The sequence below is a fragment of the Blautia sp. XA-2221 genome, assembly GCF_028767025.1.
Classification (GTDB): domain Bacteria; phylum Bacillota; class Clostridia; order Lachnospirales; family Lachnospiraceae; genus Blautia_A.
In genome coordinates this window covers 1-50,951 of record NZ_JAJQXX010000017.1, presented here as the reverse complement: position 1 = coordinate 50,951, position 50,951 = coordinate 1, and the positions used below count along the sequence as shown (strand labels likewise).

The window sequence follows — 50,951 nt, the reverse complement described above, 5'->3', positions numbered from 1 at the left end:
AAGAAATGCGATATGCGGAAGTGTCGGAACTGGCAGACGAGCAAGACTAAGGATCTTGTAAGCATTGCGCTTGTGTGGGTTCAAGTCCCATCTTCCGCATTCACAGTAAAAACTGTGAAAAAAGTTGTTGACAAATATGCCGATAACTGATATACTACAATTCGTCGCGAGGGAGAAAGAAAATAATCCCGAAGAAATGCGATATGCGGAAGTGTCGGAACTGGCAGACGAGCAAGACTAAGGATCTTGTAAGCATTGCGCTTGTGTGGGTTCAAGTCCCATCTTCCGCATTAAAGCCCTTGGATTCAAGGGCTTTTTGTTGTTTCTGTACTGTGTCAATCCGTGTCGGGAAAAATCCATATGCTGATTTTTTTGAAAAAAAGAGGAATTTGAAGCTTTGTGTAGAATATAATTAATAAGAGGTATTTTGTCATTCTGTGGAGGAATTGCCTATGAATATAAGAGAAAGCATGGAAAAGAGGGAACTGGAGCTTTTAAGTCCCTATGCTTCCTGCAGTGTCAGATCCAGAGGACGGGAACGTGCGGAAGAAGAATGTGATGTGCGTACTGCGTTTCAGCGGGACAGAGACAGGATTCTTCACAGCAAGGCGTTTCGCAGGCTGAAAGATAAGACGCAGGTTTTTCTGGCGCCTCAGGGAGACCATTACAGAAACCGTCTTACTCATACACTGGAGGTTTCTCAGATCGCACGCACCATTGCCAAGGCTCTCAGATTGAATGAGGATCTGGTGGAGGCCATTGCGCTGGGACATGATCTGGGACACACACCTTTCGGTCATGCCGGGGAAAGGGCTCTGAATGAGATCAGCCCGGGCGGTTTTGCTCATTATAAACAGAGTGCCCGGGTGGTACAGGTTCTGGAAAAGGACGGTGAAGGTCTGAATCTTACCTGGGAAGTCATTGACGGTATCCTGAACCACCGCACCAGTGGAAAGCCTTCTACTCTGGAAGGACAGGTGGTAAGGTTTTCGGATAAGATCGCCTATCTGCATCATGATATGGACGACGCGCAGAGAGCCGGTATTATTACAGAAGACGATATTCCTGTAACCATGAGAATGCTTCTGGGATATACCACAAGAGAACGGCTGAATACCTTTGTACATGACATTATAGAAAACAGTATGGACAGAGACCGGATCCAGATGTCCGAGGAGATACAGGAAGCCTTTATGGATCTCAGAGAGCTGATGTTCCGCAGCGTTTATGACCATCGGGAGGCCAAGCGTGAGGAAAAAAAGGCGATCAATATGCTGAAGGAACTGTATCTGTATTATATAGAGCATCCGGAGACAATGTCCAGAGAATACCGGGATCTGCTTTTAAAAGGAGAGTCCACAGACAGAGCTGTCTGCGATTATCTCTCCGGAATGACAGATCAGTATTCCATGGCAAAGTTCCGGGAAATTTACATACCTCAGTCATGGGACAGCTATTAAATAACAGAGGAGGATGTCTATGCGCTATTCAGACGATATCATTGAAGAAGTACGAAGCAAAAATGATATTGTAGACGTAGTATCCCAATATGTAAGACTTACAAAAAAGGGAAATTCCTATTTTGGTCTGTGCCCTTTTCATAACGAAAAAACTCCTTCGTTTTCCGTAACGCCCGGTAAGCAGATGTACTACTGCTTTGGCTGCGGAGCAGGGGGGAATGTATTTAACTTTATTATGGAGTATGAGAATTATACTTTCGGAGAGGCTCTGAAGCACCTGGCAGACAGGGCGGGAGTGGAGCTTCCGAAGATCGAATATTCCAGAGAGGTCAGACAGAAGGCTCAGGAAAAAGAAGAACTTCTGGAGATTAATAAACAGGCAGCGCAGTATTTTTATTATCAGCTTCGCACAGAAAAAGGTCAGACAGGCCTTGCTTATCTGAAGAACCGGGGACTCAGCGAGGAAACTATGAGAAAATTCGGGCTGGGGTATTCAGACCGCGCAGGCGGAGGGCTGTACCGGTATCTGAAAGCCAAAGGATATCCGGATGACCGGCTGAGAGAGTCTGGGCTTTTTAATGTGGACGAGCGGCATGGAATGTATGATAAATTCTGGAACCGGGTGATCTTTCCGATCATGGATGTAAATAACCGTGCCATTGGCTTCGGCGGAAGAGTTATGGGGGACGCAAAGCCCAAATACCTCAACTCGCCGGAAACAAAGATTTTTGATAAAAGCAGGAATCTTTACGGGCTGAACATTGCCCGGACTACAAGAAAAAAATATCTGATCCTCTGCGAAGGCTACATGGATGTGATCTCCATGCACCAGGCTGGTTTTACCAATGCAGTAGCATCTCTGGGAACAGCGCTTACCTCAGGCCATGCAAGTCTTCTGAAACGCTATACCCAGGAAGTGTTGCTTTTATATGACAGTGACGAAGCAGGAATCCGGGCGGCGCTCAGAGGAATCCCGATCCTTCGGGAGGCAGGGGTAAATTCCAGAGTTGTCAGTCTGAAGCCCTATAAGGATCCGGATGAATTTATCCGGAATATGGGACCGGAGGCGTTTGAACAGAGACTTGAGGAGGCCAGGGACAGTTTCCTGTTCCGGGTTGAAGTAGCGGAAAATGAGTTTTCCATGAATGATCCTCAGGGTCAGAACCAGTTCTTTGAGCGGTGCGCGCAGATGCTTCTGGAGCTGAAAGATGAGCTGGAACGAAATCTTTACATAGACGCTGTCGTTAAAATGTACAGAGGCCGCTATGGAATCAGCAGTGAGGATCTGCGAAAGCGTGTGAATACATTGGCTTTAAAAGGAACTCCTGCAGAACATCGGATTCAGCCGAAATCAGGTTCACCGGAAAAAAAGAAAAAGGAGTCGGCTTCAGACACTTCTCAGAAGCTTATGCTTACCTGGCTTGTCACCTATCCGAAGATATTTGACAAAGTGGCTCAGTACCTGACTCCGGAGGATTTTGTGGTTCCCCTTTACCGGGAGGTAGCCCAGATGCTGTTCCAGCAGAGGGAAGAGGGAGAAATAAATCCTGCAAGGCTTCTGAACAGCTTTCCGGACAGCGAGGAACAGAGAGAAGTTGCTTCTTTATTTAACGCCACGATTCATCTGGAAACGCAGCAGGAACAGGATCAGGCATTTGCGGACACGCTTCTCCGTATTAAGCAGGAAAGCCTTGCGGAAAAGAACAGAAACTGGGATCCGTCAGATCTTCAGGGACTGCAGAAGCTTGTAAAAGCAAAAAAAGAACTGGAGGATCTTGGCAGAAAACGCCGGGAACTGCATATTTCTTTTGAATAAGGATAAAATATAAACACTATATGGAGGGATTAAGCACCTATGGAAATGAATATGGGTAAATTCAGTGAGAAACTGGTAGAACTTCTGGAGCTTGCCAAAAAGAAAAAAAATGTGCTGGAATATCAGGAGATCAATGACTTTTTTAAGGATCAGCATCTGGAAGTGGATCAGATGGAAAAGGTGTTTGACTTTCTTGAGGCAAGTGGAGTAGATGTGCTCCGTATTACAGGAAATGATGAGGAACTGATCCTGGATGACGATATGGATATTGATAAGCTGGACGATGAGGAAGAGGTGGAACTTGACAAGATCGACCTGTCTGTTCCCGAAGGCGTCAGCATAGAGGATCCTGTACGTATGTATCTGAAAGAGATCGGTAAAGTCAGCCTTCTGACTGCCGATGAGGAGATCGAGCTTGCCCAGCGCATGGAAAAAGGCGATGAAAATGCCAAAAAACGTCTTGCAGAGGCAAACCTTCGTCTTGTTGTCAGCATTGCAAAGCGCTACGTGGGAAGAGGAATGCTTTTCCTTGATCTTATCCAGGAGGGAAATCTGGGTCTTATCAAGGCAGTAGAAAAGTTTGATTACCGTAAAGGATATAAATTCAGTACCTATGCCACCTGGTGGATCCGTCAGGCTATTACAAGAGCCATTGCAGATCAGGCCAGAACCATTCGTATTCCGGTTCATATGGTGGAGACTATCAACAAGCTGATCCGTGTTTCCCGTCAGCTGCTTCAGGAACTTGGACGTGAACCAAGTCCGGAGGAGATCGCAGAAGAAATGGATATGTCCGTGGATCGTGTCCGTGAGATCCTGAAAATTTCCCAGGAGCCGGTTTCTCTGGAAACACCTATCGGTGAAGAGGAGGACAGCCATCTTGGAGATTTTATTCAGGATGATAATGTACCTGTTCCGGCAGATGCGGCAGCTTTTACTCTTCTGAAAGAGCAGCTGATCGAGGTACTTGGAACCCTTACAGAAAGGGAGCAGAAGGTACTCAGACTTAGATTTGGTCTTGACGATGGACGTGCCCGTACTCTGGAAGAGGTAGGAAAAGAATTTAATGTCACCAGAGAGCGTATCCGTCAGATCGAGGCGAAAGCGCTTCGCAAACTCCGTCATCCAAGCCGCAGTCGTAAGCTGAAGGATTATCTGGATTAAGGAGCAGGACATGCAGTTATCATTGAGACTGTCTGCGATTGCAGAGATGGTGACAGAAGGAAACCGGCTGGTAGATGTGGGATGCGATCATGGATATCTGCCGGTATACCTGATACTTGAAAAAAAGATTCCCCGTGCGATTGCCGCAGACGTAGGAAAAGGACCTCTGTCCAGAGCCAGAGAGCATATTCATCAGTATGGGTTGGATAATTACATAGAAACAAGGCTTTCTGACGGTCTGAAAAAAATTGGCAGAGAAGAAGGGGACACTCTTGTGATCGCCGGAATGGGCGGCCCTCTGATGGAAAAGATTCTTTCAGAAGGCGAGGAAACCCGAAAAGGTTTCCGGGAACTGATCCTTCAGCCTCAGTCAGACATTCCTCATGTAAGAAAATTTCTTTTTGAAAATGGATATCAGATTGTAAATGAGGAAATGGTTCTGGAAGAGGGTAAGTTTTATCCGATAATGAAAGCTGTTCCTGGAAATCCGGACAGAGAGTGGACAGAAGAAGAACTGGAATTTGGAAGATTTCTTCTGGAAAAATGCCATCGGGTTCTGAAACAGTATCTGGAAAGAGAGTACAGGATCAGAAATGAGATCCTTGAGCGGCTAAAAGATGCTCAGGGCATTCAGACCGGGAAACGCAGACAGGAAGTAGAGGAGGAAAAGCGGCAGATCCTGACCGCTTTAAAAGAATATGAAAGTTAGAGAACTGGCAGACTGGCTGGAGGGAGAATATCCTGGAAATATGGCAGAAGACTGGGATAATGTAGGGCTTCTGGTAGGCGATGACGGGCAGGATGTTCATCATGTGTTTCTTGCCCTTGATCTGACAGAAGGTGTACTGGAACAGGCTGTGGAAACACAGGCAGACATGATCATTACTCATCATCCAATGATCTTCCGCGGCATGAAAAAGATCAACAATCATGATTTTACAGGAAGAAAGGTGCTGTCGCTGATCCGCCATAATATTTCGTATTTTGCCATGCATACCAACTATGATGTAATGGGAATGGCAGAACTCAGCGCAGATTATCTGAAATTGAAAGATCGCCAGGTTCTTTCTGTGACAGCTGAGACAAAACAGGGACAGCAGGGATTCGGACGTGTGGGGCGGCTTCCTGAACCAATGAGTCTGAAGGATTGCGCCCTTTATGTAAAAGAAGCTTTTTCTCTTAATGATGTAAGACTTTACGGTGATCCGGAGCAGATAGCAGAGACGGCGGCAATCTGTACAGGCAGCGGAAAAAGCATGATTTCTGATGCGCTGGAAAAGGGCGCCCAGGTTTATATCACAGGAGATATTGACCATCATACAGGAATTGATGCGGTAGCGCAGGGACTGGCAGTGATCGATGCAGGACATTATGGAACCGAATATATTTTTATGGAGGCAGTGAGCAGGAAGCTTCTGGAAGAATTTCCGGAACTGAAAGTTTCATGTGCCCGCACAGTAAGCCCATATACTTTGTTATAACCTAAAATTCACAGGGCCTGGAAAGGCTGCAGGGAGCGAAGGACAGGAGGCATGAGGCTTTATGGAACAGAATATGCGAAAAGTTGATATTGGTGGAAATGTAAAAGAATATCCTCAGGGAACTGCGTATGGAGAAATTGTAAAAGACTGTGGGGAACTTTCACGGGAGCCGGTAATTCTTGTGACAGTCAACGGGAAGCTGGAAGAGCTGCATAAGAAGCTGGAGCAGGACTGCAGACTGGAATTTGTGACCACAAGGGACAGTATTGGACATACAACTTATAAAAGAAGTGTATGTATGCTTCTTTTAAAGGCTATTTACGATATTACAGGTAAGGAAAGCGCAGACAATGCGGTGATCCATTATTCTGTAGGCTCCGGATATTATTTTACCATGAAAGGAAGCAAAGCTCCTGACCAGGAGTTTCTGGACAGGGTAAAAAAACGTATGCATGAACTTGCAGAGGCAAATCTCCCAATCAAAAAGCGTTCTGTCAGCACAGACGAAGCGGTCGCGCTTTTTCATAAGTATGGAATGTATGACAAAGAGCAGCTTTTCCGCTACAGGAGAGTTTCCAAAGTAAACCTTTACAGCCTTGGAAATTATGAGGATTATTTTTACGGGTATATGGCAAGCCATACAGGATACCTTAAATATTTTGATCTGAAGCTTTATGATGAGGGATTTGTGCTGGAACTTCCGGAACAGAACAGCCCGGATAAGATCCCGCCTTTTGCTCCTGAAGAAAAGATTTTTAAAGTGCAAAAGGAATCGCAGGAATGGGTGGAAAAGCTGGATATTTCCTGCGTGGGAGATCTGAATGACAGGATTACCGGAGAGGGGATCCAGAATATCCTTCTGGTTCAGGAGGCGCTTCAGGAAGCAAAAATTTCCAGAATTGCGGAGCGGATCACAGAAGCTGGTAATAAAAAGTTTGTGATGATCGCCGGACCTTCTTCTTCCGGGAAAACAACATTTTCTCACAGGCTGAGTATTCAGTTGCGGGCTCACGGTATGCGGCCACATCCGATTGCTGTGGATAATTATTTCGTAAACAGAGATAAAACGCCTTTGGATGAATTTGGGGAAAAAAATTACGAATGTCTGGAAGCCATTGATGTGGAGCAGTTTAATAAAGACATGCTGGCGCTTTTAAGAGGCGAGAGGGTGGAACTTCCTGTTTACAATTTTAAGACAGGAACGAGAGAATACAGAGGCGATTTCCTGCAGCTTGGAAAAGAAGATGTGTTGGTGATCGAGGGAATCCACGGTCTGAATGACAGATTAAGTTATGCGCTTCCTGTGGAAAATAAGTTTAAGATCTATATCAGCGCCCTGACTCAGCTGAATATTGATGAGCATAACCGTATTCCCACAACAGACGGACGCCTGATCCGGAGGATCGTGCGGGATGCCCGTACAAGAGGAATTTCCGCAAGGGAAACCATTGCCCGTTGGCCGTCTGTGCGCAGAGGCGAGGAAGCCAATATCTTTCCGTTTCAGGAGCAGGCAGATGTAATGTTTAATTCAGCTCTGGTATATGAGCTGGCATGTCTGAAGCTTTATGCAGAGCCGCTTTTGTTCGGAATTGACAAAAAGGCTCCGGAATATGTGGAAGCCAAACGACTTCTGAAGTTTTTTGATTATTTTGTGGCGGTTCCCAGCGAGGCGGTTCCTCATAATTCCATTTTAAGAGAATTTGTAGGCGGAAGCTGCTTTGATGTATAGAAAAGTGAAAGATGAAAAAGAAAAATGAAAAAGAATGAAACTGAACAAAAGAGCTGGAGTCAATGTATTACATTAATAGCAATTATTGCTTTGTTTTTTATTTTGATGTACCAATCCCCATTTCGATTAGATGATCTGGCCTGGGGGAGCGAGAGAGGAATAGAGAGGCTTCAAAGAGGCTTCAGGGGATACAATGGCAGATATATTGGAAATTTGATCGTAATAATTTTGACTCGCTTTCCTGCTGGGCTTAGAGTTTTGATGGAGATGGCAATTCTGGTGGGAGGAATATGGAATGTCTGGATTCTTTTGAAACGAAATAATGATATATTAATGCTTTTTCTGGCATTGCTTTTGGCTGCTCCTCCTGCGATATTCAATCAGACAATCTTATGGGTATCGGGATTTTCAAATTTTGTTGTTTCAGCAGTATTTGTTTTTTATATTTTCCGAATCTGTATGGAGATGTTGGAAGGTACAGTAGATATTTCTTTTAAAACCGGGGTAGTTCATGTTTTATTGATTTTTATGGGACAAATGATTCTGGAAACAGGAAGTATTTATACAATTATTCTGCTGTTTTTTACTGGTATTTGTATTTTGGTTCAAAAGAAAAAAGTTCCCATATATTTAAGCGCTTATTTTATTGGAGCCTGTGCTGGAGCGGCTGTAATGTTTTCAAATAGTTCCTATAGAGCAGCAGTATTGGGAAATGGTGATACTTATAAAAAAATAAGTATTTCCGGTGATTTTTTTCAGTTGATTAACACATGGTGGACAAAGTATACAACACAAATTTTTCCTAACTGGATTCAGAATATTCCTTTGATTAATTTGTTATTGATACTTTGCATTGTTATATTATGTTTTTGGAGTGCTTCAAGATTTTCCGGGATGATTCAAATGCTGGGTGCTTTTTTCGCAGCGTGGATCGTATTTAATATACAGAAACCTGACTGGAATTCTTTGATTCCTTATGGAGTATATTTGAATGCGATTGTAGGTATTGTATGGATGATTTATGTTTTGGTGTCAATTGCAACGGTGTACAAAGGGAACATAATAAAAAACTTAATAATGGACTGCCAATCTTACACAAAGTACCGCCCAAACGAGACTACGGGCGGTATTTTTGTATCATGGCGGAGAAAGGAGGAACTTCCCACGGGGGCTTGACTGAAAAGTTGAGCCTCTTTTTTCATGCCAAAAAACAGGAGGTAAATGCTTATGGCAGATGATAAAACCACAAAAACGCCGGAACAGCCGGTAACGGATAGCGGGCCGGGCAAGGAAACGCCTCCCGCTCCCCCAAAAGAGCCGGAGAAGGTTTCCGTTTCTCCGGAGCCGAAAAAAAAGACGGAACCGGAGGTAAAGAACCCGCAGATTTCCGTCTATAACTTCGCTGAAATTATGAAGGAAAAGATGGTCGAGGAACGGGCGGCAGCTCCCAGCGGGGAAAAGCCTGCCCCGGCAAAAACGGAAAAACCGGAAAAGCAGCCGGAGGCTCCGAAGAAAGCGGAGGAAAAACCCAAAGAGCCGGAACAGCCGAAGCGCCGGGGCCGTCCCCCGAAAGCAGATAAGGACAAGGCCGCAACCCCGAAGCCCGAAGCTCCCGCACAGAAACCGGAAAATGCGGTCAAAAAGGAACCGGAGAAAAAAACGGCGCCAACGGTACAGGCCGCTCCCGCTCCGAAGGAACCCGAAAAACCGAAGGATGCACCACGCCGGGGCAAGGAACAGATCGTCTATATCAAGCTGAACGAGCTTCACGCCTTCAAGAACCATCCCTTTGAGGTTCGGGATGATGAAGAAATGCGGGCTATGGTGTCCAGCGTCAAGGACAAGGGCGTGACCCAGCCCGCTATCGTCCGTCCCCGTGAGGATGGCGGCTATGAGATCGTGTCCGGCCACCGCCGCCAGAAGGCCAGCGAGCTTGCCGGATATGCGGATATGCCCTGTATTGTTCGCAATCTGACGGACGATGAAGCCATCACGCAGATGGTCGAGGACAATCTCAACCAGCGTGAAGAAATCCTCCCCAGTGAGCGGGCCAAAGCCTTGAAAATGCAGCTTGAGGCCATCAAGCACCAGGGCTCCCGCACTTCGGGCCAGATTGACCCGAAGGACGCAGGAAAACGCTCCAACGAAATTGTAGCCGAGCGCAATAAGATGGCGGTCAAGCAGGTGCAGCGGTATATCCGGCTCAATGAGCTGGTTCCCGACCTGATGAAGCTGATGGATGAAAAAAAGCTGGGCTTTACTACGGCGGTGGAGCTTTCCTATATCGGCAAGAAGAACCAGAACTATATCGCCGTCGCCATTGACAGCCAGCAGTCCTCGCCTTCACAGGCGCAGGCAAAGCGTATGCGTGAGCTGGACGAAAAGAAGCTGCTCAACGGGGATGTGATCGACGGCATTATGATGGAGGACAAAAAGGAGGTAGACAAAGTGATTTTGACAGGTGCGGAACTGAGCAAGTATTTCGGCAAGGAAACTACGCCGAGGGAAATGAAGGACCAGATCATCAAGCTGCTGGACGACTGGAAGGGTCAGCAGAAGGAACATGAAAAGCCGGAGAAGAAAACCGAACAGGAAAAGTAAGCCCAAACTTCGGGTCAGCATGGCCCGAGGATTGCGGGGCTCTGCCCCGCGCCCCGAAGCTCTGGAGATATAAATTATTCCCCGTCGCCAGTTATTCCGTAGCATATCCGGGAAAATCAGTCAAGGGCAGCGCCGCCGCAGGCGGTGCCAGAGGCACCCTTGACGGATTTCTCCCGGTTATGCTTTTTCTCGGTCAAGCGACGGGGATATAAATTCTCCAGAGCCGTTCCCCTTCCCGGGGGAAGGGGCGGAGGGGTTGGGCGAACTCTTGCTTTTCCCTAAACCAAAACAGAAATGGAGGCTCAACCAATGAAACGACCTTTAGCATACCTGACCGCCGCATGGAGCGGCGAGCCGGATGTTGATATGGAGCTGGCGGCCCACTACTGCCGTCTTGCTTATGAGGCGGGCTTTTCCCCGATCTGCCCGCTCTTGTATCTGCCGCTGTTTTTGAATGACAGCGTTCCCGAGGAACACAAGGCCGGGATTGATATGCGCCGGGATATGCTGCGGCGCTCCCACACCCTGATTGTCTGCGGCAGCGCTGTGGACGAGGATGTAAAAAATGATATTGCGGTTGCCGGGCGGCTGGGCATTGCGGCGACCACACTGGAAGGGGTGCTTGCCGTGAAGGGACACGGCACCCCGGGCCATGCCGGACATTAAGCTGGGAAGCCTTTTCGACGGGATTGGCGTGTTCCCTTTGGCTGCTTCCCGGTGCGGTATCCGTCCGGTATGGGCCAGTGAGATTGAAAAAGCGCCCATCTCCATAACCAAAAGGCACTTTCCCGACATGGTGCATTTGGGGGATATTACGAAGGTGGACGGCGGGAAAATCCCGCCGGTTCATGTAATTACCTTCGGTTCCCCCTGTCAGAACCTTTCTCTGATCGGCAACCGCTCCGGCCTTGCCGGGGCAAAATCAAGCCTGTTCTATCAGGCGTTTCGTATCATACAGGAAATGAGGGATGCTACTGATAACCTATATCCAGCTATCGCTGTTTGGGAAAACGTCATGGGAGCGTTTTCTACAAATGACCGGATGGACTTTAGAGCCGTCTTATCCGCCTTCTCGGACACCGAAGTTCCAATGCCTCCTTCGGGAAGATGGGGAAACGCCGGAATGGTGCGAGGGGGAACGCCTGATGTGTGCTGGCGACTCATGGACGCCCAGTATTGGGCAGGCTCCCGAAGGCTGGCACGAAGGCAGCGGATTTTCGTCGTGGCGGATTTTGGAGGCAGACGTGCCGCAGACATACTATTTAAGCCCCGTCCAATGCTCCCACTTCCTCCGCCTTGCGGAGAGGGCGGGTGGGCCGCCGCCGAAGGAGATCGAACAGCTTCTTTTGAAACAGGGCGGCAGATACCAGTCATCCACCCCTTTCAGTGCTTCCGTATGCGGGGAGCGGCAAAAAGGCAGGAAGAAACGGCCTTCCGAAACAGCTTCGGATTACCAACTGACCCTTTTCCCACTCTTTTAGCCAGTGATGTAACGCCCTTTGCCTTCTGGTATGAGGGCGACCCGAAGGGCGGCTGTATCCGTTTTCTGACGGAAACGGAAAGCGAACGGCTGATGGGGCTGCCAGAGGGCTGGACAAAGTACGGGGCGGACGGCGTGGAGATCCGGCCTCTGCAACGCTACAAGGCACTGGGAAACGCGATTGCCCTCCCTTGCGCCGATTACATTATGGCCGGGATTTATGAGGTGCTGGCTGACCGGGCCGGAAAGGAGGAATGAGCCCATGTTTGAAGCCTATATAACCAATACAGCCCTATACCCCTTAATGGGGATTGAGGTAGGGACAACGGTACATTTCCCCATGACGACACAGGAGTTGCAGGCCGCCCTTGCCAAAATCGGGATAGACGGGAAACGGTACAGCGAAGTGTTCTTTACCAGCTTTGACAGTGATGTGCTGGGGCTCTACGATTATCTCTACGAATGTGAGAACATCGACGAGCTGAACGAGCTGGGCCACGCCCTGCTGGAAGTACGGGATAAGGGCGGACTGGAAACCTTTGAAGCCGCTCTTGTCTTGGGAAACCACACAAGGAGCGTGAAGGATTTGATAAACCTGACGCAGAACCTTGACCTTTACCGCTTTTACCCGGATATTTCCGATGATGAAGGGCTGGGCCGTCTTTACGCCGACGAGCTTGGGACTATCGACATACCGGAGCACATTCAGAACTACTTCGATTATGAGGCATACGGGCGGGATGTGCGTATCAACGAGGGCGGCGTATTCGCTCCCGGTGGGTATGTGTCGGCAGTCCCGGAGGGCTTCAAGGAGTATTACCACGGGCCGCAGGACATTCCGCCGGAACACCGGATATTTGCCTATCCTGAAAAGGCCGAGCCTGTCCACTCCATTCTCGCTACACTCAAACGGTTTCAAGAAGCCCCACCCGCTCCGAAAAAGGACAAGGCGGGGCCTTCCCATGAAGAACGGTAAGACTTCGGGCCAGCATGGCCCGAAGCATAAAGGAGGTGCATACCATCAACTATTACCCTATCAATGAAGGAGCCGCCCGCCGGGCAAAAGAAATGAACAGCTTTTCCGACTACAAGGAAGGGAGCGCAACGGCGGAATACCGGGCAATGGTGGACAAGGCCGCCGCCGTAGCGGAAAAGCAGAAATCCCGGGTGGACCCCATGTACCATGAGAAGATCGACCATCTGTTAGACACCTACGCCCGCAAGCTGGCCGAAAACATGAACCAAGGCTTTGCCATTGACGCAAGGGTTCCCTCTGTGCTGATCGCCGGGCCTTCCAATTTCCCGGTGGGAAAGAAGGAAAAACAGAACCGGGCGCGGGACAGCAACATGGAGGAATGGCGGCATATTCAAGGGCTGCTGGATAAGATACGCAGCACCGGCATGGGCGGGATCAGCGCCGATGACCCGGCAGCGATTGAAAAGCTCCAGAAGAAGCTGGACGGGCTGGAACGCTCCCAGCTCATTATGAAGGAGGTCAACGCCTATTACCGCAAGCATGGCAAGCTGGACGGCTGTGCGCTGCTGTCGCCGGACCAGATTGAAAAGCTGAAAGCAAGCATGGCGTCAAGTTGGCGAAGCGACCCGAGGCCCTTTGAAAGTTACCAGCTAACCAACAACAATGCGGAGATCCGCCGGGTAAAGGCCCGTATCGAACAGCTTTCCAAACAGGCACAGCAGGAATTTTCCGGCTGGGAGTTCGATGGGGGTCGTGTGGAAATGAACCGGGAGGACAACCGCTTGCAGGTGTTCTTTGACGGAAAGCCTGACGCGGACACCCGGGCCGAGCTGAAAAGCAGCGGCTTTCGTTGGGCTCCCAGCGTGGGCGCATGGCAGAGGCAGCTCACGGACAACGCCATTCGGGCGGCTGACCGTCTGGAATGTATCAAGCCGCTGTCCGGCGAAAAGCCCTCCCAACTTCAAAAGAAGCCCTCTATCTTGCAGACCATGCGGGAACAGGGCGAAAAAGTCCAGACGGAGCCGGAAAAGAAAGCTCCGTCCGGCAGGGATGCCGAGCGGTAAGCCTCGGGCCACATTGGCCCGAGGTTTTCTGTTCCCCGATATTGTACGGGGGCCTCCCGGATAGCGGGGACCCCGACGGAAAGGAGGTTTTATGCAGGAAGAAGTAAACCAAAAAACGGTTGCCCTTTCGATCAGGACAACGAAGCTCACGGGAAAAGTGCTGGCTGCCGCTCTCGGGAAGGTGGCGCGGGCACTGCAAAAGCACCACCGGAAAGCGCTGACCCCGCAGGGACGCCAGAGTGTAAAAAAGCTGATGAACCACTATGGCGGCAAAAGCGCTATGCCCTATGTGGGAGCCCCAAAGGATTTTGACCGGATCGCAAAGGAGTTCCATGTGGACTACGCTTTCCATAAAGTGAGCCCCGGCCATTACCTGCTGTTCTTCAAAGCCAATCAGGCGGACGCCATCACAGCGGCCTTCCAGAAGTACAGTGCAAAGGTGCTGAATAAAGAGCAGGACAAGGCTTCCATCCTCGGCCAGCTTCGGAAATTCACGGAGCAGATCAGGACACAGGCAAAGGAAAAGCAGCGGACCAGAGAGGCGGTGAAGGACGGACGTTGAGTGACAAGATCAGAAAATATGTGCTCCCAAACCTGCCGTACCTCTTTGTGTTCTGGTTTTTCTCCAAAATCGGGACGGCCTACCGGATCGCCCCCGGCACAGACTTCGGGACAAAGCTCATGGGGATGCTTGATACCTTCCCCAAAGCCTTTGAAACCTACTGGCCGGGGCTGGGAGGTATTGACCTGCTGGTGGGCCTTGCCGGTGCGGCTGGGATGTATCTGCTGATACAGTCAAAGATCAGGCAGGCGAAAAAATTCCGGCGGGATGCGGAGTACGGCACCGCCCGCTTTGGAACAAAGGAAGATATAAAGCCATTTGTTGACCCTAAATTTCAGAACAATGTCATTCTGACCGGGACGGAGTTCCTTACCATGAACACCCGTCCGAAGATACCCGCCAATGCCCGGAACCTAAACGCCTGTGTCATCGGATCGTCCGGCTCGGGAAAGACAAGGTTCTGGTTGACCCCGCAGCTCCTTCAAGCCCATTCCTCGTATGTGGTGGTAGACCCGAAGGGCGGCACTCTCGACCAGTGCGGGCGGTTTCTGCAACGGGAGAAATACAGGGTGCGGGTGTTCAACAGTATCGACTTTTCAAAATCCATGCACTACAATCCGCTGGCCTATATCAAGACAGAAAGCGATGTTTTGAAATTTGTTACCGCCCTGATTGCCAACACCAAAGGCGACGGCAAGGAGGGCGACGAGTTCTGGACAAAAGCAGAAACCCTCTTGTACTGCGCCCTTGTGTCCTACATCGTCTTTGAGGGGCCGGAGGAAGAACGCAACATGAATACGCTGGTGGAAATGATAAGCAGCATGGAAGTCCGGGAGGATGACGAAACCTTCAAAAACGCGGTGGACTATATGTTTGACGGGCTGGAACGCCGCAGCCCCCAGCACTTCGCCGTGAGGCAGTATAAGAAATACAAGCTCGCCAGCGGCAAGACAGCCAAAAGCATTTTGATTTCCTGCGGTGCAAGACTGGCTCCCTTTGATATTCCCCAGCTTCGGGAGATCATGTCTTATGACGAACTGGAGCTGGATAAGCTGGGGGATGAAAAATCAGCGCTGTTCTTTCTTATCAGCGACACGGACACCACCTACAACTTTTTGGTTGCCCTCGCTTTTTCGCAGATGTTCAACCTTCTGTGTGAACGGGCTGATAACACCTATGGCGGGCGTCTGCCCTACCATGTGCGGGTGCTGTGGGACGAGGCAGCCAACACCGGACAGGTGCCGGGGCTGGAAAAGATCGTGGCCGTCATCCGCTCCCGTGAGATCAGCCTGACGCTTTTTTATCAGGCAATGAGCCAGTGCAAGGCATTGTACAAAGACCATTCCGAAACCATCATGGGCAACATGGACAGTATCGTATTCCTCGGAGGCCGGGAGGCTTCCACCCTAAAGGATATTTCGGAAAACTGGCTGGGCAAGGCCACCATCTCTATGCAGACCGAGGGCCGAAGCCGTGGACAGTCTGAAAGTTACAGCCAGAATATGCAGCGGCTTGGCCGGGAGCTGATGACCACCAGCGAGATCACCACCATGCCCGGGGATAAATGTATCTTGCAGCTTCGGGGGCTCCCGCCCTTCCTGTCCCCGAAGTATGACTTGAAAAAGCACCCGAATTACAAGTACACAGCCGAATTTGATAAAAAGAAAAACGCCTTCCGCTTGGAAAGCCTGTTCCGCCACCGGCCATTGAGACTAAAGCCGGAGGACGAATACACGGTGTACGAAGTGGACGGCTCCGACACGGACGAAGAAGCTGACCTGTTGAATTTCGATGATCTGGACAGCGACGAGTTTGTGTAACTTCGGGCCATGTTGACCCGAAGCGCCGCCGATGTGGGCGGCTTTTTTTGTACCCAAAATCATCAAACAAACAAAATGGAGGAACGTATATGGAATTTTTCAATCAGGCAATCGACATTCTCAAAATTCTGGTCATGGCTCTTGGCGCCGGTCTGGCGGTATGGGGCGTCATCAACCTTCTGGAAGGTTACGGGTCGGACAACCCTGCGGCAAAAAGCCAGGGCATTAAGCAGCTCATGGCGGGCGGCGGTGTCGTTCTGATCGGTCTTCAGCTTATCCCTCTGCTGTCCGGACTGTTCAGCTAAATGTCACCCGTTGTCCCTTTTTCCAGAAAAGGAGCTGATGTATGGACTTTATCATCGACGCAATCGTTGAATGGCTGAAAGGTCTGCTCGTCGATGGTATCATGGGAAATCTGGACGGCCTTTTCGATAACGTCAATCAGAGCGTTGGCGAAATCGCCACACAGGTAGGCACGACCCCGGCGGACTGGAACGCCGGGGTCTTTTCCATGATACGACAGATCTCTGAAACTGCCATCCTGCCAATCGCCGGGGTCATCCTCACTTTTGTAATGACTTATGAGCTGATACAGATGCTCATAGAACGCAACAACCTCCATGAAGTTGACACATGGATGTTTTTTAAGTGGGTGTTCAAAACCTTTGTGGCTGTGATGATCCTGACGAACACCTTCAATATCGTGCTGGCGGTCTTTGATGTGAGCCAGCATGTGATACAGCAGTCAGCGGGCATTATCCAGAACGGGACAGAGATCACGCCGGATGTGCTGGACAGTTTGCGGCCAGAGCTTGAGGCGATGGAGTTAGGTCCTCTGTTCGGACTCTGGCTACAATCCTTCCTAATCCAGCTTACCATGATTGCCTTAAACATCGTGATCTTCGTCATCGTATATGGCCGTATGATTGAAATTTATTTACTCACAAGTTTAGCTCCTATCCCGTTTGCCACAGTCCCCAACAGGGAAACCGGACACATGGGGCAGAACTATTTCCGCTCCCTCTTTGCGGTGGGCTTTCAAGGTCTATTGATCTTAGTCTGTGTCGCCATCTATGCGGTGCTGATCCAGAGTATCGCCACCGACGGCGACCCCATCGGGGCGATCTGGGGCTGTGTGGGATATACGGTGCTGCTGTGTTTTACCTTATTCAAAACAGGCAGTCTTGCAAAATCCATCTTCGGCTGCCATTAAGAGACTTCGGGCCATGCTGACCCGAAGCGGAAAGGAGAAATCCATGCAGGAAAAAACTGCGGGCGGAACACCAGCCGCCCCTATAAAGCTGGATGTAAGCGTGCGGGTCATCGAACCTGTGAAAAACCTCATGGGCTTTGCCAGCGTGAAATTCAATGACTGCTTTGTGGTGGAAAATCTGAAAATCGTACAGGGCAGCAAGGGGCTCTTTCTTGGGATGCCCAGCCAGCCAGACGGCAAAGGCGGCTACCGGGATATGGCCTACCCTGTCACAAAGGAGTTCCGGGAACAGCTCAACACCGCTGTTCTGCAAGCCTATGAGGCAAAGCTGGAACAGATGGCGGAGCGCGGCTCTGTGGGGCGTGCGTCCATCAGCGACCAGCTCAAAGCCGGAAAAGCGGCTGCCGAACAGGCAAAGGCAGAACGGCCTCCGAAGGAAAAGCCCAGCCGCAGCGCAGAGCGTTGACCTCGGGCCATGCTGGCCCGAAGCAGAAAGGAGGCGGAAACCATGCCACGCAAACGGACGGGCTATGACGCGGCCTGCTATTACGACGGAAAACTGCTGGGCCGCTGTACCAAAGCGGACAGCGATGCCTATACCCTGTTGATGAACGCCTGTGGTGGGGACGCCGCCCGGGTCCTGCGGGAATATGCCTATTTTTCCCCGGAACTTCGCGCCATATTGGAAAATGCGGCGCTCATGCAGGCAGACCGGAGCCGGACGGGCGGAATGTTCCATGCGCCGAAAAGCTCCCCGTGGGGCGAGGTGCAGAATTGTGAAACCCTCTGTCCGGGGGTGTTTTTGGTATCTACCGCCAGCCACGGCGGAACGATGGTGGCAAACGAGGTAGCCGCCGTTCTCTCCCCAGCGGCCAAAAAATGCGGCTTCAAGGACAAGGGCTATATTTGCTATGAGGAGGACGCACAGGAAAGCGTAGTGCTCCGGGAGCTGCTGGACAAAAAGCTGTGGAAAATCCCTGACCGCATTAAGGACAAAGGACAGTTTGAAGAAAAACTCAATCAGTCCATCCGGCAGTATCACCCCGAATACTGGCGGGCAAGGCAGAGCGGACGAGAGGCCGCCGAAGCTGCCCGCAGCACAGCCCCGGCCAAAGAGGCCGCAAGATAACCTCGGGCCATGCTGGCCCGAAGCAATAAAGGAGGTGTACCAAAATGGCCTATGTGCCAGTACCAAAAGACCTTTCCAAAATCAAGACAAAGCTGGCCTTCAACCTAACGAAGCGCCAGCTTGTTTGTTTTTCCAGCGCAGCGGCGGTGGGCCTCCCGGCTTACCTGTTTTCTCGTGGCAGTATCGGGAACAGTGCCGCCATGTTCCTGATGATCGGCCTCATGCTCCCGTTCTTCTTTCTGGCTATGTATGAACGAGACGGTCTGCCGCTGGAAAAAGTGCTGAAAAACATCATCCGCACCCGGTTCCTCTATCCCCGTGTGCGGCCTTACAAAACCGAAAACTTCTATGCGCTGCTTAGCGCCAGAAAGGAGGCGCAGCCGATTGCGAAACAGCAGAAGGGCCGGAAAGCCCGCAGGCAGAAAGCCTGAAAAACAGGGCCTTACCGGCCTGTTCACGAAAGGAAAGAATATTCCCACCACCGCCCAGCAGACCCTCCCTTACCGGGAAATGTACCGGGACGGGGTGTGCCGGGTAGCGGACCACTATTACACCAAAACCATTGAATACGAGGACATCAACTACCAGCTCGCACAGTCCGAAGATCAGGCGGCCATCTTTGACGGGTGGAGCGCCTGCCTCAACTACTTTGACAGCAGCCTTCCGTTCCAGCTTTCCTTCCTCAACCACCGAAGCCGCCCGGGCAGCCGGTACAGCGTGAACATCCCCATGCAGGATGACGATTACAACAGCGTCCGGTGTGAGTATGTGGAAATGCTGGAAAACCAGATCGCCAAAAGCAACAACGGCATTGTCCGCACAAAGCTCCTGACCTTCGGCGTGAATGTGGACGACCTTCCCACCGCCAGGGCAAGGCTGGAACGTGTAGAGGCGGACATTTGCGGGAACTTCAAAAAGCTGGGTGTCAAGTGCCGCTCCCTTTCGGGGCTGGAACGGCTGGAGCTTCTTCACGGGCAGCTCCACCCCGGCAGCGGCTCCCCCTTCCGGTTTTCATGGGATATGATCCCCAAAACCGGGCTTTCCACCAAAGACTTTATCGCCCCGGACAGCTTCGACTTCCGTTTCAGCCGTCTGTTCCGGGTGGGGACGACTTGGGGTGCCGCCTCCTACTTGCAGATTTTGGCCTCGGAGCTCTCGGACAAGCTGCTGGCGGAGCTTTTGGAAATGGATGCGGAAATGACCATCACTCTCCATATCCAAACCGTCGATCAGGCCGCCGCCGTAAAATCCATCAAGGCCAAAGTCTCCGACATTGACAAGATGAAGGTGGAGGAACAAAAGAAGGCAGCCCGGTCAGGGTACGACATGGACATACTTCCACCCGACCTTGTAACGTACAGCAACGACGCAAAGACCCTCTTGGAAGATTTACAGAGCCGGAATGAGCGAATGTTCCTTCTGACCTTCCTTGTGGTAAACATGGCCCCGACCCGCCGGGAGCTGGACAATGACCTGTTCACGGTGTCGGGTATCGTCCAGAAATACAACTGCACCTTGAAGCGGCTGGACTTCCAGCAGGAGGATGGTTTTCTTTCCAGCCTTCCGCTGGGCCATAACGGCATTGAGATCAAGCGCGGCATGACGACCAGCTCCACGGCCATTTTCGTTCCCTTTATGACGCAGGAGCTCCGCATGGATGGCGAAGCCGTCTATTACGGGCTCAACGCACTTTCCCATAACGTCATCATGGCAAACCGGAAAAAGCTCAAAAACCCCAACGGCCTGTTCCTCGGCGTGCCGGGCTCCGGCAAATCCTTTGCCGCAAAGCGGGAGCTTGTGAACGTGTTCCTTGCCACCCGTGACCGGATCATTGTGGTTGACCCGATGGGCGAATATTCGCCCCTTATCAAGCGGCTGGGCGGTCAGGTCATCGAGATCGCCCCGGACAGCCCCCACCACATCAATCCGATGGACATTGATTTGAGCTTCGACGAGGAAAACCCGATGGCGCTGAAAGCCGACTTTATCCTGTCGCTGATGGAGCTGATCGTCGGCGGCAAGGACGGCTTGCAGCCGGTGGAGCGTACCGTCATTGACCGCTGTGTGCGCCAGATGTACCGGGAACACTTGCAGGACCCGGAAACAAGCAAAATGCCGACCCTCCAAACCCTGTATGACCTGCTCTGTTCCCAGCCGGAGGGCGAGGCGGTACGGCTGGCAACTGCCCTTGAAATCTATGTGTCGGGTTCCCTTAACGTGTTCAACCATGAAACCAATGTGGACCTGAACCGCCGTCTGGTATGCCTTGACTTAAAAAAGCTGGGTGCCGGGCTTCGGACGATTGCCATGCTCATTATGCAGGACTTGGTAAACTCGCAGGTGTCCATGAATTTCCTGCGCGGTATCGCTACATGGTGCTACTTCGACGAATTTCATGTGCTGCTCCGTGACCGTCTGACGGCAAGCTATTGTGTGGCGGTCTGGAAAATGCTGCGAAAAAAAGGGTGCGTTCCCAGTGCTTTAACGCAGAACGTGAAGGATTTTCTGGCAAGCCCGGAGATCGAGAATATCTTTGAAAACTCGGACTTCCTTGTGCTGCTCTCGCAGGCACAGGGCGACCGGCAGATTTTAGCCAAACAGCTTGGGATCAGCCCCCACCAGCTTTCCTATGTGACCCATACCAATTCCGGCGAAGGGCTGCTGTTCTTCGGGAATACCACCATCCCGTTTGTTGACCGCTTCCCGCAGAATACCGAGCTGTACGCCATTATGACCACCCGCCCGGAGGACAAAAAACAGGAAATGAACCGGGCATAACGCACTTCGGGCCATGCTGGCCCGAGGTTTGGAAAGGAGGGATACATCATCGGAAAGAAACCGGATAAATGGAATTTTCAAAGGCCGGGGCCGACGGAGGATACCGGGAGCAATCGCCCCGGACCGGCTGAACGGGAAGGGCCTTCCCCCGCACCATCCCGACGCCTGCGGTTTAAGGACGAGGATACCGGGCAGGACAGTCCTTCGGGCCATGATGGCCCGAAGTCCAAAAGCGGCAAGTTTCAAGAGGACAGACGGAAAAGCCGTCCCTCTGACCGCATGAGGCAGGAAGATGAAGCGGACGGGCCGCAGGATACCGGCAAGGCACAGGAGCCGGAGGGCTCCGCCGAGAAGGCCGGGAGCAAAAAGGACAAGTACCAGAAAGCACAGGCAAAAGCGGAACACGCCGGGGAAAAGCTGGGAAAGGCCCGGGAGAAACTGGACAAGACCGAGGCAAAACGGGCAGCGAAGAAGCCGCCGGGGCTTGCGAAGAAAGCTGTCCGGGGAGCCCGCACCGAAGCATGGTTTTATCTCCACAACAAAATCCACGAAGTTGAGCATGAAAATGTGGGTGTGGAAGGAGCCCATAAGTCGGAACTTGTGGCCGAGGCCGGAGCCCGGAAACTGACCCGGTATGCCAAACGGAGATACCGGGAACACCCGGCCCGGAAGGTGGCAAAGTGGGAACGGAAGGACATAAAAGCCCGGGCCAATGTGGATTTTCAAAAGATGGCCTCCGATCACCCGGAGCTTGCCAGCAATCCGCTTTCCCGTGTGCAGCAGAAATGGAAACTGAAACGCCGGTATTCCAAAGAAGCAAAGGCGGCTGCAAAACAGGGCGCAAAGGCCGCAAAGAAAACCGCTGCCGCTTCGGGAACTGCGACCCGTCGGGCGGCGCAGTTTGTGACCCGTCATCCCGTGGCGGTGCTGGTCCTGCTCCTGCTGTTGCTGCTCTGTTTTCTTGTGTCGGCGGTAAGTTCCATCTTCCCCACGCTTGGCAGCGGCCTCGCCAATGCGTTATCCGGCACCTCCTACGCCTCGGAGGATACGGACCTGCTGGGGGTGGACGAGGACTACACAGCGCTGGAAAACGAGCTGGCGCAGACGGTAGCGAACATCGAAAGCACCCATCCCGGCTATGACGAGTACCGCTATTCCGTGGACGAGATCGGCCATAACCCCTATGAGTTGGCGTCCTATCTCTCGGCAAAGTACCATGTGTATTTCCGTGAACAGGTGCAGGACGAGCTGCGGGAGATCTTCGAGGCACAGTATGAACTGACCTTGACGGAGGAAGTCGAGATACGCTACCGCACCGAAACCAGCACCGACCCGGAGACCGGGGAAACCACCACCGAGGAAGTTCCCTATGAGTATTACATTCTCAATGTGACCCTCACAAACAAGACGCTGCCTGCCGTGATCCTGCCGAGGCTTAACGAACAGCAGCGAGAAATCTACACCGTTATGCAGCAGCTCAAAGGCAACAAACCCTATCTGTGGGAAGGGATTTACAACGGTGGCGAAGATACCGGCCCCAGCTATGAGATACCCGGCGAGGCGCTGGATGACCCGGCTTTTGCGGCGCTCATGGAAGAAGCCACAAAGTACATCGGCTGGCCCTATGTGTGGGGCGGCTCCAGCCCGTCCACCTCCTTTGACTGTTCGGGCTTTGTCTGCTGGGTGTACACGGCCAGCGGCGTCCACAACCTGCCCCGTACCACGGCGCAGGGCATTTACAACCAGTGTGCTATCATTTCTCCCTCCGAGGCAAAGCCCGGCGACATTATCTTTTTCACGGGAACCTATGACAGCCCCGGCCCTGTATCCCATGTGGGGATTTATGTGGGCGACGGGATGATGCTCCATTGTGGTTCGCCCATCCAATACGCAAACATCAATTCAAGCTACTGGCAGACACATTTCTATGCCTTCGGGCGTTTGTGAGCCAGAGGAAAGGAGTCCTTGCATGAACAAAATCGACAAGCTCGATAAGGAACTGGAAAAAGCCCGGGAGAAGGCCGCCGAATGGCAGGCCAAAATCCGGGAGCTGGAAAAGCAGAAACAGGAGGAAGAAAACAGCCAGATCGTGCAGGCGGTGCGCTCCCTCAAACTGACGCCCGCCCAGCTTATGGCTTTTCTGAATGACCCCAAAAACAGCCTTACCGCTTCGGGCCATACTGACCCGAAGCCGGAGGCACCCGAAAAGGAGGACACGGCCCATGAAGAAAACTAAATTTCGCAGGCTGGCGGCAATGGCTGCCAGCCTTTTGTGTTGCCTGATCTTTACAGTCCCGGCTTATGCACAGAGCAGCGAGCCGCAGCCGGAGACAGCTCCCTCCCCGGCAGAAACCGAAGCAGAGCCGGAAACCCAGAACCCCTTTACCCCGGACGGGACGGGAACCGTGGTGGACAACGCCACCGACGAGGATGGAAAGGAGTTCTACACCATCACCACAGCAGACGAGAGCGTGTTTTATCTGGTGATCGACAAACAGAAAACCAGCGAGAACGTCTATTTCCTCAATACCGTTACCACAGACGACCTTCTGCCTCTTGCTGAACAGGGTAAGGAACCGCCCAAAGAAGTGACCCCTGAGCCAGAGCCAAAGCCCACCGAACCGGTGGAGGAAGTACCGGAACCCAAGCCGGAGAAAAAGGACAGCCCCTTTCTCTCTCTGCTCCTGATCGGTGCGGTGGTGCTGGCCGGCGGTGGAATTGGTTACTATTTCAAGATTTACAAGCCGAAGCATGAAGCCCCGGATTTGGAAGATGATTACTGCGAATATGAGGACGGGGAGCTGGAGGAGATCGCAGAGGAACCCGAGGACGAAGATACCCCGCCATGGGAGGAAGATACGGAGGAATGAGAATGAATTTTACAAGCAGCCCTTTTGAACGAATGATGAAGGAAGTACCGCACCCCGGCTGGGACAATGACGACCCTTGTAAGGGATGCCGTTATTACAAGGAGTGCAAAGGAAAGAAAAAACAGTGCCGGAAGAAGTTCCGGGCGCTGATCGTGGAGCCCCGCCCTTCGGGCCATCGTGGCCCGAAGTCATAAATGGACGCCCGGGAGCTGACCCGTGACGAGAAGAAGAAAATCCGCACTCTGGTCACGGGGATGTGCGCCAACTATGACCGGGAAAGCGGCCTGTGCCTTCCTCTTGACTGTGCCTGCTATATGCTGCACAAGTGCTGGACAGGGGCGTACTGCCGTTACTTCCGTGAGGCTGTCCTGCCCCTTAACCCGGAGCTTCAAGCGGCGCTGACAACGGAAGGCATCTCCCCGGAGTTGCGGGCCTGTGCGGTCTGCGGAAAGGCATTTTTGCCCGAGGGGCGTCAAGCCTACTGCTCCGACGCCTGCAAGACCGAAGGGAACCGACGGAAAAGCCGGGAACGCATGAGGAAAATGCGGGAGAAAAGGCCGGGCGGCTGTTACGATTTGCCGCCTCCAAAGGCTTGACATTCCGGGCTTTTTTGAGGGTGTTTCCGGGGTGGGAATATCTTATTACATTCCTCCCCGGTCTGCCCTCTTATTTCGTAACATCCAGCACTTCGGGTCATGTTGACCCGAGGCACAGAAAGGAGGAATCTCTTGGAGACAGTACAAGGATATGTGATTTTGAAAGCTGCCACCTTTGAAACCGGACACGGCTTTGCGCTGGGGCATAATCCGGGAGCGCCGAGCCCCTTTGTGACCTGGCAGTTTACCGAGGGGGAAAACGGCCATCGGGATTACTACTGGGGCCGCTATGGAACCAGTCAGGCGTGGGCGCAGAGGGACTTTGACCGCCGGGTGGACGACTATCAGCAGTTTTACCATGCGGCGGTCAAGCATACCGAGCTGGGACCGGAGGGCGTTTACCGCTATTATTCCACCCAGCGGCCCGTGGACATAGGAACTTACCCGAAGCCGCCGGATAACCAGCCTCTTTCCATCGTCAACTACGATGATGACAGGCGGCGTCCTGTGGCAGACGGCAGGCTGATGGCATGGGGCGAACTGACCTACGCAAAGCCGCTGACCGAAAAGCAGATGGAGGATTATGAGCTGAAACCAGCACCGGGCAATCCTGACCGGGTGCGCCCATCCATTACTGCCCGGCTCAAAGATGAAACCAGAGGGCAGGGACCCCCGAAGGAACCCGGCCAGAAGCGAAACCATAAAAACCATGAGGAACGATAAAGGAGGATCGCCATGCACGAAAAAGACAACTATCTGAAAACCGCCGAGCTCTCCACAGAGCAGAACTGCAACATGATCGACGGCGTACCCAACAACACGCCCATCCCGCCCACGCCCCCGGAGTTGGACGCAAAACCGCTGGATAAGGTAAAGGAGCCCAAAGAACGCCGGAAAGGCCGGGAGCTGGAACGCTGATGGAGAACCGCAAGCGGAATGTCCATCTGCACGTCATGGTAACACCGGACGAGCTGGCGGCCATCCATGAGCGGATGGCCGAGGCGGGCATTTCCAACGCCGGGGCTTATGTACGGAAAATGGCTCTGAACGGGTATATCCTGCACATCGACCTTACGCCCGTAAAAGAGCTGATCTCTCTGCAACGGCGCTGTTCCAACAATCTCAATCAGGTCGCCGTACACGCACACACCTATGGCGTGTACCCGGAGGAAATCGACGGATTGAAGCGGGACTATGAAAAGCTGTGGGGCGAGGTGTCAAAGGTGCTGCGGGAGCTTTCCGAGCTGGTGGCAAAGTAAGACGAGGGCGGCAGGCTTCCGTTGTGGGGCTTGCCGCCCTGCTCTTTTTTTACCACTTCGGGCCAGTATGACCCAAAAGTTTGGGACAGGATTTACTAATCTTTCGCAACATTTATGTCCCCGGGCAAGCATGATAAAATAGAGGTAGGAAGGATAGATAAAGGAGGTTTTGAAGATGAAGATACTGCTGAAAATATTGGTTGCTCCCTTTGCTTTAGCGTTGTCCCTTCTGGCGGCTCTGCTGGTGTTCCTATTTGATATTTGTGCCGTCCTGCTGACGATTGCCTCTGTGATCCTGACGGTGCTGGGTGTCGCTCTCTTTTTCACGCCGACGCCCATAGGCGGGATTGTATTTCTGTTTCTTGCCTTCCTTCTTTCGCCGTATGGACTGCAAGCGGCGGCGGGCTCCCTTCTTTGGGCGCTGGACGGAGGCAAATCCGCTCTGTACCGGTTTCTGGCAAGTTAAGCAGCCTCGGGCCATACTGGCCCGAAGTCGGGGCGGTCTGAATGGGCCGCCCCTTTCTCATGGAAAGGAGGAATGATTTTTGGCTACCACAACTTTGTTACAGCGCCATGCGGGCGAAGGCGAAACGATTGCTGAGGCTATCCGGGATTGTCTGGACTATGGCAAGGACCCGGAGAAAACAGAAAGCGGAAAGTATATCTCCGCTTATGAATGTGATCCGACCACCGTGGCGGACGAGTTCCTTTTGGCAAAAGCCAGCTATGCCGCTATGACGGGCCGGGAACAGAAAAAAGAAAATGATGTGCTGTGCTATCAGATACGACAATCCTTCTATCCGGGCGAGATCACCCCGAAGGAGGCGAACCGTATCGGCTATGAGCTGGCTATGCGCTGGACAAAGGGGCGGCACGCTTTTATCGTTACCACGCACACTGATAAGCAGCACATCCATTGTCACATTTATTACAACTCCACCACCCTTGACTGCACCCGGAAATTCCGAAACTTTTGGGGCTCCAGCTTCGCCCTCCGGCGGCTCTCTGACAGGCTGTGCCTTGAAAACGGGCTGTCCATTGTAGAGAACCCGAAGCCCCGGAGCAAGGGCAAGTATCGGAATTATGGAGAATGGCAGAAAGAACGAAAAGGGCCGCTTTCCTATCAGGACAGACTGCGCCTTGCCATTGATACTGCGCTGGCGGAACGCCCCGCTGATCTGGACGAATTTCTCAATCTGATGAAGCGGGCCGGATATGAGGTCAAGACGGTTCGGGGCGGCGGTATCAGTTTCCGGCTGACCGGGCAGGGACAGGAACGCTTTACCCGTCTGCGGGCTTCCACGCTGGGAGACGGCTACGACTTGCAAGATGTTCTGTCTGCCATTGAGGGCAAAGAAAAACGCCCCGGGCGCTCGGAACGGAAAATCAGTCTGGCGGTGGATATTCAAGCAAAGCTGGCTGCCGGTAAGGGGCCTGGATATGAACGCTGGGCGAAGGTATTTAACATTAAGCAGATGGCCGCCGCTCTTGCCTATATACAGGACAATAACCTGACCGATTATGAGCAGTTGGCGCAGAAAGCCACCGAGGCGGCAGACCGTTTCCATGCTATTTCCGAGCAGGTCAAGCAGACGGAACAGTCTATGAAAACCAATGCCGGGCTAAAGGCTGCAACGGTTCAGTATGCCAAAACCCGCCCAGTCTTTGAGCAGTATAAGGCGACGAAGTACAGCAGGAAATTCCTTGCGGAGCATGAGGCCGACCTTGAACTGTACCGGGCTGCACAAGCGGAAATGCGCTCTCTGCTGGGCGGGGCGAAGCTCCCTAAAATGGATGTGCTGAAGGAGGAAGGCCGCAAGCTCACAGCAAAGAAAAAACAGCTCTATGGAGAATACCAGAAGGCACGACGGGATATGCAGGAGATCGTCACAATCAAGGCGAACATTGACACTCTGATGGGCTACACCGGGCCGGGACGAAAGCATGAAAAGGAGCGTTAAGGTTATGAAAACAAGGAGCAAAGCGACGCTGACACTTCGGGCCATGTTGGCCCGAAGATACGGGTTTGGGGCGGGCCCCAACAAGCCGCCTTTGTGCCACTTGTGGCCACAGAGGCATTGCTTGCCACTTAGCGGCAGCCCCTAAAATGGCGCAAAAAAACAGAGGCCCTTATTCTGGAACCTCCGTTTCTCTGGCTTTCTTAATGCCCTCGGCTGTGGCTTCTATCACGACAAGCTCTTTTTCATTCATGGAGTTTAGAAGTACATCAATGTGTTTTCTGCAAGAGCTTGACCTTGCCCCTCCGTCCGCATGAATAAATTGGTCAACTGAAACGTCAAACATGGTAATGAGTTTAACAAAAAGGTTGAAACTGGGATACTGACCTTTGTTCTCAATATTCATAATGGTACGGGAGTCACGGTCTACTAATTCCGCAACATAGGCTTGTGTCCAGCCCTTTTCTTCTCTGGCTCTTTTGAGAGCCGCCCCGAGGCCGTGAAAGTCAAACCTTCTTTCATCTTGGTTCATTCTCATATCACCCTATATCATTGTACATTTCGGGTTGGATTATGAAAATGTAATGAAATATGATGTAAGGTGGTATTTTATTTCCGCTATGTTTTCTTGAACCTTGAAAACACAAACATCCATTCATTCATTGACATTATTTTTTCTCTGTGTTATACTGTTATACACAACAGCATAACAGTTAAAACACACGGAGGATGCAGAAATGAAACTGATTATTTCAAATGTATCTGGCGTCCCCATATACGAGCAGATTAAACAGCAGATCAAGGCGGCTATTTTATCTGGCGAGCTTCAAGCCGAAGAAACTTTGCCCTCCCTTAGAACACTTGCCAAAGACCTAAAGATCAGCGTCTTAACAGTGACAAAGGCATACACAGAATTAGAGCAAGAGGGCTTTGTTAAAAATGTGCAGGGGCGCGGATGTTTCGTAATGGGGTCTGGTTCAGAACTGATTAAGGAGCAGCTTATTTGCAAAGTAGAAAACAATCTCACCGAAGCAATAAAAGCTGCAAGAATGGCAAATCTATCCACAGAGGAATTACATCGCCTTTTGGACATTTTAACGGAGGTAAAAACAGATGACTAATTATTTAGAGGTAACGAATCTTTCAAAATCTTTTGATTCTTTTCAACTTCACAATATCAGCTTTACTTTGCCAAAGGGATATATTATGGGCTTGATCGGCCCGAATGGTTCTGGCAAAACAACGACAATCAAACTGATTTTGAATATGCTCAAGCGCACCGGCGGCACAGTCAAAGTGATGGGGCTGGATAATATCGCAGAAGAACAAAAAGTAAAATCAGAGCTGGGCGTTGTTTTCGATACAAATTATTTCAGTGATGATTGGAAAGTGTCGCAGGTTGAAAAATCCATTTCGGTATTTTATCCAAATTGGGACAGCCAGAAATTTGCGGATATGTTACGGAAATTTCACATTGCACCAACCAAAAAGGTAAAAGAACTTTCAAAAGGTATGCAGATGAAGTTAATGCTTGCCTGTGCGTTTTCATACGACGCCAAACTGCTGATCCTCGACGAGCCGACCAGTGGACTTGATCCGGTTTCCAGAGATGAACTTTTGAAAATTCTTTCAGAGTATATTGAAGATGGCGAGCATAGTGTTTTGTTCTCCACCCATATCACAGGCGATTTGGAGCGTGCAGCCGATTATATTACCTACATCAGCTATGGCGAGCTGTACTTTACTGGCAGCAAAGATGATTTTGTAGATATGTTCCGCATTGTAAAAGGTGGAATTGAGGAACTGTCCGATGATCTGAAAAATAAGGCGGCTGGTATTCGTACATTCCCTACGGGATTTGAGGCTCTGATGAAAACCGAAGATATTAACGGTTTCTCCAACCTGACCGTTGAGCCTGCCACCATTGATGAGATTGTAGTGTTTACAAGCAAGAAAGGTGACGATTATGAGTAATATTTTGAAATCTACAAAATTAGATATTGCATTGGTAAAACCATATTTTAAGACGATTTGCTTTACCCTGCTTCTGCCGATTGTGTTTGCCGCAATCAATCGTTCTTTGCTGACAGGGGTATCCTTTGCTATGTGCTTTATTGCCATGACGACGGGATATACCTTTTCCATCACAGAAAAAAACAGTATGGATCGTCTGTTTGGTATTTTACCTGTTCGTAAAAGCGAGCTTGTGATTGGACGCTATGTTTTCGTCCTTGCAATGGGGCTTCTTTCCTTGATTATTTCTTTGATTGCACAGCCGCTTGTCTTGAAAGTGCTGGGTGAAACAGTTGGCGTATTTGACATTGTGACCGCCGCTATTGCAGGAGTATTCTTATTTGCACTCTATACTGTGTTCCAGATTCCGGGATATTACAAGTACGGTTCAATCAAAGGACGGGTATTTATGTATATTCCAGTGGCCGGTTTTTTGGTTACTTTACTTCTTCTCTCTAAAATGCCAGCTATCGGGAACTCAATTATTTCAGTCGTTGAATCGTCTCCGATACTTCTCGTTTTGCTTGCAGTTTTTGCTATTGTCGTGATGTATGCGGTTTCAATCTTCTTGTCCATTCGGGTTATGAAGAATAAGGAAATGTGAGGTGATTGTATGGATTTTACAATTTTGGCAGTTGTGCTTTTGATTGGTGTTGGCGTTCCTATCCGTAATAAACTCATACGGAAATATCGGGATAAAAAGAAACAAGAAGATAATAAGGATAAGCTGAAATAATATATAAACAGCACCGGGGGATATGAAAATATCTTCTTTGGTGCTGCTTTTTAATAGAGCTATATTTTGCTGATAGATTTTTTGAAAAAATCCGTCCGCTGTAACATTTCGCGGACATTTGCCTGTTATACTATCTGCAAAAGCAAAGGAAGTGAGGATATGAAGCAGATTTTAATTGTCGAGGACGACAGTTTTTTGAATAAGATGTTGGCCTACAACCTGACCGCAGACGGCTACGGCGTGACTTCTGCCCTAAACGCCAGAACCGCAGCCGAGGCCATCCGCCAGCGGGAATTTGATTTGGTGCTGTTGGACATCAACCTGCCAGACGGCAACGGGTTTGAGCTGTGCAAGCTGATCAAGCCCCAGCACCCGGACACCATTGTAATTTTCCTGACCGCCAACGATCAGGAGAGCGACCAGATACGGGGCTATGAAGTGGGCGCGGTGGACTACATCACAAAGCCCTTTGTGATCGGAGCCTTGCAGCGGAAGATCAAAGCTATGTTCGCCATGCTGGAACACCACAAACCGGCTAAGGACATTTACGACGACGGGCGGCTGTTTCTGGACTTCTCGGAGCAGACGGCTTCCTTAAATGGCAAGCCCCTGACCCTATCTCCGATGGAGTACAAAATGCTGAACCTGTTCCGTAAAAATCCCCGGCAAGTGCTGACCCGTGGGCAGCTTTTGGAAAAGCTGTGGGATATAGACGAGAGGTTTGTAGACGAACACACCCTGACAACCTCCATCAGTCGGATTCGCAGCAAGATTGAATCCGACGGCGGCGCGCCCTACATCAAGACCGTTTACGGCATGGGCTATCAATGGACGGGAGGCGAGGCAAAATGAAGTTTCAAAACCTCTCGGTAAAGCGGCTGTTTGGCCGGGTGGCAATAGGACTTGTCCTCTCCATGTCCGGGATCACCATAGCCCTGTTTTTTGTGACAAAACAGATTGCGGTGCTGCTGACGGGTGGGGCGCTTCTGCTGTGCGCCCTTGTGGGGATTTTCGTACTGACGCAGGCGTTTGGAAAGCGGCTGTCACAGTTTACCGCTGACCTGTGCCAGACCTTAGACCACATGATCGCCGGGAATGAAGCGCCCCAGCGTCCAGAGGACAGCGAAACCCAGCTTGCCAGAATCGGACACCGGCTGGCAAGGCTTTACCAGATCATGCAGGAGAACCGCCGTCTTGTGGACGAGGAACGGCAGGAGTTGCAGACCCTTGTATCGGATATTTCCCATCAGGTGAAAACGCCGGTAAGCAATCTGAAAATGGCGACGGATACCCTGCTGGAAAAGCCCATGACCGAGGCAGAGCGCACCGATTTTATCCGGGGAATCCGCAGCCAGATGGATAAGCTGGACTTTCTCTTTCAGGCCCTTGTGAAAACCTCCCGGCTGGAAACAGGCGTGATCCAGTTAGATAAGAAGCCGGGCCGCCTCTTTGATACCGTGGCGCAGGCCATGAGTGGAATCGTGTATGCAGCGGAGAAAAAGGAAATCGCCGTGTCCGTGGACTGCCCGGAGGATTTGACCGTTTCCCATGACAGCAAGTGGACATCCGAAGCCCTCTTTAACCTGCTGGACAATGCGGTGAAGTACACCCCGGCAGGCGGGAAAATCACGGTGTCGGTGGTGCTTTGGGAAATGTATGTGGAGATCAAAGTGACCGATACCGGCAAGGGTATTTCCGAAAGCAATCAGGCCGCCATCTTCCGGCGCTTCTATCGTGAGGAAGAAGTACATGAACAGCAGGGCGTGGGCATAGGTCTGTATCTGGCTCGCGAGATCGTAACGCGGCAGGGTGGCTACATCAAAGTGGTTTCGGAGCCGGGTAAGGGTTCGGAATTTTCTATTATGCTGCCTTTTCGTTGAGAGGAACTTTCTGCTTCGGGCCAAGTTGGCCCGAAGTGCAGAGATAAAATGAAATGTCCGAGCGTTGTAACATTTTACCCTGATTTTCAATGAAATTTTTGGGGCGCTGTAACATTTCGCGGACATTTGAGTTTTACAATAGCCTTATCAACAGGCAGGAAGCCTTGAAAGGAGTTTTGAGTATGAGCGTTTTACAGACGATTGATCTGAAAAAGTATTACGGCACAGAGCCGAACATCACCCGCGCCCTTGACGGCGTGAACTTCTCCGTGGAGGACGGCGAGTTTGTGGCCGTTGTGGGAACCTCCGGCAGCGGCAAGTCTACCCTGCTTCACATGATGGGCGGGCTGGACATTCCCACCAGCGGAACCGTGATTGTCCGGGACGAAGAACTGGCAAAGAAGAACGACGAACAGCTCACCATCTTCCGCCGCCGCAACATCGGCTTTATCTTCCAGAACTATAACCTTGTTCCCATCCTGAATGTGTATGAGAATATCGTCCTGCCGGTGGAACTGGATGGGGACACGGTGGATCAGAAGTTTTTGGACGAGATCGTTCACCTGCTGGGACTGGAAGATAAACTGAAAAATATGCCCAACAATCTTTCTGGCGGCCAGCAACAGCGTGTGGCGATTGCCCGCGCCCTGATTACCAAACCGGCTATCGTGCTGGCCGACGAGCCGACCGGCAACCTTGACAGCAAGACCAGTGCCGAGGTGCTGGGGCTTATCAAGCGTACCAGCGCGGAGTTCCGGCAAACCGTAGTGATGATTACCCACAACAACGACATTGCCCGCCTTGCAGATCGGATTGTCCGCATTGAGGACGGCAAGATCGTGGAGTAAGGAGGTGGCAGGCTATGACATGGCCTTTTGAAAATGATACCAGCACTATCATAAAGAAGCTGGCGAAAGCTGACCTAAAGGAACATAAGCTCAAGACTTTAATCACTGCAATTATTATTGTAATTGCGACTTGCCTAATGGCAACCGTCTTTTCGATTTTAGTAAATGACGCACTGAAACAATCCACACAAGCACCTTATCATGCTATGTTTCGCGCTGTGAGCGAAGATACGAAAAACAAGTTACAGACCGATAATGATTTTGAAACAGTTGGTGTTTACAAAACTTTTGGTAATATTGTGAACAGTGATGGGCGCACTGATCTGGCATACATGGATGATTCGGCAATGTCCTTTTTGGGCTTTGAACTGATGGATGGAAACCTACCGCAAAGCAATACAGAGGTACTTGTATCTGAAACTTATCTGTCTATTCACAAATTGGTATTAGGTGATACATTTTCCTTTGAATATGTAGACACCTTGACAAATGAATTGAAAGAAAACACCTTTACTGTTTGCGGCATTATCCAAAACAAAACACAGGAAAAAGGAAAACAGTTTTATATTCTGACCTCTGATCGTTTCCGCACAGAGTACGCACAACAGTACAGCGAGCTTTCTTTAACTTACAGCACACAAACCGCTACGACGGTTGATGTATTAGTTTCACTTAATTCGGAAAAAGCCGATATGAGTCCTGACGCTCAAAAAGATTTTTTGAAAGGTAAGGGCGAAGCCGAAGGTATTGAAGATTTTGACATCATATTAAATGACAGATATATTGATGGAATCTATATTGATGGTGCTGTGGCGGTCGGTATTATCTTTTTTGCAATATTCATTATGTTCGCTAGCAGCTTTGTAATTTACAGTATTTTTTATATTTCCATTGTCAATTCGATGCCTATGTATGCCCAGTTTATTTCATTAGGGACGACGAAAAAACAGTTGCGTTACTTTTTGAAAATGCAGGGGAATTTACTGGCATTGCGGTTTATCCCTTTGGGAGCATTGATTTCTATTTTGATTGTAGTTATTCTCTCCGGGGTGCAATGGCTTTTATATGACATGGCGATTGTTTTATTGTCAGGTGTCTTGATTTTTGCTGTTATCAAGTTCGCTTTAAGAAAGCCGGCGAAACTTCTTGCCAAAACTTCCCCTATTGAAGCAATGAAATTTCAAGGGGAAAAATCCGGCCAAGGACACAAAACATTGAAGCGGATTACGCCAAACACTTTGGCACAAAGCAATCTGAAAATGAATCAGAAAAAAAACCGTATGTCAATTATCTCATTGAGCATTAGTGGAACCTTGATGATTGCATTAGCTATCCTTATTTCTTCCATCAATCTTCCGGCTATGTTGCGACAAAGCTATCCATTAGACGAGGATTTCCAGATTGGCATACAGATGGATAACTTTTATGAGCGTTTTCCGACTATCATTCAAGATAATCCTCTATCAGAGGATTTGCAGGCACAAATATATAAAATTCCCGGCGTAGAAAAGATTGTATTGGATGGATGTGTCGTGGGCCGCTTAGTAGAATCAAAAGTTGTCTACGATTCGCCAGAGGACAATTTAGAAACTGTAAACAGTCTATCACCAGAACTTGTTGCTAATGCAAGTGAACTTGTAGACGGTACAATCAATTATGATGAAGTCGGTCTGGATGGCATAGTTGTCAATAAATACCGTACAGATCGAAGTGATACAAACTATGGCGATCTGAAAATTGGAGATACACTATTATTCCATTTTGATGTTGCCGGACAAACCATTGAAAAAACTTTTACCGTTGCCGGGATTGCTTACTTCCCATCAACAGGGTTGTTCTATTGTACCAGCGAAGCAATAGCAGAACTTTCCCCTTATAATAATACATCACATTTATCCGTTTTTTGCGACCCGGATTATAAGGAATCTGTTCAAGATGGGATCATGGCGCTTATAAGCGGAAATCCAAATTTGAGGCTCAAAATTTACAATGAAGAATTTTCTACAATTAGAGGATTCATAAAGGCAACCACAAGCAGCCTGTACGGTATATCTGCATTTGTAATTCTTTTCGGGCTATTAAATATGGTGAATATGCTAATCAGCAGCGCTATTGTCCGTAAACGGGAATTTGCGCTTTTGCAGGCAGTTGGAATGACAAATCAACAACTAAGAAAAATGCTTTACCGAGAGGGAATGAGCATTAGTGTAAAGTCTGCAATATTGGCAATCTTTTTTGGCGTTACAGTAGGTGCTTTGCTATGCTATTTAGCCAATAAGGTATTAGCTCTGAAATTTATCCTTTTTGAGTTTAATATATTCCCGGTTCTTTTATTCTCCATTTTACTCGTCGGATTGCAGATTTGCATTAGCTATGGGGTTAGCCGATCCATTGAGAAAGATACTTTGGTGGAACGATTGAGAACGGAATAGCAACTGTATGGGATCGGCGGGGGGCGTATGCTACCCTGCCGGTTCTGCTATTTCTCAAATATTTTTTGAAATGTCCGAGCATTGTAACAATTCAGCCTGTTTTTTTGTCGAAATCAAAGGTGCCTCGGACATTTGTGTAACATTTGTAGTTTATGCTTGTGGTAAATCAATAAGAAACATCTGCCTCCACAGCGGAGGAAAGAAAAAAACCGCTGACGGGCAGACAATTTCTTGTGCTTTTATGACACCTCTATATCCTTACGGCGGTTTTGAAAAATCAAAGCCGCCGTTTCTTTTCGTCTATCCTAAACCAACGACGACCTAACACCGTGTAAATCCACGGCGGCATATAGGAGGATTGCCGCCGTGTCCATTTTTGCCTTTTTTCACAGTGCCCATGACCTACATCAGTTAAAAAAAGCATAGCCCCGCCTCCGGGTTATTCCGGCTATGTATGCGAAATTTGTTGGAACCTTAACTTTCATGTCATTTCATGCGTCCGTGTGGCTTCATGCCGCCCGGGCGCTTTTGTGTTCTTATGGGGCTACTTCGGGTCATGTTGGCCCGAAGTCATTCCCCGGTGCCGCTCTCCGCCGCCTTCGTTTCGGTCACTCATCAACCAACAACCGAAACGGAGGTCAATATGGCTATTATCAATTTGCGGGACTATTACCCATTCTATACATCGGATTGCTTCATGGAAGTATCGGAAGAAGTTGCAGAAATGTTCAAAGAGTTTGATCGTAAAGAGGCTGCCTACCGGCTGCGTACATACCGCCACAAAGCCTACTATTCCCTTGATCGGGATGACGGGCTGGAGCATGAAGCTGTCTTTGTCGCCTTATCTCCCCATGAACTGTATGAGCGGAAAGTGACCATGCAGGAGCTTCATGCGGCGATTGCCAGTCTGCCGGACAAACAGGCAAAACGGATTTACGCTCATTTCATTCTCGGCATGACCAAACAGGATATTGCCCGGGCAGAGGGCGTCCATGAAAAAGTGGTTCGTGTCGCAATCGAGCGAGGTCTGCGGCACTTAGAAAAAATTTTGAAAAATTCTTTGTAAGGCGTACCGATTTAGGCCGGAAAATGAAATGGCTTATGAGAGGCAAAACACTTCGGGTCACAATGGCCCGAGGTTCAGACAAGCCTCATGCAGATTGAAAATTGAATAAAAAGACACCCGGATACGAAGGGAAACGCGCTGTGTGACAGACCCGCCATGACCTCGGATTTCAAAGAATACAGTCTTTGTAAAACTGAGCGAGCGAACAGGTCCATGCCATAGGTGGGGCAAGGCTGGCTCCACCGGAACAGGCGCAGAACCCGGATACTTGCGTTTAGTCACAGTCCGAGCGTTGAAGCGGCCTTGCAAGCCGTGAGCCGTCGCAGGCAATGAGAACGCCTTGCCATCAGAATGGGGAGAGTTGAAATACTATGGGGCATGAAGCCTATGCCCGTCCGGTGTGTCTGAAATGAAGTGAAAACCTATGGGGAGCCCCCGGCAATGCTGTCTGATGATAGGCCAACCGATCCGGCGTGGCTCCCCATCTTTTCAAAAAAGGAGCACTTTATGGGAAATGCGTTTGGAATGATCCCCGGCTTGGAACCGGACGAATGGAGCAATGACGCCTGCCGTGGTTATGTCATTATGGCAATGGAGGACTGCGGATTTTCAAAGAAGGATATACGGCGTGTTGTGGGGCAGCTTTATGAAGTATTCGACCTCAACAGCGTGGAGGACGCCAAAGAAAAGTACCTTTCCAGTCCTTACTGACCTCGGGTCACATTGACCCGAAGTGGAGAAAGCTCAAAGGGCGGCACCTGCTGGGTGCCGTCTTTTGACATTTCCCCACGGGACAAGTGGGAAAGGCTGGTATATACACGCACTTTCGCAAAGGAGGTTTTCAATGACGCAAGCTGTCACTTATGAACGAGAAACAAAGTCTGTCGCATTTCAAGGGAAGATCATTGTGCTGGAAAGCCTCACGCCGGTACTTCCCCCGAAGGAGAAAGAACAGCGCAAAAAAGAAATTGAGCGTTGTCTTTACGAGGTGTTCAGCAAATATGGGGACAGATTTCCCTAATCATTCGCAACATTGTTGTCCGGGGCTGCTGATGGTATAATATAGTTGTAAGGTTGGTAGCTCCATTCCAACAAGGAAAGGAGCCCAATATGGAATTTATCAGAGAAGATTGTATTTACGCAAGACAGTCAGTAGACCGCAAGGACAGTATCAGCATTGAAAGTCAGATCGACTTTTGCAAGTATGAATTGAAAGGTGGGAGCTGCCGGGTATTCAAGGACAAAGGCTATTCCGGTAAGAATACGGACAGGCCGGAGTTTCAAAAGCTGCTGGGCGAGATCCGCAAGGGAAAGGTTCGGCGGGTCATCGTGTACAAGCTGGACCGTATAAGCCGCTCTATTCTGGACTTTGCAACGATGATGGAGCTGTTTCAAGAGTACGATGTGGAGTTTGTATCCTCCACGGAAAAGTTTGATACTTCGACCCCGATGGGCCGGGCCATGCTGAATATCTGCATTGTATTCGCCCAGCTTGAACGTGAGACAATTCAGAAGCGTGTCACAGACGCCTACTATTCACGGTGCCTGAAAGGCTTTCACATGAGCGGACAGGCACCATACGGTTATCAGTTAGAGCCTACTGTGGTAGAGGGTATCCGCACAAAGAAAATGGTTGCCGACCCCGTAGCCGCCGACCATGTTCGGCTGATGTTTGAAATGTACGCTGAACCGGAAACCTCCTTCGGAGATATTACCCGATACTTCGAGGAACAAGGTATCAAGATTTACGAGAAGTCAATGGTTCGGAGTTTTCTTTCCCAGCTTTTAAGAAACCCCGTTTACGCACAGGCCGATTTGGAGTTGTACGAATTTTTTAAGAGCCAGGGCGCAGCGATTGTCAATGACGCTTCCGACTTTGCCGGAACAAACGGCTGCTATCTCTATCAGGGGCGGGATGTGAAGGAGGACAAGGACAGGTGCTTAAAAGACCAGATACTTGTTATTGCTCCCCACGAAGCACTCATTTCCTCTGACACATGGCTGAAATGCCGGAAAAAACTTATGGCAAATACCACCTTCCAGCAGGGACGGAAACCGAAAAATACTTGGCTGGCCGGAAAAATCAAATGCGGTCATTGTGGGTATGCTCTGAAAGCCACCCATGTACCAAACAGCACCGGATATTTCCGCTGTACCAAACGGACGGAAAACAAAGGCTGTCCGGGCTGCGGGAAAATCCGCAAAGAAGAATTTGAGCAATTCATTTTCTCGGCCATGCAGGAGAAATTCAAAGACTTTCAGATACTCCACGGCAGAGAGGAAAAAGTCAATCCGAAACTGACCGCCTATCAAGTGGAGCTGGCACAGGTGGAGGCAGAAATTGAAAAGCTGCTGGATACGCTGACCGGAGCCAATGCGACCTTGCTTGCCTACGCTAACAAAAAAATTGAAGAACTGGACACCCGACGCCAGACCATTTCAAAGGCAATCGCTGAATTGAGCGTTGAAACCATATCTCCCCAGCAGATAAAGAAGTTATCCTATTATCTCGACAACTGGGACAGCATAGATTTTGACGACAAAAGAAAAGCCGCCGATGGTTTGATCTCTACGATCAAGGCCACCAGCGACCGTGTTCAGATAGAGTGGAAAATCTGACATTTCCGCTCTATCGCCCCTCATTTCTATTTTATCTTGTTTGTACCCCTTGTACACCGATGTTTATGATGCTTAATATAGAATATACGGAAAAGAGACTTTTACTGTTTGCTGCCGGTTCGCAGATTTTTATGGTTTCACCTCTGATTGTTGCAGATCCGTTAACCGACAGATGCTTCTTTCAGAATTATGTTTTCTGGGTATTGCTCATATGTATGTTGCTGAGGTTGTGTTTGCTAAAATTGGCAGATATAAAGATTTCCCGGAAAATAAAAAGATTTATGAAATTAATGCCAAATTGTTTTGTGATAGGAACACTTTTTATGCTTGTGGCAAGTCAGTTTATGTCCTGGAGAGTGGCAGATATCAGGAAAGCAGAAATTGAGAAGTGTTTGGAAGAAAATGCTGATTCGATTATTCTTCCATATAATCCCTCAGAAAGTACATATTGTTATGGGGACAATATTGCAAACGACAATAGATCGTGGATTTATAAGTATAAAATGTATTATGACATTCCGAGGGAAGTGAATTTGACTTTTGTAGATTATAATACTTATGTAACTATGAAAGAACAGAAGAAATAATTTAAAGCTGCAGGGAAAAGAGGTTTCTGAAGGTTCGGGAGAAATAGAAATCCTTCTTTACATCTTGGAGAAACCGTGTTAAAATAGCTTTTGCGCAAGCAGGCCAGGTGATCGCGGCTGCACAGACGAAAGGGTGCAGACGAGGAAAGTCCGGGCTTCACAGGGCAGGATGCCGGATAACGTCCGGTGGAGGTGACTCCCAGACCAGTGCAACAGAAATAAACCGCCTTCCTCAGGGAGGGTAAGGGTGGAAAGGCAGTGTAAGAGACTACCGCCGTTGTGGTAACAGAACGGGCACATGTAAACTCCATTTGAAGCAAGACCGAAAAGAAAGCGATACGGCTGCCCGTCGTGCTTTCAGGTGGGTCGCTTGAGCCGTCCGGTAACGAACGGCCTAGACAGATGATCACCCAATGACATAACCCGGCTTATCGGTCTGCTTGTGCATATAAAATAGAAATTCTGTAAATAAAAAGAAACGGATGTCTGATCAGAGCCATAAAAGGTTGATTTTCATTCGTTTCTTATTTTGTTTCAGTAATTTTTATTTATTGCGTTTGCCTCTGTATTTTTCTTCACAGTACATACATCTGTAAATTTCTTTTTCTTCGTCAGCCAGGAAGAACACATGATCCAGTCCCTGCTCAATAGAAGTGATGCAGCGGGGATTTTTGCAGCGGATTACATTTGTAACCTTTTTAGGGAGGCGAAGCTCTTTTTTCTCCACGATCCGTTCATCCTTGATGATGTTGACGGTAATATTGTGGTCGATAAATCCAAGAATATCAAGATCCAGCTTTTCAATTGGGCATTCTACCTTAATGATATCTTTTACTCCCATTTTGTTGCTGCGGGCATTTTTGATGATCGCCACGGTACAGTCCAGTTTGTCAAGATTCAGGTCATGATAGATCGTCATAGCCTTACCTGCTTTGATATGATCCAGTACATAACCTTCACGAAGTGCTCCAACATTTAACATGATACATCCACCTCCAGTAATGTAAGAATCAGGGCCATACGCACATAAACACCGTATTGCGCCTGTTTAAAGTAAGCGGCTCTCGGATCAGAGTCGACTTCTACGGCAATTTCGTTTACACGGGGAAGCGGATGCAGGATATACATATCTTCTTTGGCAAGCTCCATTTTTTGTTCATCCAGTATGTAGAAATCCTTCATGCGGACATAATCTTCTTCATTGAAGAAACGTTCTTTCTGAACACGTGTCATGTAAAGGATGTCAAGCTGAGGAAGTGCATCCTCAAGTCTTTCTACCTCTTCAAATTCAATGTTGTGCTTGGTCAGTACATCCTCGCGGATATAACTTGGAACACGGAGTTCTTCCGGAGAGATCAGCACAAATTTTACGTTATTGTAGCGTACAAGGGCTTCGATCAGAGAATGTACAGTACGGCCGAATTTCAAATCCCCGCACAGACCGATGGTAAGGTTATCCAGTCTTCCTTTCAGAGAACGGATAGTAAGAAGATCAGTAAGTGTCTGAGTAGGATGCTGATGACCGCCGTCTCCGGCGTTGATAACAGGAATAGAAGAAGCCATGGAAGCTACCAGAGGAGCGCCCTCTTTAGGATGACGCATGGCACAGATATCTGCATAACAGGATGTGACACGGATGGTATCTGCAACGCTTTCGCCTTTTGCGGCAGAGCTTGAGTCAGCTGAGGAAAATCCCAGCACCTTGCCGCCCAGATTCATCATGGCAGCCTCAAAACTTAAACGGGTACGGGTACTTGGCTCATAAAACAAAGTGGCAAGTTTTTTTCCGTCACAGACATGGGCATATTTTTCCGGGTTCTTTTCAATGTCGTTGGCCAGGGTAAGAAGCTTGTCAAGTTCTTCCACAGAAAAGTCCAACGGGCTCATTAAATGTCTCATTTGTTACCTCCCTAATTGGATTCAGATTCAGAACTGTTATTTCTGAAATTATCATCTTCAATGATATAATAGAAAAACTGTTTTTTCAAGACAATTTTGAAAGTATTTTCTCAAAAAGAAGACCTGTGACAAACCATACCGGTGCATAGTCCAGACGTATCACTCCTTTATAATGAAAAGGGGTATGACTGTAGTCCCAGGGACAGATCCCGAAGTGTTTCAAAATGCTGCCGGTCAGGAATTCTGTAATAAAAATACCAACCGTATAAAGGCAGCCGCGGATAACTATGGGGATGGATGCCAGTCTGTGGTAAAGAGGACTAATCACTGCAGCGCAGCCGTATATGGGGAACATCAGAAGTGAGGTTTGGCCCATCATGGTGGGATGTCCATTCAGAAGGGAGTGAAGACCTGTCCAGAATACTTCCAGACACCAGCCCAGAGAGCCGCAGAGCACAAAATTTCGTTTCATAACAGTGATCCTTTCTCGGTTATTTTTTACATAAATTTAACTTTCTTATAGCATACCCTGGTCTTGAAAAAACAATACGCAGATGCTACACTTACTGTAAAAGTTCCGGAAATAGAACCGGGATATACAAGGCAAAATGCCATCACCAAAGGTGAGCCGGAATGCATTTTGACCCAGTTGCTGTAAAATTCGTGAACAGTAGCTGTTTTGCCAGGGAGGAAGACAGATGACAGATTTGCAGGAATGCAGAAGACAGATAGATGAGATAGACAGAGAGATCCTCGGACTTTTTGAAAAACGAATGAAAGTCAGTGAGGATGTTGCAAATTATAAGATCCGTACCGGGAAGCCGGTGTTTGATGCGGCACGGGAAAGAGAAAAACTGAAATCATTAGGCGGGCAGGCTCACGGAGAATTTAATTCTCTGGGAATCCAGGAAGTGTTCCAGCAGATTATGGCCATCAGTCGTAAACGCCAGTATCAGCTTCTTACTTCAAATGGAACGGATGAGGTAAGAGATTATGAAATGGTAGATACTCTGCCTCTTAAAAATGTTACAGTTGTGTTTCAGGGGGTGGAGGGCGCATATAGTTATGCGGCCATGAGAGCATATTTTCCCGAGGAGATCAGCAGCTATCATGCGGAAACCTTCCGCAATGCAATGGAGGAGGTTGTGGCAGGCAGAGCAGATTATGCGGTGCTTCCTATTGAAAATTCTACTCAGGGTATTGTGACAGATATTTACGATCTTCTTGCAGAGTATCAGCTTCATATTGTGGGAGAGCAGGTGATACGAGTGGATCATGTGCTTCTTGGACTTCCGGGAAGCTCCCTTGAAAATATCAGGACTGTTTATTCCCATCCTCAGGCTCTGGCCCAGTGCAGAAAGTTTTTGGAGGAACATCCCGGGTGGGAGGCAGTAAAGACAGAAAATACAGCGGCTTCCGCAAAAAGAGTCAGTGAGAATCAGGATTCCTCCTGTGCCGCCATTGCAAGCAGAGAGGCAGGACGGTTGTTTGGACTTGATCTTCTTGCAGAAAATATCTGCCATAATGAACAGAATGTAACAAGATTTATTATTGTCAGCAACAGAGCTGTGTATGAAAAAAATTCCCGGAAAGTCAGTGTCTGCTTTGAGCTTCCTCATGAGCGGGGAACACTTTATAATATGCTTTCTCATATTATTTATAACGGTCTGAATATGTCAAAGATCGAATCCCGACCCATTCCGGGAAAAACCTGGGAATATCGCTTTTTTGTGGATTTTCAGGGAAATCTGGAAGATCCTGCAGTAAAAAATGCCATCAGAGGACTTGAAGCGGAAGCAAATCGGGTAAGAGTTCTTGGAAATTATGGATTACAGGAGGAAGCCTGAATGTCAGAAATACAGGAGTGTGTTCTATACAGGGATATGGAACACAGTGAGATTTTGGAGGAAATGGCAGAGCTTATGGATGCGGCGGCTGATGGGAATGGAGAGCCGGAAAACCTGAAACCGGTATTTTTCCGTTGTGTTGGAGGCCTGGTGGAGATTGCCGGAGCCTATGGCTTTTCCGGAAATCTCTGGCATGACTATCTGACGCTTCTTCTGGTAAATCATGAGAATGCATTCAGCACAGCCTGCGAGATCCGAGGCGCTGCAGGGGGAAGTATTCAGGAGCTTGCTCTTCATGATTTTGAGATATTCAGAAAACTGTATACTTTTGACCTTACGGTTTTTGACAATCTGTTTCACACATCATGCAGCAGGATCCTTTGCAGCTATCAGGTATCAGAGAACACCGGCAAAATGTTTAACAGGCGTGTCAGAGACCGGATCTGTGATATGAGCAGAGTTCTGGCTCAGGCGGAAAACAGCAGAGAGTTTATGGAGAACATGGTCCGGTTCTATAAAGATTTCGGAGTTGGTAAACTGGGACTTCACAAAGCTTTTCGCATTGAGCATGATGAGAAAGGAAAAGTGGTGATCGCTCCCATAAAAAGGATTGCCCATGTGGATCTGGAGGATCTGGTGGGCTATGAAATTCCAAAGCAGAAGCTGATTGAAAATACAGAGGCATTTGTACGAGGGAGAAAAGCCAACAACTGTCTTTTATTTGGCGATGCGGGGACCGGAAAGTCTTCCAGCATAAAAGGTATTCTGAACCGGTATTATGATGAGGGGTTAAGGATCATTGAGGTTTACAAGCATCAGTTTCAGGATCTGAATCAGGTGATCGCTCAGATCAAGGATCGGAATTATAAATTCATCATCTATATGGACGACCTTTCTTTTGAGGAATTTGAAATTGAATATAAATATCTGAAGGCGGTGATCGAGGGAGGCCTGGAGAGGAAACCGGATAATATTCTGATCTATGCTACGAGCAACCGGCGGCATCTGGTTCGGGAACGCTCCGGGGACAAGCTGGAATTGAATGATGAGGATGATCTTCATTCCTCGGACACGGTTCAGGAGAAGCTGTCTCTTGTATATCGTTTTGGAGTGCGTATTTATTTTGGGGCTCCGGGAAGAAAGGAATTCCAGAATATTGTAAAAGTGCTGGCAGAGAGAAACGGCATCAAAATGCCGGAGGAAAAACTGCTTCTTGAGGCAGGGCAGTGGGAGCTTTCACACGGAGGATTGACAGGCCGGACAGCCCAGCAGTTTATCGACCATCTTTCAGGAAAGGAGAGTGTCTTATGACAGTAACAACTTTTGCAGCAGTTGATATTGGATCTTATGAAGTCTGTATGAAGATTTTTGAACTTTCCAGAAAAAACGGATTTCGTGAGCTGAATCATGTAAGATATCGTCTGGAGATTGGAAAAGGTGCATATTCCTCCGGGCGTCTGGAACAGGGAATGGTGGATGCCATTTGCGAAAGACTGAAGGATTTCAGAAATATGATGATGGAATTTGGTGTAACAGATTACCGTGCCTGCGCCACAAGCGCTTTCCGTGAAATGGTAAATCCTGTGATCATTCTGGAACAGATTTATCAGAGAACTGGGATCCGTGTGGAAATATTAAGTAACGCAGAGCAGCATTTTCTGGGGTATAAGTCGATTGCAGCCATAGAATCCGGATTTAAAAAAATGATCCAGAAGGGAACGGCGATCCTTGATGTTGGCGGTGGAAGTCTTCAGGTTTCTCTTTTTGACAAAGATGCTTTGGTAACTACCCAGAGTCTTAAAATGGGGAGTATGCGTATCCGTGAACGGCTGAAAGATCTGGAGAAATCCCATACGCATTACGATCAGCTGATCAGGGAGTTTATACGGAATGATCTGACAGCCTTTCAGAGACTTTATCTGAAGGACAGAGATATTAAAAATGTGATCCTGATGGGAGATTTTCTTACCGACACGATCTTCCGGGAGGAGATCTACGATCATATTATCACAATGCCGGAATTTACTGCCCGCTATGAAGATACCGTTTATAAAACAGATCAGATGCTTGCGGCGGAAATGGATATAGATCCTGAGTATGCTTCTCTTGTAGTGCCTACCATGGTTATCTGCAAAAGTTTTCTGGAGATATTTCAGGCGGAAGCAGTGTGGGTTCCGGGTGTATCGCTTTTGGATGGAATTGCGTATGATTTCTGCGAAAAGAAAAAATATATAAAGAGCGCCCATAATTTTGAAAATGATATTCTGGTTGCGTCCAGAAATATTGCCAAAAGATATTCCAGCAGTAAAAGTCATATCCAGGGAACAACAGATCTGGCGCTGACTATTTTTGACAGTATGAAAAAAGTCCATGGAATGGGAGCAAGAGAACGGCTTCTTCTTCAGATTGCTGTTCAGCTTCACGACTGCGGAAAATACATAAGTATGGCAGATGTGGCAGAATGTTCGTATCGTATTATCATGGCAACAGAGATTATAGGGCTTTCTACAGAGGAACGTCAGGTGATCGCAAGCGCTGTGCGGTATAACACCACAGAATTTGTGTACTACGAAAATTTTGACGACGGAGCAGGAATGGATCGAAACCGCTATCTTCTGGTGGCAAAGCTGACTGCCATTCTCCGTCTTGCCAATGCCATGGACAGAAGTCATTATCAGAAAGTGGAAGGGCTCAGAGCAGTGCTGAAGGACAGGGAGCTTCATCTGATCATTGATTCCAGCCGTGATATTTCTCTTGAGCTGGGGCTTCTGAAAGACAAGGTGGAATTTTTTGAAGAAGTGTTTGGCATTCATCTGATCCTGAGAAGGAAAAGAAGAGTGTAAAAAGGAGCGGAAAATCTGATACAGAATTCAGGGAGGATATTGCAGAATGGATACAAAAAAGTTTGAAAAACCGGAATATTATGTAAACAGAGAATTGAGCTGGCTGAAATTTAACGAACGTGTGCTAAGCGAGGCAAGGGACAGGACGCTGCCTCTTTTTGAAAGACTGAAATTTCTGAGTATTACATCCTCAAATCTTGACGAGTTTTTTATGGTCCGTGTAGCCTCCTTAAAGGATCAGGTTCATGCAGGATATGAAAAAACGGATATTGCAGGCCTGACTCCAAAGGAGCAGCTGCGGGAGATCAGTGAACAGACCCATGAGCTGGTGCGTGTGCAGTACAGTACGTTTACCCGTTCCGTGATGCCTGCTCTTGAAAAAGCCGGACTTCATCTGGTTCCTGCCCATGAGGATCTGACAGAAGAACAGAAAGAATTTACAGACCGTTACTTTGAAGACAATGTGTATCCGGTGCTTACGCCAATGGCAATGGATTCTTCCAGGCCGTTTCCGCTGATCCGCAATAAAACATTGAATATCGGCGCTCTGATTTCCAAAAAAGACAAAAAGAAAGGAAAAGAGGTTCTGGAATTTGCCACAGTTCAGGTTCCGTCTGTACTGCCGAGAGTTATTGAGATTCCTTCCGGAAAACAGGGAGTCAGAACGGTGATCCTTCTGGAAGAGATTATTGAGAGAAACATCGGAAAGCTGTTTCTCAGCAATGATGTAGTATGTGCGCACCCATACAGGATCATGAGAAATGCAGACCTTTCTATTGATGAAGACGAGGCGGAAGATCTTCTGGTTGAGATTCAGAAACAGTTGAAAAAACGCCAGTGGGGCGAGGTGATCCGTCTGGAAGCAGAGGAAAAAATGGATAAGCGTCTTCTTAAGATCCTGAAAACAGAGTTTGACATCAGAAACGAGGATATTTTCAGTATAGCAGGACCGCTGGATCTTACAGTGCTTATGAAGGTTTATGGTCTGGAAGGATTTGAAAAGTATAAATCCGGCAAGTATGTTCCTGCTCCGGTTCCTCAGTTCCAGACAGACAAAAATATTTTTGAGGTAATCCGGGAGGGGGATGTATTTCTTCATCATCCATACATGAGCTTTGACCCTGTGGTGAATTTTGTACGGCAGGCCGCAAAAGATCCGGGAGTTCTTGCAATCAAGCAGACGCTTTACCGTGTCAGCGGAAACTCACCTATTATTGCGGCGTTGGCTCAGGCAGCAGAAAACGGCAAGCAGGTAACGGTTTTGGTAGAGCTGAAGGCACGGTTTGATGAAGAAAATAATATTGTGTGGGCGAAAATGCTGGAAAAGGCAGGCTGCCACGTGATTTATGGTCTGGTGGGGTTAAAGACGCACAGTAAGATCACTCTTGTTGTAAGAAGAGAGGAGACAGGGATCCGTCGTTATGTGCATCTGGCTACAGGAAATTATAATGATTCTACGGCAAAGCTTTACACGGACTGCGGCATTTTTACCTGTGACGAGCGTTACGGAGAGGATGCCACTGCAGTGTTTAATATGCTTTCCGGATATTCTGAGCCAAAACGCTGGAATCGTCTGATCGTTGCTCCTATCTGGATGAAAACACGTTTCCTGGAAATGATCGAACGGGAGGCGGAAAATGCAAAAAAAGGAATTGCCGGTCATATCATTGCAAAGATGAATTCCCTTTGTGACCCTGTGATCATGAAGGCACTTTATTACGCCTCATCCTGTGGGGTTCAGATAGACCTGGTGATCCGTGGAATCTGCTGCCTGAAGACAGGAATCCCGGGAGTCAGTGAAAATATTCATGTGCGTTCTATTGTAGGCGATTTTCTGGAACACAGCCGTATTTTTTATTTTTATAACGGAGGTATGGAAGAGTTTTATATGGGAAGCGCAGACTGGATGCCGAGAAATCTGGACCGCCGTGTAGAGATTGTTTTTCCAATAGAGGATGAAAAGATCAAGGCGCAGATCATGCATGTGCTGGAGCTGGAATTAAAAGACAATGTAAAGGCTCATATTCTTCAGTCTGACGGAACCTATGAAAAACAGGACAGAAGAGGAAAACAGCCTGTAAATTCTCAGATGGAATTCTGTCGTGAAGCACAGGAGCTGGCGGGAAAAAAGAAAAAAGAGCAGAAAGAAAATTCCAGAGTGTTTATTCCGGCTGAGCCTTTAGAGGACTTTAAGGAGGAATAAAGAATCTGGAGTGTAGTCCGGGGGGACGAAAGGGAGACAGAAAGTAATGAAAGATACAAAGAAAACTTTTCTTGAAAGAAAGAATGTAATCATATCATTCAGAAGATATGGGATTGACGCCATGAGCGCTATGGCGCTTGGGCTGTTTGCATCACTTCTTATCGGGACGATCATTAATACCATAGGGCAGAATGTAGCTCCGGGAAGTGTGATTTCACAAAGGCTTCTGGAGATAGGAGGTTACGCTACCTCAGTAACAGGACCGGTCATGGCTCTTGCTATCGGACACGCGCTTATGGCGCCGCCTCTTGTGTTGTATTCGCTGGCGGCCGTGGGAGCTGCCTGTAATGCGCTGGGCGGTTCCGGAGGACCTCTGGCAGTGTTTTTTATCGGCATCATTGCCTGTGAAGTGGGAAAGCTGGTATCCAAAGAAACAAAAATTGATATTATTGTGACCCCGGCAGTAACTATTATTACAGGCGGCGCCCTTGCAATTATTTTTGCGCCTATGTTTAAATCCGTCTGTGATGCATTGGGCGTATTTATCGGATGGGCCACAAATCTTCAGCCGCTTCTGATGGGTGTAGTGGTTTCCGCTGTGGTGGGTGCGGTTCTGACTCTTCCCATAAGTTCGGCGGCAATCTGTGCAGCAATCGGTCTGGGAGGCAGTGCGGTACTTGCCGGACTTGCTGACGGTACTGTGACAATGGAAATCTGGAACGGACTTTCTTTGGCAGGCGGAGCGGCAACAGCAGGATGCTGCGCCCATATGCTGGGGTATGCGGTATTAAGCTTTCCGGATAACGGAATCGGCGGATTTGTGGCGCAGGGACTTGGAACCTCTATGCTTCAGGTGCCGAATCTGATGAAAAAATCTGTGCTGTGGATTCCGCCTACCATTACTGCTGCCATCACAGGCGCTCTTTCTACCTGTGTGTTCCAGATGAGGAATAACGGACCTGCAATATCTTCCGGTATGGGAACTTCCGGACTTGTAGGTCCCATTGGAATCATAACAGGCTGGTCAGACCTGCCGAAAGGCTACGAAGCAGGGGCTTTCCAGTGGGTGGGAATGATCCTGATCTGCTTTGTGCTTCCAATTGTAATTACCTGGGTCATCGGAAAGGTGTTCCGGGCAAAAGGGATCATTAAGCCCGGGGATCTGAAGATTGATATGGGCTGATTGCTGTGGAAGCTTGATGAATATATAAAAAAATAAAAAGACAGATATCTTATGACAACTGTGAATTTTTCCATTGGCATACTCCGGAAAAGAACTGCAGAAGGGCATAAGCTCTGTCTTTTATTCAATTTATGACTTTTTGGGTTTTAGTTGTCTGCTTTGCCGGGGCAGAAGCGCGGGTTTCCACAGGAGAGAAATTTTCCGGCAGATTCCTGTATCTGGCACTTATCCAGTTTTTGCTTCACTGCTCTATCTCCTCCCAAAACAGATCATTGAGGGTTTTTCCCAGCTCCCGGCAGATGGCTGTACACAGCTTTAGAGAGGGATTATAATCTCCGGCCTCCATCATTCCAATGGTCTGCCTGGTAACGCCGACCTTTTCTGCCAGTTCGATCTGAGAGAGTCCTTTTTCCATTCGCGTAAACTTTAGTTTCAGATTTTTCATCAGTTTCTCCTGTGTTATTTGTTGGCTTTAGTATAATATTGTTTCTATAGAACGTCAATTATATTTTGCATATCATAATTATATATAACTTATGATAGATATATATTGCTTTTGAATATTTTTTTAAAATTTTTTCAAAAAAAGCTTGCATTTTATCGAAACCTGATATATACTAAGCAAGTCGGTTGACGCAGGAGCGTTAAACAAGCAGAGATAAGGCCAGTTGGTCAAGGGGTTAAGACGCCGCCCTCTCACGGCGGAAACACGGGTTCGATTCCCGTACTGGCTGCTCTTAATAAAACCGATAAAACAACAGAATAAGGCCAGTTGGTCAAGGGGTTAAGACGCCGCCCTCTCACGGCGGAAACACGGGTTCGATTCCCGTACTGGCTGC

The 50,951-nt window shown here is 48.9% G+C and carries 54 protein-coding genes, 4 tRNA genes, 1 other RNA gene and 1 pseudogene; 55 read left to right on the top strand and 5 right to left on the bottom strand.

Features of this window, described 5'->3' with window-relative positions; all coding sequences use genetic code 11:
• Positions 1 to 14 precede the first annotated feature (14 nt).
• From LU279_RS12505 to LU279_RS12350, 33 genes and pseudogenes are all read left to right on the top strand, one after another.
• A tRNA-Leu gene (locus LU279_RS12505) sits at positions 15 to 99 on the top strand.
• Between the two features lie 106 nt (positions 100 to 205).
• Positions 206 to 290: transfer RNA gene (locus tag LU279_RS12500), tRNA-Leu, on the top strand.
• A gap of 162 nt (positions 291 to 452) precedes the next feature.
• Positions 453 to 1,460 carry a deoxyguanosinetriphosphate triphosphohydrolase gene (locus LU279_RS12495; RefSeq protein WP_274422819.1) on the top strand — a complete coding sequence of 336 codons (1,008 nt, stop codon included), beginning with the start codon at positions 453 to 455 and terminating at the stop codon, positions 1,458 to 1,460.
• 19 nt (positions 1,461 to 1,479) lie between these two features.
• Positions 1,480 to 3,276: a DNA primase gene (dnaG, locus tag LU279_RS12490; RefSeq protein ID WP_274422818.1), complete on the top strand. Its 1,797-nt coding sequence runs from the start codon at positions 1,480 to 1,482 to the stop codon at positions 3,274 to 3,276.
• A 39-nt stretch (positions 3,277 to 3,315) separates the two neighbouring features.
• The gene (rpoD, locus tag LU279_RS12485) at positions 3,316 to 4,440 is read left to right on the top strand and encodes an RNA polymerase sigma factor RpoD (RefSeq protein WP_274422817.1); all 1,125 of its coding nucleotides are present in this window, start codon (positions 3,316 to 3,318) and stop codon (positions 4,438 to 4,440) included.
• Positions 4,441 to 4,450: 10 nt separating this feature from the next.
• Positions 4,451 to 5,149: a tRNA (adenine(22)-N(1))-methyltransferase gene (locus tag LU279_RS12480; RefSeq protein ID WP_274422816.1), complete on the top strand. Its 699-nt coding sequence runs from the start codon at positions 4,451 to 4,453 to the stop codon at positions 5,147 to 5,149.
• Complete coding sequence (locus tag LU279_RS12475) at positions 5,139 to 5,921, top strand: Nif3-like dinuclear metal center hexameric protein (RefSeq protein ID WP_274422815.1); 783 nt, start codon at positions 5,139 to 5,141, stop codon at positions 5,919 to 5,921. Before LU279_RS12480 ends, LU279_RS12475 begins: the two co-directional genes overlap by 11 nt.
• A 61-nt stretch (positions 5,922 to 5,982) precedes the next feature.
• Positions 5,983 to 7,650: a nucleoside kinase gene (locus tag LU279_RS12470; RefSeq protein WP_274422814.1), complete on the top strand. Its 1,668-nt coding sequence runs from the start codon at positions 5,983 to 5,985 to the stop codon at positions 7,648 to 7,650.
• 24 nt (positions 7,651 to 7,674) lie between these two features.
• On the top strand, positions 7,675 to 8,826 hold the full coding sequence (locus LU279_RS12465) for a hypothetical protein (protein WP_274422813.1): 1,152 nt from the start codon (positions 7,675 to 7,677) through the stop codon (positions 8,824 to 8,826).
• Positions 8,827 to 8,877: 51 nt separating this feature from the next.
• Positions 8,878 to 10,251, top strand: a complete 1,374-nt coding sequence (locus tag LU279_RS12460; protein WP_330684677.1) for a ParB/RepB/Spo0J family partition protein — start codon at positions 8,878 to 8,880, stop codon at positions 10,249 to 10,251.
• Between the two features lie 309 nt (positions 10,252 to 10,560).
• Entirely contained in the window at positions 10,561 to 10,917 is a 357-nt protein-coding gene (locus LU279_RS12455) for a DUF7768 domain-containing protein (RefSeq protein ID WP_003500157.1), read from the top strand.
• Positions 10,904 to 11,317, top strand: a pseudogene (locus LU279_RS13515) (DNA cytosine methyltransferase); the annotation flags it as partial. The gene LU279_RS12455 and the pseudogene LU279_RS13515, both read left to right, overlap by 14 nt.
• 81 nt (positions 11,318 to 11,398) lie before the next feature.
• Positions 11,399 to 11,989 carry a hypothetical protein gene (locus LU279_RS13510; RefSeq protein ID WP_330684678.1) on the top strand — a complete coding sequence of 197 codons (591 nt, stop codon included), beginning with the start codon at positions 11,399 to 11,401 and terminating at the stop codon, positions 11,987 to 11,989.
• A 4-nt stretch (positions 11,990 to 11,993) separates the two neighbouring features.
• On the top strand, positions 11,994 to 12,707 hold the full coding sequence (locus LU279_RS12445) for an antirestriction protein ArdA (RefSeq protein ID WP_003500154.1): 714 nt from the start codon (positions 11,994 to 11,996) through the stop codon (positions 12,705 to 12,707).
• Between the two features lie 14 nt (positions 12,708 to 12,721).
• Positions 12,722 to 13,771 carry a hypothetical protein gene (locus LU279_RS12440; protein ID WP_442870163.1) on the top strand — a complete coding sequence of 350 codons (1,050 nt, stop codon included), beginning with the start codon at positions 12,722 to 12,724 and terminating at the stop codon, positions 13,769 to 13,771.
• A gap of 91 nt (positions 13,772 to 13,862) precedes the next feature.
• Positions 13,863 to 14,333, top strand: coding sequence for a PcfB family protein (locus LU279_RS12435; protein WP_015567070.1), 471 nt, complete (start codon positions 13,863 to 13,865; stop codon positions 14,331 to 14,333).
• A complete protein-coding gene (locus LU279_RS12430; RefSeq protein ID WP_117471347.1) occupies positions 14,330 to 16,153 on the top strand; it encodes a VirD4-like conjugal transfer protein, CD1115 family in 1,824 nt (607 codons plus the stop codon). The genes LU279_RS12435 and LU279_RS12430 overlap by 4 nt, the downstream gene beginning before the upstream one ends.
• Positions 16,154 to 16,242: 89 nt before the next feature.
• Entirely contained in the window at positions 16,243 to 16,458 is a 216-nt protein-coding gene (locus LU279_RS12425) for a Maff2 family mobile element protein (protein ID WP_016306504.1), read from the top strand.
• Positions 16,459 to 16,499: 41 nt separating this feature from the next.
• The gene (locus tag LU279_RS12420) at positions 16,500 to 17,366 is read left to right on the top strand and encodes a VirB6/TrbL-like conjugal transfer protein, CD1112 family (protein ID WP_274422810.1); all 867 of its coding nucleotides are present in this window, start codon (positions 16,500 to 16,502) and stop codon (positions 17,364 to 17,366) included.
• Positions 17,338 to 17,832, top strand: a complete 495-nt coding sequence (locus tag LU279_RS12415; RefSeq protein ID WP_252197745.1) for a SpoVG family protein — start codon at positions 17,338 to 17,340, stop codon at positions 17,830 to 17,832. The genes LU279_RS12420 and LU279_RS12415 overlap by 29 nt, the downstream gene beginning before the upstream one ends.
• A gap of 9 nt (positions 17,833 to 17,841) precedes the next feature.
• Complete coding sequence (locus LU279_RS12410; protein WP_117534459.1) at positions 17,842 to 18,495, top strand: DUF7007 domain-containing protein; 654 nt, start codon at positions 17,842 to 17,844, stop codon at positions 18,493 to 18,495.
• Positions 18,496 to 18,539: 44 nt separating this feature from the next.
• A complete protein-coding gene (locus LU279_RS12405; RefSeq protein ID WP_003500106.1) occupies positions 18,540 to 18,926 on the top strand; it encodes a PrgI family protein in 387 nt (128 codons plus the stop codon).
• Entirely contained in the window at positions 18,844 to 21,273 is a 2,430-nt protein-coding gene (locus LU279_RS12400) for a VirB4-like conjugal transfer ATPase, CD1110 family (protein WP_442870162.1), read from the top strand. The genes LU279_RS12405 and LU279_RS12400 overlap by 83 nt, the downstream gene beginning before the upstream one ends.
• 279 nt (positions 21,274 to 21,552) lie before the next feature.
• Positions 21,553 to 23,220 carry a C40 family peptidase gene (locus tag LU279_RS12395; protein WP_008401436.1) on the top strand — a complete coding sequence of 556 codons (1,668 nt, stop codon included), beginning with the start codon at positions 21,553 to 21,555 and terminating at the stop codon, positions 23,218 to 23,220.
• 22 nt (positions 23,221 to 23,242) lie between these two features.
• Positions 23,243 to 23,509: a DUF4315 family protein gene (locus LU279_RS12390; RefSeq protein ID WP_005927622.1), complete on the top strand. Its 267-nt coding sequence runs from the start codon at positions 23,243 to 23,245 to the stop codon at positions 23,507 to 23,509.
• Positions 23,496 to 24,143: a DUF4366 domain-containing protein gene (locus tag LU279_RS12385; protein WP_274422807.1), complete on the top strand. Its 648-nt coding sequence runs from the start codon at positions 23,496 to 23,498 to the stop codon at positions 24,141 to 24,143. Before LU279_RS12390 ends, LU279_RS12385 begins: the two co-directional genes overlap by 14 nt.
• A gap of 2 nt (positions 24,144 to 24,145) precedes the next feature.
• Positions 24,146 to 24,337, top strand: coding sequence for a hypothetical protein (locus tag LU279_RS12380; RefSeq protein ID WP_003500082.1), 192 nt, complete (start codon positions 24,146 to 24,148; stop codon positions 24,335 to 24,337).
• On the top strand, positions 24,338 to 24,739 hold the full coding sequence (locus LU279_RS12375; RefSeq protein ID WP_274422806.1) for a cysteine-rich VLP protein: 402 nt from the start codon (positions 24,338 to 24,340) through the stop codon (positions 24,737 to 24,739).
• A gap of 99 nt (positions 24,740 to 24,838) precedes the next feature.
• Entirely contained in the window at positions 24,839 to 25,462 is a 624-nt protein-coding gene (locus LU279_RS12370) for a hypothetical protein (RefSeq protein WP_442870161.1), read from the top strand.
• Positions 25,463 to 25,474: 12 nt separating this feature from the next.
• Positions 25,475 to 25,657: a DUF4316 domain-containing protein gene (locus LU279_RS12365; RefSeq protein ID WP_003500078.1), complete on the top strand. Its 183-nt coding sequence runs from the start codon at positions 25,475 to 25,477 to the stop codon at positions 25,655 to 25,657.
• Positions 25,657 to 25,998 carry a plasmid mobilization protein gene (locus tag LU279_RS12360; protein ID WP_005927607.1) on the top strand — a complete coding sequence of 114 codons (342 nt, stop codon included), beginning with the start codon at positions 25,657 to 25,659 and terminating at the stop codon, positions 25,996 to 25,998. The genes LU279_RS12365 and LU279_RS12360 overlap by 1 nt, the downstream gene beginning before the upstream one ends.
• A gap of 175 nt (positions 25,999 to 26,173) precedes the next feature.
• Positions 26,174 to 26,464 (top strand): CD1845 family protein, encoded by a 291-nt coding sequence (locus LU279_RS12355; RefSeq protein WP_005927606.1) that lies wholly within the window; start codon positions 26,174 to 26,176, stop codon positions 26,462 to 26,464.
• Positions 26,465 to 26,543: 79 nt separating this feature from the next.
• Positions 26,544 to 27,959, top strand: a complete 1,416-nt coding sequence (locus tag LU279_RS12350) for a relaxase/mobilization nuclease domain-containing protein (RefSeq protein ID WP_274422802.1) — start codon at positions 26,544 to 26,546, stop codon at positions 27,957 to 27,959.
• A gap of 169 nt (positions 27,960 to 28,128) precedes the next feature.
• On the opposite strand, the gene LU279_RS12345 is transcribed toward LU279_RS12350, so the two are convergent.
• A complete protein-coding gene (locus LU279_RS12345) occupies positions 28,129 to 28,488 on the bottom strand; it encodes a helix-turn-helix domain-containing protein (protein ID WP_442870160.1) in 360 nt (119 codons plus the stop codon).
• A gap of 205 nt (positions 28,489 to 28,693) precedes the next feature.
• Between LU279_RS12345 and LU279_RS12340 the strand changes: the two genes are divergently transcribed.
• The 15 genes from LU279_RS12340 (at position 28,694) to rnpB (ending at position 40,584) form a co-directional block, all read left to right on the top strand.
• Positions 28,694 to 29,077 carry a GntR family transcriptional regulator gene (locus LU279_RS12340; protein WP_002578893.1) on the top strand — a complete coding sequence of 128 codons (384 nt, stop codon included), beginning with the start codon at positions 28,694 to 28,696 and terminating at the stop codon, positions 29,075 to 29,077.
• Positions 29,070 to 29,930 (top strand): ABC transporter ATP-binding protein, encoded by an 861-nt coding sequence (locus LU279_RS12335; protein ID WP_274422797.1) that lies wholly within the window; start codon positions 29,070 to 29,072, stop codon positions 29,928 to 29,930. The genes LU279_RS12340 and LU279_RS12335 overlap by 8 nt, the downstream gene beginning before the upstream one ends.
• Complete coding sequence (locus LU279_RS12330; protein ID WP_015567057.1) at positions 29,923 to 30,573, top strand: ABC-2 transporter permease; 651 nt, start codon at positions 29,923 to 29,925, stop codon at positions 30,571 to 30,573. Before LU279_RS12335 ends, LU279_RS12330 begins: the two co-directional genes overlap by 8 nt.
• A 9-nt stretch (positions 30,574 to 30,582) precedes the next feature.
• Complete coding sequence (locus LU279_RS12325) at positions 30,583 to 30,705, top strand: hypothetical protein (protein ID WP_262348839.1); 123 nt, start codon at positions 30,583 to 30,585, stop codon at positions 30,703 to 30,705.
• Between the two features lie 159 nt (positions 30,706 to 30,864).
• Positions 30,865 to 31,557, top strand: a complete 693-nt coding sequence (locus LU279_RS12320) for a response regulator transcription factor (protein WP_195386457.1) — start codon at positions 30,865 to 30,867, stop codon at positions 31,555 to 31,557.
• On the top strand, positions 31,554 to 32,585 hold the full coding sequence (locus tag LU279_RS12315; RefSeq protein ID WP_274422795.1) for a sensor histidine kinase: 1,032 nt from the start codon (positions 31,554 to 31,556) through the stop codon (positions 32,583 to 32,585). The genes LU279_RS12320 and LU279_RS12315 overlap by 4 nt, the downstream gene beginning before the upstream one ends.
• 182 nt (positions 32,586 to 32,767) lie before the next feature.
• Positions 32,768 to 33,433, top strand: coding sequence for an ABC transporter ATP-binding protein (locus tag LU279_RS12310; RefSeq protein WP_274422794.1), 666 nt, complete (start codon positions 32,768 to 32,770; stop codon positions 33,431 to 33,433).
• 14 nt (positions 33,434 to 33,447) lie between these two features.
• Positions 33,448 to 35,865, top strand: coding sequence for an ABC transporter permease (locus LU279_RS12305; protein ID WP_274422793.1), 2,418 nt, complete (start codon positions 33,448 to 33,450; stop codon positions 35,863 to 35,865).
• 7 nt (positions 35,866 to 35,872) lie between these two features.
• Entirely contained in the window at positions 35,873 to 36,190 is a 318-nt protein-coding gene (locus LU279_RS12300) for a hypothetical protein (protein ID WP_274422792.1), read from the top strand.
• Positions 36,191 to 36,508: 318 nt separating this feature from the next.
• Positions 36,509 to 36,931 (top strand): RNA polymerase sigma factor, encoded by a 423-nt coding sequence (locus LU279_RS12295; protein WP_015553874.1) that lies wholly within the window; start codon positions 36,509 to 36,511, stop codon positions 36,929 to 36,931.
• Between the two features lie 507 nt (positions 36,932 to 37,438).
• Entirely contained in the window at positions 37,439 to 37,642 is a 204-nt protein-coding gene (locus LU279_RS12290; RefSeq protein WP_117851693.1) for a hypothetical protein, read from the top strand.
• Between the two features lie 133 nt (positions 37,643 to 37,775).
• Positions 37,776 to 37,952, top strand: a complete 177-nt coding sequence (locus LU279_RS12285) for a hypothetical protein (RefSeq protein WP_015553872.1) — start codon at positions 37,776 to 37,778, stop codon at positions 37,950 to 37,952.
• An 89-nt stretch (positions 37,953 to 38,041) separates the two neighbouring features.
• Entirely contained in the window at positions 38,042 to 39,550 is a 1,509-nt protein-coding gene (locus LU279_RS12280) for a recombinase family protein (RefSeq protein ID WP_271824869.1), read from the top strand.
• Positions 39,551 to 39,831: 281 nt separating this feature from the next.
• The gene (locus tag LU279_RS12275) at positions 39,832 to 40,137 is read left to right on the top strand and encodes a hypothetical protein (RefSeq protein WP_274422791.1); all 306 of its coding nucleotides are present in this window, start codon (positions 39,832 to 39,834) and stop codon (positions 40,135 to 40,137) included.
• A gap of 95 nt (positions 40,138 to 40,232) precedes the next feature.
• Positions 40,233 to 40,584, top strand: an RNA gene (gene rnpB / locus LU279_RS12270) — RNase P RNA component class A.
• 97 nt (positions 40,585 to 40,681) lie between these two features.
• On the opposite strand, the gene LU279_RS12265 is transcribed toward rnpB, so the two are convergent.
• The 3 genes from LU279_RS12265 to LU279_RS12255 form a co-directional block, all read right to left on the bottom strand.
• Positions 40,682 to 41,119, bottom strand: coding sequence for an aspartate carbamoyltransferase regulatory subunit (locus LU279_RS12265; RefSeq protein ID WP_274422790.1), 438 nt, complete (start codon positions 41,117 to 41,119; stop codon positions 40,682 to 40,684).
• Positions 41,113 to 42,036: an aspartate carbamoyltransferase gene (gene pyrB / locus LU279_RS12260; RefSeq protein WP_274422789.1), complete on the bottom strand. Its 924-nt coding sequence runs from the start codon at positions 42,034 to 42,036 to the stop codon at positions 41,113 to 41,115. The genes LU279_RS12265 and pyrB overlap by 7 nt, the downstream gene beginning before the upstream one ends.
• 85 nt (positions 42,037 to 42,121) lie before the next feature.
• Complete coding sequence (locus LU279_RS12255) at positions 42,122 to 42,508, bottom strand: putative ABC transporter permease (RefSeq protein WP_274422788.1); 387 nt, start codon at positions 42,506 to 42,508, stop codon at positions 42,122 to 42,124.
• A gap of 226 nt (positions 42,509 to 42,734) precedes the next feature.
• Between LU279_RS12255 and pheA the strand changes: the two genes are divergently transcribed.
• From pheA to LU279_RS12230, 5 genes are read left to right on the top strand one after another with little or no spacing between them, the layout of a single operon-like run.
• Positions 42,735 to 43,883, top strand: coding sequence for a prephenate dehydratase (gene pheA / locus LU279_RS12250; protein ID WP_274422787.1), 1,149 nt, complete (start codon positions 42,735 to 42,737; stop codon positions 43,881 to 43,883).
• Positions 43,884 to 45,194 (top strand): ATP-binding protein, encoded by a 1,311-nt coding sequence (locus LU279_RS12245; protein ID WP_274422786.1) that lies wholly within the window; start codon positions 43,884 to 43,886, stop codon positions 45,192 to 45,194.
• A complete protein-coding gene (locus tag LU279_RS12240; protein ID WP_274422785.1) occupies positions 45,191 to 46,726 on the top strand; it encodes a Ppx/GppA phosphatase family protein in 1,536 nt (511 codons plus the stop codon). Before LU279_RS12245 ends, LU279_RS12240 begins: the two co-directional genes overlap by 4 nt.
• 46 nt (positions 46,727 to 46,772) lie before the next feature.
• The gene (locus tag LU279_RS12235) at positions 46,773 to 48,929 is read left to right on the top strand and encodes an RNA degradosome polyphosphate kinase (RefSeq protein ID WP_274422784.1); all 2,157 of its coding nucleotides are present in this window, start codon (positions 46,773 to 46,775) and stop codon (positions 48,927 to 48,929) included.
• 46 nt (positions 48,930 to 48,975) lie between these two features.
• Positions 48,976 to 50,112 (top strand): PTS transporter subunit IIC, encoded by a 1,137-nt coding sequence (locus LU279_RS12230; RefSeq protein WP_274422783.1) that lies wholly within the window; start codon positions 48,976 to 48,978, stop codon positions 50,110 to 50,112.
• A gap of 241 nt (positions 50,113 to 50,353) precedes the next feature.
• Here the strand turns inward: LU279_RS12230 and LU279_RS12225 are convergent, their stop codons facing one another.
• Positions 50,354 to 50,557: a helix-turn-helix transcriptional regulator gene (locus LU279_RS12225; protein ID WP_274422782.1), complete on the bottom strand. Its 204-nt coding sequence runs from the start codon at positions 50,555 to 50,557 to the stop codon at positions 50,354 to 50,356.
• 217 nt (positions 50,558 to 50,774) lie between these two features.
• Between LU279_RS12225 and LU279_RS12220 the strand changes: the two genes are divergently transcribed.
• Positions 50,775 to 50,846, top strand: a tRNA-Glu gene (locus LU279_RS12220).
• A 32-nt stretch (positions 50,847 to 50,878) separates the two neighbouring features.
• Positions 50,879 to 50,950: transfer RNA gene (locus tag LU279_RS12215), tRNA-Glu, on the top strand.
• Position 50,951 lies beyond the last annotated feature (1 nt).

Coding starts and splice junctions, on each gene's coding strand:
- LU279_RS12495 (WP_274422819.1), top strand. CDS start 453: ATGAATATAAGAGAAAGCATGGAAAAGAGGGAACTGGAGCTTTTAAGT.
- dnaG (WP_274422818.1), top strand. CDS start 1,480: ATGCGCTATTCAGACGATATCATTGAAGAAGTACGAAGCAAAAATGAT.
- rpoD (WP_274422817.1), top strand. CDS start 3,316: ATGGAAATGAATATGGGTAAATTCAGTGAGAAACTGGTAGAACTTCTG.
- LU279_RS12480 (WP_274422816.1), top strand. CDS start 4,451: ATGCAGTTATCATTGAGACTGTCTGCGATTGCAGAGATGGTGACAGAA.
- LU279_RS12475 (WP_274422815.1), top strand. CDS start 5,139: ATGAAAGTTAGAGAACTGGCAGACTGGCTGGAGGGAGAATATCCTGGA.
- LU279_RS12470 (WP_274422814.1), top strand. CDS start 5,983: ATGGAACAGAATATGCGAAAAGTTGATATTGGTGGAAATGTAAAAGAA.
- LU279_RS12465 (WP_274422813.1), top strand. CDS start 7,675: ATGAAAAAGAATGAAACTGAACAAAAGAGCTGGAGTCAATGTATTACA.
- LU279_RS12460 (WP_330684677.1), top strand. CDS start 8,878: ATGGCAGATGATAAAACCACAAAAACGCCGGAACAGCCGGTAACGGAT.
- LU279_RS12455 (WP_003500157.1), top strand. CDS start 10,561: ATGAAACGACCTTTAGCATACCTGACCGCCGCATGGAGCGGCGAGCCG.
- LU279_RS12445 (WP_003500154.1), top strand. CDS start 11,994: ATGTTTGAAGCCTATATAACCAATACAGCCCTATACCCCTTAATGGGG.
- LU279_RS12440 (WP_442870163.1), top strand. CDS start 12,722: ATGGCCCGAAGCATAAAGGAGGTGCATACCATCAACTATTACCCTATC.
- LU279_RS12435 (WP_015567070.1), top strand. CDS start 13,863: ATGCAGGAAGAAGTAAACCAAAAAACGGTTGCCCTTTCGATCAGGACA.
- LU279_RS12425 (WP_016306504.1), top strand. CDS start 16,243: ATGGAATTTTTCAATCAGGCAATCGACATTCTCAAAATTCTGGTCATG.
- LU279_RS12420 (WP_274422810.1), top strand. CDS start 16,500: ATGGACTTTATCATCGACGCAATCGTTGAATGGCTGAAAGGTCTGCTC.
- LU279_RS12410 (WP_117534459.1), top strand. CDS start 17,842: ATGCTGGCCCGAAGCAGAAAGGAGGCGGAAACCATGCCACGCAAACGG.
- LU279_RS12405 (WP_003500106.1), top strand. CDS start 18,540: ATGGCCTATGTGCCAGTACCAAAAGACCTTTCCAAAATCAAGACAAAG.
- LU279_RS12400 (WP_442870162.1), top strand. CDS start 18,844: ATGCGCTGCTTAGCGCCAGAAAGGAGGCGCAGCCGATTGCGAAACAGC.
- LU279_RS12395 (WP_008401436.1), top strand. CDS start 21,553: ATGAGGCAGGAAGATGAAGCGGACGGGCCGCAGGATACCGGCAAGGCA.
- LU279_RS12390 (WP_005927622.1), top strand. CDS start 23,243: ATGAACAAAATCGACAAGCTCGATAAGGAACTGGAAAAAGCCCGGGAG.
- LU279_RS12385 (WP_274422807.1), top strand. CDS start 23,496: ATGAAGAAAACTAAATTTCGCAGGCTGGCGGCAATGGCTGCCAGCCTT.
- LU279_RS12380 (WP_003500082.1), top strand. CDS start 24,146: ATGAATTTTACAAGCAGCCCTTTTGAACGAATGATGAAGGAAGTACCG.
- LU279_RS12375 (WP_274422806.1), top strand. CDS start 24,338: ATGGACGCCCGGGAGCTGACCCGTGACGAGAAGAAGAAAATCCGCACT.
- LU279_RS12370 (WP_442870161.1), top strand. CDS start 24,839: ATGTTGACCCGAGGCACAGAAAGGAGGAATCTCTTGGAGACAGTACAA.
- LU279_RS12365 (WP_003500078.1), top strand. CDS start 25,475: ATGCACGAAAAAGACAACTATCTGAAAACCGCCGAGCTCTCCACAGAG.
- LU279_RS12360 (WP_005927607.1), top strand. CDS start 25,657: ATGGAGAACCGCAAGCGGAATGTCCATCTGCACGTCATGGTAACACCG.
- LU279_RS12355 (WP_005927606.1), top strand. CDS start 26,174: ATGAAGATACTGCTGAAAATATTGGTTGCTCCCTTTGCTTTAGCGTTG.
- LU279_RS12345 (WP_442870160.1), bottom strand. CDS start 28,488: ATGAACCAAGATGAAAGAAGGTTTGACTTTCACGGCCTCGGGGCGGCT.
- LU279_RS12340 (WP_002578893.1), top strand. CDS start 28,694: ATGAAACTGATTATTTCAAATGTATCTGGCGTCCCCATATACGAGCAG.
- LU279_RS12335 (WP_274422797.1), top strand. CDS start 29,070: ATGACTAATTATTTAGAGGTAACGAATCTTTCAAAATCTTTTGATTCT.
- LU279_RS12330 (WP_015567057.1), top strand. CDS start 29,923: ATGAGTAATATTTTGAAATCTACAAAATTAGATATTGCATTGGTAAAA.
- LU279_RS12325 (WP_262348839.1), top strand. CDS start 30,583: ATGGATTTTACAATTTTGGCAGTTGTGCTTTTGATTGGTGTTGGCGTT.
- LU279_RS12320 (WP_195386457.1), top strand. CDS start 30,865: ATGAAGCAGATTTTAATTGTCGAGGACGACAGTTTTTTGAATAAGATG.
- LU279_RS12315 (WP_274422795.1), top strand. CDS start 31,554: ATGAAGTTTCAAAACCTCTCGGTAAAGCGGCTGTTTGGCCGGGTGGCA.
- LU279_RS12310 (WP_274422794.1), top strand. CDS start 32,768: ATGAGCGTTTTACAGACGATTGATCTGAAAAAGTATTACGGCACAGAG.
- LU279_RS12305 (WP_274422793.1), top strand. CDS start 33,448: ATGACATGGCCTTTTGAAAATGATACCAGCACTATCATAAAGAAGCTG.
- LU279_RS12300 (WP_274422792.1), top strand. CDS start 35,873: ATGGGATCGGCGGGGGGCGTATGCTACCCTGCCGGTTCTGCTATTTCT.
- LU279_RS12295 (WP_015553874.1), top strand. CDS start 36,509: ATGGCTATTATCAATTTGCGGGACTATTACCCATTCTATACATCGGAT.
- LU279_RS12290 (WP_117851693.1), top strand. CDS start 37,439: ATGGGAAATGCGTTTGGAATGATCCCCGGCTTGGAACCGGACGAATGG.
- LU279_RS12285 (WP_015553872.1), top strand. CDS start 37,776: ATGACGCAAGCTGTCACTTATGAACGAGAAACAAAGTCTGTCGCATTT.
- LU279_RS12280 (WP_271824869.1), top strand. CDS start 38,042: ATGGAATTTATCAGAGAAGATTGTATTTACGCAAGACAGTCAGTAGAC.
- LU279_RS12275 (WP_274422791.1), top strand. CDS start 39,832: ATGAAATTAATGCCAAATTGTTTTGTGATAGGAACACTTTTTATGCTT.
- LU279_RS12265 (WP_274422790.1), bottom strand. CDS start 41,119: ATGTTAAATGTTGGAGCACTTCGTGAAGGTTATGTACTGGATCATATC.
- pyrB (WP_274422789.1), bottom strand. CDS start 42,036: ATGAGACATTTAATGAGCCCGTTGGACTTTTCTGTGGAAGAACTTGAC.
- LU279_RS12255 (WP_274422788.1), bottom strand. CDS start 42,508: ATGAAACGAAATTTTGTGCTCTGCGGCTCTCTGGGCTGGTGTCTGGAA.
- pheA (WP_274422787.1), top strand. CDS start 42,735: ATGACAGATTTGCAGGAATGCAGAAGACAGATAGATGAGATAGACAGA.
- LU279_RS12245 (WP_274422786.1), top strand. CDS start 43,884: ATGTCAGAAATACAGGAGTGTGTTCTATACAGGGATATGGAACACAGT.
- LU279_RS12240 (WP_274422785.1), top strand. CDS start 45,191: ATGACAGTAACAACTTTTGCAGCAGTTGATATTGGATCTTATGAAGTC.
- LU279_RS12235 (WP_274422784.1), top strand. CDS start 46,773: ATGGATACAAAAAAGTTTGAAAAACCGGAATATTATGTAAACAGAGAA.
- LU279_RS12230 (WP_274422783.1), top strand. CDS start 48,976: ATGAAAGATACAAAGAAAACTTTTCTTGAAAGAAAGAATGTAATCATA.
- LU279_RS12225 (WP_274422782.1), bottom strand. CDS start 50,557: ATGAAAAATCTGAAACTAAAGTTTACGCGAATGGAAAAAGGACTCTCT.